Source organism: Phyllobacterium myrsinacearum (genome assembly GCF_014138285.1).
Lineage (GTDB): Bacteria > Pseudomonadota > Alphaproteobacteria > Rhizobiales > Rhizobiaceae > Phyllobacterium > Phyllobacterium myrsinacearum_A.
The window spans coordinates 168639-224668 of record NZ_JACGXN010000001.1 but is presented as its reverse complement, the minus strand read 5'-3'; the positions used below and the strand labels follow the sequence as shown (position 1 = coordinate 224668).

The window sequence follows — 56030 nt, the reverse complement described above, 5'->3', positions numbered from 1 at the left end:
AGAACTGGCACCGATCGTCCAATGGGGTATCGAGGACAAGCTGCCCTATGTCGATGATCTCCACCGGTTGCCGGGCCACAAATCCGATGGCGATCCGGAGTCGATTGAATTCCTGAGAACAATGGTTTCCAACCAGCATCCCGATCATGATACGGATGCATGGCCGCTGGGGGAGGCGGGCAAGTGAAAAAAGAACGCGTTTATCTCTTCGATACGACGTTGCGCGACGGGCAGCAGACACCGGGCATCGATTTTTCGGTCGAGGACAAGAAAGTCATTGCCGACATGCTCGACGAGTTCGGCCTCGATTATGTCGAAGGCGGTTATCCCGGCGCCAATCCGACCGACACGGCCTTCTTTGCGGAAAAGCGCACCAAGCGGGCAAAGTTTGCGGCTTTCGGCATGACCAAGCGGGCCGGCGTGTCCGTGTCCAACGATCCCGGACTGGCCGCTTTGATCCGCTCATCGGCCGATGTCGTCTGCTTTGTCGGCAAAAGCTGGGACTATCACGTCCGCGTTGCGCTCGGCTGCACCAATGAGGAAAACCTTGAATCCATCGATGCCTCCGTTCGGGCTGCGGTTGCGGCGGGCAAGGAAGCCATTGTCGATTGCGAGCATTTCTTCGATGGCTACAAGGCGAACCCGGATTACGCGATGGCCTGCGCCAGGACCGCCTATGATGCCGGGGCGCGCTGGGTGGTGCTGTGCGATACCAATGGCGGCACGCAGCCGAATGAAGTCGGCGCGATCGTCCGCACGGTCGCCAAAACCATACCCGGCGATCATCTCGGCATTCACGCGCACAACGATACCGAGCAGGCGGTTGCCAATTCACTGGCGGCCGTCGATGCTGGCGTGCGCCATGTACAGGGCACGCTGAATGGCATCGGCGAGCGCTGCGGCAATGCCAACCTGATCACGATCATCCCGACGCTGGCCCTCAAGCCCGCATGGTCGGACCGTTTCGAAACGGGCATCAGCGCGGAAAAGCTCAAGGGCCTGTCGCGCCTGTCGCGCAGCTTTGATGAATTGCTCAACCGCGCGCCCAATGCGCAAGGGGCGTTTGTCGGCGGGTCGGCTTTTGCCACCAAAGCCGGGATTCACGCCTCCGCCTTGATCAAGGAACCGGCCACCTACGAACACGTGCCTCCCGAGACAGTTGGTAACCGCCGCAAGGTGATGGTGTCCGATCAGGGCGGCAAGTCCAATTTCATCAGTGAACTGGAGCGGCGCGGCATTCCCGTTGCCAAGAACGATGCACGCCTCGATACGCTTATCGCGCTTGTCAAGGAACACGAGGCGGAAGGCTATGCCTATGAGGGCGCCGATGCGAGCTTCGAGCTTCTGGCGCGCCGTACGCTTGGCACCGTGCCGGAGTTCTTCAAGGTCGAGTCCTTCCGCTGCATGGTCGAGCGCCGTTTTGATGCTAATGGTAATATCAAGACAGTTTCGGAGGCGGTGGTGCGCGTCGAGGTGGACGGCGAGCAGCGCATGTCCGTCGCCGAAGGTCATGGTCCGGTCAATGCGCTCGATCTGGCATTGCGCAAGGACATGGGGCGCTACCAGAACGAGATCGACGATCTCGTGCTGGCGGATTTCAAGGTGCGTATCCTCAATGGCGGCACGGAAGCCATCACCCGGGTGCTGATCGAATCAACGGATTCCAGCAATGTACGCTGGTGGACCGTGGGCGTTTCCGACAACATCATCGATGCCTCGTTTCAGGCGCTTATGGACTCAATCGTCTATAAACTGATGAAAAATCGTGATCTTGCAGGCAAAATTGCCGCCGAGTGAGCTGATTTTTTCGATTTTTGGGCGAAATTGGTCTCAAATCATCAAGAGCTTTGATGGGATGATCAGCCGAATTCGATAGACGTTTGAGGGCTGTGGTCGTAGATCATCGCCCATGAGCGAACAGATTAATCAGAGCGGCCTTGGCGCTGGAACAATGGTAACCGAAGCACAGCCGGGAATGTCCGACGGCAAGAAGGGTTTTATCTTCGCGCTGTCTGCCTATCTGCTTTGGGGCATCCTGCCGTTCTATCTGAAGGCGGTCGATTACATGCCGACGCTGGAAGTGGTGGCGCATCGCATCGTCTGGTCGGTTCCCATCGCTGGTGCGGTATTGTGGTGGCTTGGCCGCTTCGACGATCTGAAAACAGCCTTGATGACGCCGCGTACGCTGGTCATGGCCACCCTGACGGCGACGCTGATCACCATCAACTGGGGCACCTATGTCTGGGCCATCGGCGCAAACCATGCTGTTGATACGGCGCTCGGCTATTACATCAATCCGCTGGTGAATGTGGTCCTCGGCAGTATATTCCTGTCGGAAAAGCTCACGCGCCCGCAGATGGTGGCGGTCGGTCTGGCAGCCTGTGCTGTGCTGCTCCTGACCATTTCATCCGGTGGCCTGCCGTGGATTTCGCTGGTTCTTGCCTTCAGCTTCGGCTTCTACGGCTTTTTCCGCAAGACGCTGCCCATCGGCCCGACGCAGGGTTTTATGCTGGAAGTGCTGATCCTGTCCGTTCCTTCGCTTGGCTTTATTTTCTGGACCGTTGCACAGGGAACCAGCCATTTCGTCAATGGCAGTGGGCATGATATCGGTCTTTTGCTGTTTGCCGGACCGGCGACGGCCATTCCGCTTATCCTCTATGCTTTCGGCGCCAAGCTCCTGCGCTATACGACCATCGGACTGATGCAGTATATCGCGCCGACCATGGTTTTCCTGTGCGCGATCTTTGTCTTTGATGAGCCATTCTCGAATGTGCAGTTCATCGCGTTCGCGCTCATCTGGGCTGCTCTGGCGATCTACACCTGGTCCATGCTGCATGAAGCGCGCAAGGTGAAACTGGCGACCGCTTCCTGACGGAGATACCCTCCTTCTCCGTCATCCTCGGGCTTGACCCGAGGATGACGGCGTGAGGCTCTCCATGCGGGCAGTGAGGACTGCAGATCATTTTATCCGCTATCGTTGTGATTAGTTTACAGCACCCATCTCCCTCATGGTGAGCCAACACTCTCCCTCATGGTGAGCTTGTCGAACCACGAACCACCCGCCACTGTAAATGCAAAAGCGGTCTAACGCCCCGAACCGCCCATCTTGCGCACGATCAGATAGACAAATGCGGATATAACAAGGGCAACAAGAGCGATAATCGTGAACCCGTGGATATTGCCGGCAAACGGCAGTCCTTCTGTGTTCATGCCGAAGAGGCCGGTAATGACGTTTGTCGGCAAAAGCACGGCTGTCATCACGGAAAGCACGTAGAGAAAGCGGTTCGACTGGTCTGTCAGTTTTGCCAGAAGCTCGTCCTGCAACAGCCTTGCGCGCTGTTGCAGCTGCTCGCCCTCCGCATGCAGCGTAGCTGCGCGGATTGACAGGCCTTCAATCAGGTCGTCCAGATCTTCCGGCAGCGCCCGCCGGTCCGCATGGTCGATGTGGCGGAACAGGCTGGTTGCGGCCGTGAGATAACGATGGAAAACCACGATCTGGCGTCGCACCGGTACCAGCCGCTCGCGTTCACCCTGCCATTTCTCGCCGACAATATGATCCTCGATGGAGTCGAGCGTTTCCGAAAGCCGGTTAATCTCGGCCTTGAGCAGATCGAGAAACCGCCGGAAGATTGCATTGAACAAAGCAATGGGCGACGCGGGCCTCGTCTTGCCGCGATTGATGGACTGGCGAACGTCATCGACCGATTGCAGCGGGTGGCGTCGACCGCTGATGAAAAGGGTCTCATTGAAAGCAAAGCGGAAATAGCCCAGTTCGCGCGGATCGCCGTAATGTTCATGTTGCAGGTCGGGCAGTTCCCCGAAAAGCCAGCCATCCTCATAGCTGATCTGGCATTGGTCGCCGGAGGAAAGGAAAGCCTCGCGCACACTTTCCGGCAGGCTTTTGTCCGTTTCGAGGCTGCGGCGGGCTCGCGCATCGGCAAGAGCATAGCTCTTCCATGTCCAGACCTTGCCTGACTCGGCAACCGGTTCAACCAGCAGGGAACCCGTCGCGTCAAAACTGTAGGCGATGACGAAATCGTCGTTGTGAAGGCGCTTGGCTTCGGGCGGGGGATCTAAGCTCAATGTTTGAACCATGAAATCCCCGTTCCTTTCAGTTACAGCCGTTCGATGATTGCTTCGTCGCCGTCCCGGTCACCTCTGGCTGCCGCATTGAGGATTGCCGGAACAATGTCTTCCGGGCGTTCTACCACAAGCGGATTGACCAAATGTGACGTATGGACGAAGCCTTCCGCCTTCATGTGATCGATGAGGGCCAGCATCGGATTCCAGAAGCCGTTGATATTGGCGAAGACCATTGGCTTGCGGTGGCGTCCGAGCTGCGCCCAGGTCATGACCTCAACGATCTCTTCCACCGTGCCGATACCGCCCGGGAGTGTAACAAACGCATCCGAGCGCTCGAACATCTTGTGCTTGCGCTCATGCATGTCTTCGGTGACGATCAGCTCGGACAGCTGACCAAGCGCATGTTCGGTCGCTTCCTTGTTCATCAGGAACTTCGGAATGATACCTGTGACCTTGCCGCCTGCCGACATGACACCATCGGCGACTGCGCCCATGATGCCCTTCGTGCCGCCGCCATAGACCAGTTCCAGTCCATTTTCGGCGATTGAGTTGCCGAGGATCTTGCCGCTCTGTTTGTAAATCGGATCACGGCCCGGAGAGGAGCCGCAGTAAACACAAATCGATCGAATCTTGCTCATCTGGAAAGTGGTGCCTCCTGTCCCGTGAAACGTCAAGCTATCGGGCATGCGACAAAAATCTCGAATTGCGCCTTTGATCCTATAATCACAAAGAATAGGGCTGAATTTAAAGGGTTTTCTTGTAGCAGAGCATAAAAGGCGCTAGACCAAAAAGATAAATAGGGTCGGGGATCGATGATCAAGAACAAGTTTGCAGTGCTGGGGTTTGGTGTTGTTGTCGCTTTGGGTCTGGTGGCTGCCTATCTGGGGTTCATTCCGGGTAAGCCGGCTGTGGATACACCTGTCGTGACTGCGAATGGAAATGCGCCTGCGCCGACGGCACAAAAGCCCGCAGAACCCGCCGCTAAACCCGCCGATGCAGCGCAAACAGCGGCTCCGGTAACGCCAGCGCCAGCGGCATCCGCTGGTGGTGCAGCGCCCGCCGCCGGATCGGCGCCCGCCGAAGCATCCCAGACAAAGCCCGGTGTTCCTTCGTTTGACGTGTTGCGTGTTGATCCCACAGGGACAATCGTTATTGCAGGCAAGGGGGTGAATGATGCCAAGATTGATCTTCTCGCCGGTGCCGACATTATCGGCACCACCAAAGCATCACCCACCGGCGAATTTGTCATTGTGCTCGATGATCCCCTGAAGCCGGGCGACTATCAGCTTGTCCTGCGGTCAACCGCTCCGGATGGCAGCGCAATGACGTCGCAGGAAACGGCGATCGTCTCCATCCCCGAAACCAAATCGGGGCAGGTTCTGGCTCTGGTCGAGCAGTCCGGCCAGCCAAGCCGCATGATTACCAAGCCCGAAGCGCCAGCGGCACCGGCCGCTTCCAGTCAGCCAGCGACAACAGCAGCAGCGCCGACCGGCGACAAGCCTGTCAAACAGCCCGCCGCCAAGGCCCGCATCGTTGTGGAGGCCGTGGAAATCGAAGGCAGCAAGCTCTTCATCGCAGGCATTGCGGATGCAGGCTATACGGTCAAGGTCTATGCCAACGACAATCTCATCGGTTCGACCAAGACGGGATCTGATGGCCATTTCCTTGTGCAGACCATGCGCGACCTGCCGGTGGGGGATTATATCATCCGCGCCGATATGGTTGAAAAGGATGGCGTGACGGTCATTGCGCGCGCGGCCGTGCCGTTCAAGCGCGAAGCCGGCGAACGCGTGTCGGCCGTTGCTCCGGCAGCGACATCAGCCCCAGGCGCCGAAGCGCCTGCTGCTGCACCGCAAGCTTCCGCCGGGACGGCGCCGGATGGCACGGCCGGGCAGGTTCAGGGCAGCGATACCACGCAGCCGCTGCGGAATGTCGACGGTTCGGTGATTATCCGTCGCGGCGACAATCTCTGGACAATTTCACGCCGGACTTACGGCGAGGGCACGCGGTACACGACCATTTATCTCGCCAACAAGGAGCAGATCCAGAATCCGGACATGATTTTTCCGGGTCAGGTTTTTGCCTTGCCGGAAAAGGACAAGACCGCACCTCAATAGCCGGGGAGAAGCATGGCGTTCGCGATCAAGGCCGAAATCCGCGATATCGAGACTGAGACGTTCGCGTTTACCGCGCAGAAGACCATGTATGGCGGTAAGCTCATAACCGCAGGTGATACGGTGTTTCTGTTCGCCAGCGAGAACGAGGGCGGCCATGGTCTTGTCGCACGCGGTGTTGTCACTTCAGTCGAAGCGATCGCCAGGACAAGCGGTATCGTCAGGCAAACACCGCGGGTCAGTCTTTCCATCCGACGTAACGCACTCGCCAAACGACCGCTGGGACGGCGTGAACTCAAACATCTGACCGATTGGAAGGATGGTCAGCCCGGTACGGAGCTCAACTTCAAATTCTATCGCCAGGCAACGAACAAGATCGTTGGAATCTCGGATGAAGCGGCGGCATTCCTCGACGGCTTTTTCGATAGCTGACACGTCGGATTTACCCCAGAATCCCATTTGCATAGCATGGATGTCCCTTTTTAATCCTTGCATTGGAAAATTATATCGTTTATCGCCGATGAACGATGAAATGCAGCAATCGATTTCAACTGGCAATCTCGGACGCCGAAACGGCGCGTATCCTTACAGCGCTCGCCCATCCGGCGCGCCTGCGCATTGTCCGTCAGCTTGCCGGACTGAACGCTTCCTGCTGCAAGGATATTGTCGCGACGCTTGATCTGGCGCAATCGACTGTATCGCAACATCTGAAAATACTTGTCGATGCCGGGCTCGTGAATTACCGCCAGTCCGGCCAAAGCTCCCATTACAGCATCAATCCGGACGCGTTTGCCGATGTCGCCGCTCTTGTCAGCGATATGGCCAATCTCTGCTGTCCGCCCGATACTATTGTGCCTGCAGCGCGGGTAGCCGCTGCGGCCCTCAAGGAATAACCGTGGCTGAAAAAACTGTCTCCTCCGAGTCCGGCAAAACGCTGCAGACCATTCGTAACCTTTGGACCTATATGTGGCCCGATGAACGACCCGACCTGAAAATGCGGGTTGTCTGGGCCTCGTTCTATCTGCTGGTTTCCAAGGTCATTCTCATTCTGGTGCCCTATTTCTTCAAATGGGCGACCAATGCCTTGAACGGCAAGTTTGTGGCTTCCGATCTGGTGCCGCTTATCCTCGTCGGTCCGCTGATGCTGGTTGCGGCTTACAACGCCGCGCGCATCATTCAGGCAGGTTTGAACCAGTTGCGCGACGCGCTTTTTGCCAGTGTCGGACAATACGCCGTGCGCAAGCTCGCCTACCGGACATTCGTGCATATGCACAATCTGTCGTTGCGCTTCCATGTGGAGCGGCGCACCGGCGGTCTGTCGCGCATCATCGAGCGCGGCACCAAGGGTATCGAAACCATTGTCCGCTTTACCATCCTGAACACGGCGCCGACGATCATCGAATTCCTGATGACCGCCGTCATTTTCGCTTTTGCCTATGGCCTGTCCTATCTGGCCGTGGTCGTGGCGACGGTCTGGCTCTACACATGGTTCACCATCCGTGCCAGTGACTGGCGGATCAACATCCGCCGCGACATGAATGACTCCGACACCGATGCCAACACCAAGGCGATCGACTCGCTCTTGAACTTCGAGACGGTCAAGTATTTCGGTAACGAGCAGATGGAAGCCAGCCGTTTCGATGCGGCCATGGCGCGCTATGAAGTTTCGGCGACCCGCATCTGGACATCGCTCGGCTGGCTGAATTTCGGCCAGTCGGTGATTTTCGGCATCGGGATGGCTGTCATGATGATCATGTCGGGCAGGGAAGTGCTGGCCGGCACGCAAACCCTCGGCGATTTCGTCTTCATCAATGCCATGCTCATGCAGCTCTCCATTCCGCTCAACTTCATCGGCTTCATCTACCGCGAAGTGCGGCAGGGCCTGACCGATATCGAGCAGATGTTCGACCTGCTCGATGTTGAGCAGGAAGTCACCGACAAGCCCGGTGCCAAGCCGCTGGTGATCGAGCGTGGCACCGTGCGTTTTGACAATGTGATGTTTGCCTATGACCCCAAGCGGCCGATCCTGAAGGGTGTGAGCTTCGAGGTTCCCGCAGGCAAGACTGTTGCCATTGTCGGCCCGTCGGGCGCAGGCAAGTCAACTCTGTCGCGTCTGCTCTACCGCTTCTACGATATTCAGGGTGGCTCGATCAGTATTGACGGTCAGGATATCCGCGATGTCACGCAGGAAAGCCTGCGCGCGGTGATCGGCATGGTGCCGCAGGATACCGTCCTGTTCAACGATACCATTGCCTATAACGTCCGCTATGGCCGCATCACCGCCACGGAAGAGGAGGTGCGCAATGCGGCGGATCTCGCACAGATCGGCAGCTTTATCAAAAGCCTTCCCGAGGGATATGACGCCATGGTCGGCGAGCGCGGACTGAAACTGTCGGGCGGTGAAAAGCAACGTGTTGCCATTGCACGCACGATCCTGAAGGCGCCGCCGATCCTGATCCTCGATGAGGCTACCTCGGCGCTCGACAGCGCGACGGAGCATGAAATCCAGGCATCGCTCGATCTGGTCAGCCGTGACCGCACCACACTGGTGATCGCCCACCGCCTGTCGACGATCATCGGTGCCGACGAGATCATCGTTCTCAAGGATGGTGTGATTGCCGAACGGGGCCGGCACGCGGCACTGCTGGCCGAAAATGGTCTCTATGCGTCCATGTGGAACCGCCAGCGTGAGGCAACCGAGGCCGAAGAGCGCCTGCGCAAGGTGCGCGAGGAGGACGATCTTGGCGTCGTCGTTCGCGGTAAACCGGCATTAGAGCAAGGGATGGTCGAATGAAGCCAGTTCTGTTTCCCGGATGGCGAGACAATCCACGCGGAAGGTAGCGAGGCCGATGTTTACCCATCGGACGAAGCTGCCTGACAACGTGGTTGGCCGCCCGCCGGAAACCCGAAGGGCCGGGTGAATTTGGGCCAATCTCTGCGGGCTTTGACTTCGCCCGATGGATAAACATCGGTCTCGTCAAACCCCTTGATCTTGTCCACAAATTCCCTCCGGCAGAACGGCTTCATCTGACCATCCCTTGCTCTTAATGTCGCCGTCGAGCCGTGAAAAGTCGCAGCAGGAAAAAGTTGAATACGGAATAATTCTGCTGATGAAGGGTTCAAGCCGGGTTGAAAGGTTTGCTCCTGCTGCCAATCTCCGATAAGTAACGCGCAATTCCGGTGGAGCGTGCGCGCGCTGCCGGACGAACATTTGGCGCTGTCAGGAACAAACCAATGAGCCTTGTCGATTCCATCCGCAACACTCTGGTACCCATCCATCGGGAGGGCTACCCGTTCATCGCCGGTTTCGCCGGTGTGACCGTGGTTCTCGGTTATTTCTGGGAACCGCTGTTCTGGATAGGTCTCATCCTCACCGCCTGGTGCATCTATTTCTATCGCGATCCCCAGCGTGTCACCCCCACGGATGACAGGCTGGTCATCAGTCCGGCCGACGGACTTGTCTCTGCGGTTGGTCCTGCCGTGCCGCCGCGCGAGCTCAACCTCGGCGATCGCGAAATGACCCGCATTTCCGTCTTCATGAATGTGTTTTCCTGCCATATCAACCGCGCCCCGGTGCGTGGCCGCATCACGACCATTGTTCACAAGCCGGGCAAGTTCCTCAATGCGGAACTCGACAAGGCGAGCGCCGAGAACGAGCGCAATGGTCTGGTGATCGACAGCCCCAACGGTCAGGTTGCCGTGGTGCAGATCGCCGGTCTCGTGGCACGCCGCATCGTCTGCTGGGCCGATGAAAACAATTCCATTTCCATCGGCGAACGCTTTGGCCTGATCCGTTTCGGCTCGCGCGTGGATGTCTATCTGCCCGAAGGTTTTGCGCCGCGTGTTGCTGTTGGTCAGACGGCCGTTGGCGGCGAGAGCGTGCTTGCGGAATTCGGCGGCGAACCCAGCGCTCCGCTGGTCCGTATCAGCTGAGGCGCGCGGCATGAACGAACCCGACACGGATCCGCTGTTCGACGAAAAGCCGCAGGTGCAGGAGCCAACCGGCTCGCGCATTCCGCTGCGCTATCTCGTACCCAATGTGATCACGGTTCTGGCCATCTGCGCCGGTCTTACCGGTATCCGGCTGGCTTTCGAGAACCGGTTTGAGCTGGCTGTCTCTATGGTCCTTCTTGCCGCGTTCCTCGATGGCATTGATGGACGCATCGCCCGCATGATGAAGGGTTCGACCAAGTTCGGCGCGCAGATGGATTCCCTTGCCGATATCGTCAATTTCGGCGTGGCGCCTGCGCTGGTGCTCTATGCCTATATGCTGGATCAGGCACGCTCCTTCGGCTGGATCGCCGCGCTGCTCTACTGCATTGCCTGCTGCCTGCGCCTGGCCCGCTTCAACGTGATGCTGGATGTCATCGGTAAACCGCTCTGGCAGAACAACTTCTTCACCGGTGTTCCCGCGCCCGCTGGGGCGATGCTGGTGATGCTGCCGGTCTATCTCGGCTTTCTCGGGCTCGCACCCACGCGCCCGCTGGCGTTTGCGGCTGCCGCCTATACGGTGGGCGTCGCAATCCTGATGATCAGCCGTCTGCCTGTGTTCAGCGGCAAGGCTGCCGGTACGAAACTCCGCTCTGACTGGGTCATGCCAAGCTTTCTGTTCATCGTGGTCTATGTGGCGTTCCTGATGAGCTATACGTGGGAAACCCTGACGCTCACGACCATCGGTTTTTTCATCACCATCCCGTTCAGTGCCCGTGCGTGGAAACGGCACGAGGCGGCAGATGCCGCCGCTGCCGCTGCTGTTTCAGAGCCTGCACCATCTGAGGGAGCTTCCTGAGCTTGTCGAAGGGCAAACCACGCATGCTGGTTTTGCAGCGATGCATCTACCGCGCTTTGAGCGTGCGGTTGAACACCTTGCCAATCATCTCAATCAATTGCGCATGAATCGCGCTGCGTGAGCGTCCGCCGTCGTCGTCGCACAGCGCTTCAGCAATATCCTGCGCCTTCAGTTTGTCCGATGCATCAGCCTTGCACTCGGCGAACATGCTGAAATGGTTGGCATCCTCAATGTTTGCATAGCGCACGTCCGGAATGATTTCCGCCATCCACGATGCCTGTGCCGTGAAGGGAATTTCTCCCTTTCGTCCGAGGTTCACCAGATCAACCGGAATTGTGATGCCTGCAATACTCGCCGTGTTGAGCGTGTCTGACATGGCTGGGTCGATCGCGACGGCAGAACGAATGCGGGTGTCCTGATAGTTGAGGCTTGCGGGTTGCAGATCCATCTTATGAAGATCAACGCGGCTTAGCCTGAGCCATTCACACAGGGAGTGGTTGTTCAAATCCGTATCGCAATAGGCAGTGAGGCGCTGTTGGTCTATGCGGGCGCCGGCCACGGCAAGGGCCGTATAGCCGCCCATGGAGAGGCCAAGCGCGCCAACGTTTTTCCAGTCGATCCGGTTTTGAAAGACCGTTCCGGTCTTCAACGCATCGAGGGTTGCGGTGAAATCCGAGGGCCGGAGCCAAAGCTTCATTGTCTCGCTTGCTGATTTGTTTCCGCTCTGATTTCCTGGATGGTTTGGAGCAGCGACAATATACCCCTTCTGAGCCAATGGCGCGGCAATCCAGCTGGTGGCTTGCGCATTGCCTGCAATACCGGTTCCATGGGAAAGCAGGATGAGCGGGAATTTTCCCTCCAGGGGAGGCGCATCACGCATACCAGCTGTTCCCATGAACAACGGCGTATCACCCAGCAAGACTTTCTCACCGCCAGCCTGTGCCGGATACCAGACGGTGACATCGAGATCGGTGCCGCGCTCCTTGGAGGGAACGAGGATTTGCCGAACACCGGCCAGGTTATCGGCATGGGCCATGTGCGTGGTGGCCAGAGCAGAAATCGCAACGGCACAAAGCATGATTTGCAGTTTCATGTTCTATCTCCTTCTTGAGAATTGGAATGTTGGGGATTGTCTCGGTTTGCCGGGACAATCCGCCAACCTGCATCAGGGTTGTTTCGTGTCCGTCAGATATTTCCGGAAGAATGCGAGCACATCCGCGTTGAACTGTTTGTGGAAAGCAACGCGGTCGAAACCTGCGGCATCGGTGCACAGTTCCGTATCCCCCGAGTCGGCAGCGAGCTTGGCGAATTCGGCGCTGCATGGCGGCAGGAACGAGAAGTGGCCGGACTTCGGCACCAGGCGGTATTCAGGTTTGCTTGCCAGATATCTGGCAACGGAGGCCGCATCGGCAGGCGACAGGCCGTCACCGCCATATTCCGAACCCCAGATCTGAACGGGAACAGTCACGCGTCCCAAACTCTCCGGGGTGAACAGGTTGCCGCCGGCGGGATCGGCAATGACAGCCGCGATGATGCGCGGATCGGCGGTGAGCGGCGGAATATCACCGGCCCGGATTTGCGCGCAGAAGCGATTGCCGGGATAGACAGGGCAATTGTCGAGCAGCTTTTTCCAGTCGGGATTGCCGCCGATCATACCAAGACCGGTGAACCCGCCCCGGGAGAATCCGAAGAAGCCGATGCGGGTGGCATCGATCTGCGATCCGTCGGACCAGGACGTGAGGATGAAGTCTATGAGCCTCGTCATGTCCTGCGGACGCTGGGTCATGGATGCAATATCGCCCGGATCGCGCGTCTTGGATCGTCCGCCATCCCTCGGATGGTTGATGGCCGCGACGACAAAACCCGCATCGGCCATTTGCTCGGCAAGCGTGTGGAAATTGCCGTACCAGCCGCCGACACCATGCGAGATCACGATAAGCGGCAGCTTTTCGCCCAACAGCGGGCAATCTTTCACCGCTGTTGAATGATCGAAGCCAATGTCGACTTGCGTCGGATTGCCGGCGCAGGGGTACCAGATGGCGCTTTCGAGCGTTGGACCTTTATTGTCCTGCGGCACATCAATGAATGTCACTCCGGCGGCTGGTGCCGTCTGCACGGAGCTTAAGGCGAGGAAAGCAGACAAAGTTATGAGACTGGGAATGTTCATGGATGGTTTCCTTGTTGCAAGAAGTGAGGATCAGCGGATTGTCACGCGGGCATAGTCGCTTTTGATGCTGATCGACGGTTTGGCGCCGGGCGTGCTGTCGCGTTTGCTGTCGATAAAGGATGCCTTGGCATCCACCGCGTAGCTGATGGGGACATCCTTGCCGAAGGTGAAGGATGCATCGAGTGCGCGGGAATCGAACCAGATCATCTCGCTGTTGGTGATGCGGGCAAAGCGCAGGTCGCTGCGGACGGCGTCCCCCGAAATGTCTAGGCTCGCCACATGCCCGTCCAGCGCGAAATCAGCTGCATGACCTTTAACGCGGACGGTGCCATAGTCGCCCGTCAGCCGGGCCTGCAGCGCCGCCTGTTCGATGCTAACGTCGCCGTTGGCTGGGAGGTTTGCACGGATCAGCACCTCGCAATCGGAGAGGCTGAGCAGCGGTGCATTGACCACGTGGATGAGCAGCGCCCGGTCCTTGATCTCCATGGTGGTGTGGGTGGCGCATGCATCGGAAAACCAGCTCGAATACCAGCCGGAAAACCAGCCGGACCGCGTGGCGATGATCCGTGCCTGATAGGGGCCGGGATCGCCAGCCGCAAACTCTATGCGGCTGGCTTCGCCTGTAATCATGACACTGTTGATCTGGCCGATATCAAGCGGTGCTTTGGTTTGTTCGGCCTGAGCGGCGCTGGGTGTAACGGTTTCAAAGAGAAGGAGAAGGGCGGTGATGAGGTTAAGCATGGCAGCTCCCGTGGGTTGGCGTTGCGGCCAGAGGAACCCTTCGTCAGGTGAAATTCGACCTTGATCACAATTCAGGTCGTCCCCGATCGCGTTTCAGGACATAGTGAGGCTCGTCAACGCGTAACGGACCTTGCCTTCATGCTGTTTGTCCCCTTGCCCTTTGTGGTTGCTGTTCTGCTCGTCGTTCTGCTGGTCCAGATGATCCGGCGGAGCGACGGCAATGACCGGAATCCATTCTTTCTTGCGCTGGTATCGGTCTATGCCCTGCAGTCGGTGGTGATCGGGGTGCGCTGGGGCTATGATGTGTTGGAGGTCTTGCCGATTCAGGCAGTGCTCGCTGTCGTCCTTGCTACACTGGCATGGCTGAGCTTCGAAGGGCTGCGCAGCGAGCGATCGCTGGCACAACGTCCGTTGCTGCTGCTGCACCTGTTGCCGACGTTTCTGGTGATTTGCCTCATCGCCTTTTGGCCCGCACCGATTTCGCTGTTCATCATTCTGGTGTTCGCAGGTTACGGAGTGGCGCTCTGCCGTCTGGCCTGGGCCGGGCCGGATGCCCTGGGTTCATCCCGGCTCGATGGCGTCATCAGTTCCTACCGGGCACTGCAGCTGACCGCTTTTGCCGTTTCCAGTTCCGCAGTGGCCGATATCCTCATCAGCTGGGATTTTGTCCAATCGGGCGGCAGCCATTCCGGCCGCATCGTTGCCATCGGCAATGTGCTTGCCATGCTCATTCTCGGGGCTGCGGCAACGGTTGCCGGAACCAGCCGCCCGGAGGAGAGGGAAGAACCCGCCGCGGAAGAGGGCACGTCACAGGTCTCCCCAAGCGCCGAAGACGCTGAAATTGCCGCCTCGCTCGATAGCCTGATGCAGGCGCGGGAACTCTACCGGGATGTCGATCTCAACCTGAACCGCCTTGCGCGCAGGATGAACCTGCCGGCCCGGCAGGTTTCGATCGCGGTCAACCGGGTCAAGGCGATGAGCGTATCGCAATATGTCAATGATTACAGGGTGAAGGAGGCCTGCCGTCTGCTGGCGGACACGGATCTTGCCGTCACTGGCATCATGTTCGATGCCGGGTTTCAGACCAAATCCAATTTCAATCGCGAGTTCCTGCGTGTTACCGGCATGAGCCCGAAAGCATGGCGCGCCAATGCGCTCTCTCCAAACAAATCCGGCGCAACAATTATCCGCCTCGCCGGATGATCTGTCTTCAGCTCGGGTCGTTGTAACCCAGCAGCTTGCCTGCACGCACGTCGTAGAGCTTGCCCGTATCATCAATCTTGGGATCGAGGATGAGCGCGATCTTGGCCGCAACCTCAGCTGCTGTCGGCAACGTCTCGGGATCTTCACCCGGAACGGCCTGTGCCCGCATGGCAGTGCGGGTTGCGCCGGGATTGACCGAATTCACACGCAGCTTGGTCTGTCGCGCTTCCTCGGCCCAGCTGCGGCCCATGACCTCGACGGCGGCCTTAGATGCCGCATAGGGGCCCCAATAGGCGCGGGCAGTGTGGGCAACGCCGGAAGACAGCAAAACCGCGCGGCCTGCGTCGGAAAGCTTCAGCAGTGGGTCCGTCGTACGGATCAGGCGCCAGACGCTGGAGACATTGATGTTCATCACCTTGTCGAAGACTTTTGCTTCCACATGGCCGATCGGGGAAATCGTTCCGAGAACGCCCGCATTGGCGACCAGAATGTCGAGCTTGCCCCAGCGTTCATAGATGGAGCCGCCAAGCCGGTCGATGGCGGGCATGTCGGTGAGGTCGAGCGGCACCAGCGTTGCCGAGCCTCCGGCAGCCGTGATTTCGTCATCCAGCTCTTCAAGCCCGCCCACCGTGCGGGCAACGGCGATCACATGGGCGCCGCGTGCTGCAAGGTCTTTGGAAAGGAAATAGCCGATGCCGCGGGATGCGCCGGTGACAAGCGCAAGCTTGCCGTCCAGCCGAAAACTGCCGTCAGAAATCATGAATGGAAACTCAACCGTTAGCCGTTGTTTGCGAGAAGCGAGAACTGACGCACATTGCTGATGCCGTCCCGGTCAACCAGCCGGGTCGGATAATCGCCAGTAAAGTAATGATCGGTGAACAGCGGCGCCTGCGGATCGCGCGGTGCGCCGCTGACCGCCCTGTAGAGCCCGTCAATCGACAGGAATTCCAGCGAATCCGCACCGATATATTTGCACATGGAGGCAAGGGTTGCATGCTGGTTGGCCAGCAGCTTGTCCGCATCCGGCGTGTCGATACCGTAGAAATCCGGATGATAGATCATCGGGCTGGCAACGCGGATATGCACTTCACGTGCCCCGGCATCGCGGATCATCTGCACGATCTTCACCGATGTCGTGCCGCGTACGATGGAATCGTCGACCAGAACCACGCGCTTGCCTTCGATCACGGCCCTGTTGGCCGAATGCTTCAGCTTGACGCCGAAAGCGCGGATTGACTGGGTCGGCTCGATGAAAGTGCGTCCGACATAATGATTGCGGATGATGCCAAGTTCAAACGGAATGCCGCTGGCCTGGGCAAAGCCGATGGCTGCGGGCGTACCGCCATCGGGAACTGGGACGACCACATCGGCCTCCAGCGGTGCTTCCTTGGCAAGGTTGATGCCCATGTTCTTGCGGGCTGTATAGACATTGCGGCCACCGACGATGGAGTCGGGCCGGGCAAAGTAGACATATTCGAACAGGCAGATGCGTTCCGGCTTTGGTGCCTGCGGCTTGAAGGCTTCGATGCTGATCGTGCCGTCGCTCTGGATTTCGCAGACAACGACTTCGCCATTCTCGATGTCACGCACGAACTTCGCGCCGATAATATCGAGCGCGCAGCTTTCGGAGGCAAAAATCGGCTTGCCGTCCAGATCACCCATGACGAGCGGCCGGATACCGATCGGATCGCGTGCGGCAATCAGCTTGGTGCGGGTGAGGGCGAGCATGGCATAGCCGCCTTCCATCTGGCGGATTGCATCGACGAACCGGTCGCTGGAGGAGGCGCTGCGTGAACGGGCGATGAGATGCAGCACCACTTCCGTATCGGAATTGGACTGGCAGATCGCGCCGTCGGCGATCAGCTTGCGGCGCATGGTCAAACCGTTGGTGAAATTGCCGTTGTGTGCGATGGCGATGCCGCCGATCTCAAGTTCGGCAAACAGCGGCTGGACATTGCGCAACGCTGCATCGCCGGTTGTGGAATAGCGTACATGGCCGATGGCGCGGTCGCCGGGCAGTTGTGCCAGTGTTACCGGATTGGTGTAGTGGTCGCCGACAAGGCCCATGCGGCGTTCCGAGCAGAACTTGGTGCCGTCATAGGAGACGATACCCGCTGCTTCCTGTCCGCGATGCTGCAGGGCATGCAGACCCAGCGCCGTCAGCGTGGCGGCATCGGGATGCCCCAAAATGCCAAACACACCGCACTCTTCATGCAGTGTGTCGTCGTCAAGGGACATGAGAGGGGTCTCATCACGAAAAATGTCGGTCATTACCGCAAGCCTTTCGCCGCAGATTCAACTGTAAGATCTGTCATTCCATTATGCCACACTATGTGGGGTATTACCACGCAAACGCCAAGTTAACCGTTTGTCGCACCTGAAAACCTGTTAGGGCTTGGGTGTTGTGCCTTCCGGCGGAACATCTTCCTTCGGTTCAGGTGTCGTCGTCGGGTCTGTTACCGGGGCTGAGCCGGGCTTCAAACGCTTCAGAATGGTTGCCTCGGGGTCTTCCGGCAGCAGGCTGATCAGTTTTGCACCCAGTGAGTCGATCATCGGCTTCGACTTGGCCTGCGCAACCCAGGCCGGCTGGTTGTCCGTTACGAGCCAGTTGAAGAACAGCATTGCTACAACCACGAGGAGAACACCGCGTGCGGCGCCGAAGAGGAAGCCGAGCGTACGGTCCAGCGCGCCGATACGGCTGTCGATGATGAAATCGGCAATCTTCATGGTGATGACGGAAACGATGATCAGCGTCACGATAAAGACGATGCCGGCCGCTGCAATCTGGGCAATGGTCTCATTGCTGATATAGGGCGCAAGGAAGGGGACCACAGGCTTGTAGAAGAGATAAGCGGCCGCCGCGGCAGCTGCCCATGACACCACGGACAGCACTTCACGCGAAAAACCGCGCACCATGGCGAGTACCGCCGACACGAGGGTGATGCCCAGAAGAATTCCGTCAAGCAACGTAATAGGCATTTACATGTATCCCCAATCCAATTCCGATCCGGTCAGCCCTTGGATAATGGCCGCATTTGGATCAGTCGTCGCGTTTCGTTTTACCGGGGCCGGACGCTGCAATCCGGGCCACAAGGTCCGGCAGCGAAGCCGTCTCGGTCAGATGCGCATTGCGTCCTTTCGGCACGTCGTTGCTTCCCTTGGGAAGAACAGCCTGCTTGAACCCAAGCTTCTCTGCTTCCTTCAGCCGCTGCACCGCGTGCGCCACCGGGCGAACGGCGCCAGACAAGCTGACTTCGCCGAAATAGACGCAATCGGCCGGAAGGGCAATACCGGCAATAGAGGAAACCAGTGCAGATGCAACCGCAAGATCAGCTGCGGGCTCGGAAATCCGGTATCCGCCCGCCACATTCAGGTAAACATCGTGCTGGCCGAACCGCACACCGCAATGGGCTTCAAGCACCGCCAGAATCATCGAAAGGCGGCCGCCGTCCCAACCGACGACAGCGCGGCGCGGTGTGCCGAGCGTTGACGGCGCCACCAGCGCCTGAATTTCCACAAGCACCGGCCGGGTGCCTTCCATACCGGCGAAAACCGCGGCGCCCGGCGATTTGTCATTGCGTTCGCCGAGAAAAAGCTCCGACGGATTTGCAACTTCGCGCAATCCGCGATCCGACATTTCAAACACACCGATTTCGTCGGTGGGGCCGAAACGGTTCTTCACTGTGCGCAGGATGCGGTAGTGGTGGCCGCCTTCGCCTTCGAAATACAGCACGGCATCCACCATGTGCTCGACAACGCGCGGTCCGGCAATCTGGCCATCCTTGGTGACATGACCGACCAGAACCACGGCAGCGCCGGTCTGTTTGGCAAAGCGGATCATCGCTTGGGCACCTGCGCGCACCTGCGTGACCGTACCCGGCGCCGAATCGGCAGCGTCCGTCCAAAGGGTCTGGATCGAATCGATGATGATGAGATCGGGCCGCTTGGACTCGGAAATAGTGGCGAGGATATCCTCGACATTGGTTTCAGCGGCCAGAAGCACGTCCGTATCGGCGGCATGCAGGCGCTGTGCCCGCAGGCGGATCTGCGCCACCGCTTCTTCACCCGAGACGTAGATGACCTTGTGACCCTGCCGCGCCAGCGCGGCGGCGGCCTGGGTGAGCAGGGTGGACTTGCCGATACCGGGATCGCCGCCCACCAGAATGGCCGAACCGCGCACGAACCCGCCGCCGGTGACCCGATCAAGTTCGCCGATGCCCGATTGGATGCGCGGCGCATCCTCGATCTCGCCGGATAGCGAGGTGAGGGCGACGGCACGGCCCTTGCGGCCCGACAGCTTGCCGGGGCCGCTGCCGATACCGCCCGCCGTACCTTCTTCGACCAGCGTGTTCCACTCGCCGCAGGCATCGCACTTGCCCGCCCAGCGCGTATGCACGGCTCCGCAGTTCTGACAGATGAATTGAATTCTTGCCTTGGCCATCAATCGCCTTTTCCGGAATAGAGATAGCGACGGTGGTAGCGGTTTCCAAGGCTCGTCAACAGTTCGAAGCCGATGGAGCCTGCGGCGCGTGCCGCATCATCCAGGGCGATGTTGTGCCCGAACAGCTCGATATAATCGCCGGGTTTGATGCTTGCCTCGGGCAGCCCGGTAACGTCGAAGGATGTCATATCCATGGTCACGCGGCCGATCACCGGCACTTTGTGACCGGCGACAAAACCCTCGCCGCCCTTGTGCACGACATTGCGCAAGGGCGTGCCGCTGCCGGACAGGGAACGCAGATAGCCGTCCGCATAACCGGTTGAACAAATGGCAATCCGGGTGTCGCGCTCAAGCAGTGCCGTGGCGCCGTATCCTGCCGTCTCGCCTTTGAGGCCGGTGCGGATCTGCACGACACGCGCCTCCAGCGTCACGACGGGGCGCATGGGATTAGCAACGCCGGCCAGCGCTTCGCCGCCATACATGGCAATACCCGGACGGCTCAGATCACCGCCATTGGAGACCGCATGAAAAATACCCGATGAGTTGGACGCACTTGATTCAATACCTGCAAACGCGGCGCGAAGCTTTTGAAATGACTCAAACTGCCGTTGGTTGAGCAGGTGGCCGGGTTCGTCCGCCGTCGCCAGATGCGTCATGACAAGAACAGGCATTTCCCTGGTGTTTGCGGCAAATTCGAGCGCTTCGGCCACGGTGAGCCCCAGCCGGTTCATGCCCGTATCCACATGCAGCGCATAGGGCAGTTTCAAGCCGCTCTCGGCATTGGCGCGGGTCCAGAGATTAATCTCAAAATCAGAACCGAGAACCGGGATCAGCTTCGATGTTTCGTAGACGGGACGCGCTTCGGCAAACAGGCCGTTCAGAACAAAAACCCGTGCATCCGGCGCGACTGCCTTCACACGCAAACCTTCCTCGACAAGTGCCACAAAGAACGTGCGGCACCCGGCATCCCACAACACAGGTACGACCTGTTCGATGCCGAGCCCGTAGGCGTTGGCCTTGACGACGGCACTCGCCTTTGCCGGCTTGGATTTCTCGGCAAGAAACGTCCAGTTGGCAACAAGTGCATCGAGATCGATGGTAAGCCGTCCACCCGCAAGGCGAGGGTCAGCGCCTGCGGTGGTGATGTGAGGTTGTGTGCTGGTCAAATGATTACTCGAAGCGTTCGGGCAGGTGTGAATCCTCGGCAAGGTCGGTAAAGCGGGTGAATTCCGCCTGGAAGGCCAGTCTGGCTGTGCCGGTCGGGCCGTGGCGCTGCTTGGCGATAATGACTTCCGCCTTGCCCGTGGCTTCCTTGAGGTCGGCCTGCCACTTGAAATGCTCCTCGGTGCCTTCCTTCGGCTCCTTGTTCTTGATGTAATATTCGTCGCGATACACGAAGATCACCACGTCGGCGTCCTGCTCGATCGAACCCGATTCACGCAAGTCGGACAGCTGCGGGCGCTTGTCTTCGCGGCTTTCCACCTGACGCGAGAGCTGTGACAGCGCGATGATCGGCGTGTTCAGTTCCTTGCCGAGAGCCTTCAGGCCCGTCGTAATTTCGGTGATTTCCTGCACACGGTTTTCCGAAGCCTTCTTCGAAGATCCCTGCATCAGCTGAATATAGTCGATGACCAGCACGTCGAGGCCGCGCTGGCGCTTCAGGCGCCGGGCACGGGCTGCGAGTTGCGCAATGGAAATACCACCGGTCTGATCGATATAGAGCGGCACTTTCTGCATATGCTGTGAACAGGCGACCAGCTTTTCGAACTCTGCCTCGTTGATTTCACCACGACGGATTTTTGACGAACTGATTTCCGACTGCTCGGAAATGATACGGGTGGCGAGCTGTTCGGACGACATTTCGAGTGAGAAGAAACCGACGACGCCGCCATTCTTGGCTTTCATTGTGCCGTCAGCCAGCTGTTCAGGTTCATAGGCGGCCGCGATATTGAAAGCGATATTGGTGGCGAGTGACGTCTTGCCCATACCCGGACGACCGGCGAGCACGATCAGATCCGATGGCTGCAAGCCGCCCATGCGGTTATCAAGCGCCTGAATGCCGGTGGAAACGCCGGAAAGGTGGCCATCACGCATGAAGGCGGCATTGGCCATATCGACCGCTGTTTTGACCGCATCGGTGAATGATTGGAAGCCACCATCGTAACGGCCGGTTTCGGCCAGTTCGAACAGACGGCGTTCAGCATCCTCGATCTGGCCCTGCGGCATCACATCGACCGGGGCGTCATAAGCGATATTGACCATGTCTTCGCCAATGGTGATCAGCGCGCGGCGCGTGGCAAGATCATAGATGGCGCGGCCATAATCTTCCGCATTGATGACCGTGACCGCTTCGGTAACAAGGCGGACGAGATATTGCATCACCGTCATTTCACCGACTTTTTCGTCCGTCGGCAAAAAGGTCTTGAGCGTAACGGGATTGGCCATCTTGCCCATGCGGATCATATCAGACGAAACGTCGAAAATCTTCCGATGCAGTGGCTCGTAGAAATGCACGGCTTTGAGGAAGTCGGAAACGCGATAAAACGCATCATTGTTGATCAGAATGGCGCCCAGAAGCGCCTGTTCAGCTTCGATATTGTTCGGTGCTTCGCGGTAGAGCTTGTCACCGCTGTCACGTACCTCGAGGAATTTGCGTGCTGCTTCAGCCATCGTATTCGTTTCCCGTTCGCATTAACTATGGCCTCTGGCGTGAATCGTAAGCAATGGAGCAATGCCAAAGCACAGGCTTATACCCCGCTATCCACAGCGGCGGAAAAGATTGGCTTTATCTCTTGCGTGATTCGCGCCTTGATGATTCTAAGCCATCTGGCAGCTTGTGGGGAGGCTTATGCGCGTTCTCCCGCCAATGTCCACTGCGGACTTGAGCGAATATGCGGGCAGGACGTGAAACCGGATACTATTCATGATTGAACCCGCCGCGATCATCACAATCACGGCGGGCCAGATCGTTTTCAAATTGCGGGTCTAGCGGCCGACAGCCGTTTCCCTGTTATCAACCTGGGTATTGGCACAACTACGCTCGCTCTCCAGGCGCTTGAGGCGCTTTTCTTCCTTCTCGATATAATTGCGCGTCAGCGGTACTGATTCCTGTCGGTGAGCCAGCTGGATCTGGAACACCATCAGGTTCTGCCAGCGGAATGCCGATTCCGATGCGGCAAGATAGAATTCCCACATGCGGCAGAAGCGTTCATCATAGATCGCCTTGGCCTTGTCGCGGTTCGCCATGAACCGCTCGCGCCAGATGCGTAGTGTGTCAGCATAGTGCAAACGCAGGATTTCGATATCGGTGACGACGAGACCTGCCTTTTCGATCTGCGGAAGCACTTCCGAGAGAGCAGGGATATAGCCGCCCGGAAAGATGTACTTCTGGATGAAGGCATTGGTATAGGACGGTCCATCCGACCGGCCGATGGAATGCAGAAGGAAAACGCCGTCCTTCTTCAAAAGGCGGGCCGTATGCTGGAAGTATTCGCCGAAATGTCCGACACCGACATGTTCGAACATGCCGACCGAGACAATACGATCGAAACTGTCCTCGATTGTCCGGTAGTCGCGCAGATCAAAACGTGCCTGCGTCGACAGGCCTTCATCGATGGCCCGCTTGTTGGCGATGCCATGCTGCTCCTGCGACAGCGTGACACCCATCACATTGGCATCAAGATGGCGGGCAATATAAAGGCCAAGACCGCCCCAGCCGCACCCGATATCGAGGGTCTTGTGACCCTTTTCGACGAGAAGTTTTGCTGCAATATGCCGCTTCTTTGCCAGTTGCGCCTCTTCGAGCGTCGCATCCGGGTGCTCGAAGTAAGCACAGGAATATTGCATGTCCGTATCGAGGAACAGCCGGTAGAGGTCTTCCGACAGATCGTAGTGCCTCTGAACATTGCTGGACGAACGGGCAAGGTTGTTCATCTGGTGCAGGCGGCGGGTGGCACGGCGAATACCCTCCAGCGCCAGCATCCATGGCTCGCGGGCCGCAGTGGCCCCCGTGTTTTCGAATATGATTCTCAGGACGTCATAGATATCGCCGTCGAGAACATCGAGTTCGCTGTTCATATAGGCTTCGGCGAAATGCAGGGATGGATCGAAGGCGATCCGCCTTTCGGCCGCGGCCGTATTGATGCGGAAGTGAATCGGTTCTCCAGTCCCGTCACCAAAGGTGCGCTTCTGGCCGGAGGAATCAGTAATAACAAGTGTACCTGTGTGGATAAGCCGCGAAAGGGCAGCCTTTAGAATGGCATTCATGAACAATCTCCATCATTGACGATAGAGCTCGGCCATTATGAGGCTCAAGAGGGAGCCAAGGTCGGGCATGGGGTAGGATAAATAAATCTACCCGTTTTTTTGATTCTGAAAAGCAAAAAAACACCCGGCATCTCTGCCGGGTGTTTTATGGTAAAGCAAACACCACTCCTGCGAGCGGTTTATGCTTTAAAATCAGGCGTTTTCTTCGCCTTCTTCGTCTTCGTCGAAGAATTCTTCAGAAAGCGGTGTCTCTTCAATGCCGTAGATCGCTTCGGCAGAGGTGAGGTCTTCACCCTTTACCTGACGCTCGGCTTCATCGGCCGTACGGGCAATATTGATCGTGACATTTGCTTCGACTTCCGCATGCAGAGTCAGAACAATCTTGTGCAGGCCGATCGTCTTGATTGGCGTGTTCAGTTCAACCTGGTTGCGGTTGATCGAGAAACCTTCTGCAGTGATCAGGTCGGCAATGTCGCGGGTCGTTACTGAACCGTAGAGCTGACCGGTTTCGCCGGCTGAACGAACAGCAACGAATGTCTTGCCATCGAGTTTGTCGGCGATTGTCTGAGCTTCGGTCTTGCGCTCGAGGTTGCGGGCTTCGAGCTGGGCGCGCTGGCCTTCGAACTTCTTCTTGTTGGCTTCGTTGGCACGAAGAGCCTTGCCCTGCGGCAGAAGGAAGTTACGGGCAAAGCCGTCCTTTACCTTGACTGTTTCACCCATCTGGCCGAGGCGGCTGATGCGTTCGAGAAGAATGACGTCCATGTGAGTTTTCCTTTCAAGTTCAATTGTCGTTATTGGGTGGGGTATCGGTATTCACAGCCTTCGAAACCGGCGCATTGCGCGATGTGTCAAACAGACCGGCCAGAAGGAAGACGAGAAGCGCAAAAACAAAGAGAAAGACGGCGAGGTAAGCAAACCACAAGGCAAACGGCCGCCAGCTGGCACCTCGTGAGCGGGCATGCAACATCGCAAAACCGGCCAGAATGAATCCGGCACCGAGTGCACCGGCGATGGCGGTCGCGGCATAACCGGGGCCACCGGGCAAAAATGCTGCGGCACAGGCAACGGCAAAAATGACAAGTGCCGGACGCGGCATGCGCAGCGCGCGCGGCCAGTCATCCCGCGGGCGGCGGAGCTTGCCTGATGCAGCCGTCAAGCGAAGGGCGATATAGAGATTGGCGATAATGATGCTCAGCCAGACTGCAGGCTGCAGAGCCGGCAGAACGCGAACAACGAACTGCGCCATGCTCTGGGTCAAATCCGCATTGGCTGCCAGTTCCGGATTGCTCACGGCCAGTTGCTGGGTCAGCGATTGCGCCAATTGCCGGGCGAGATCTTCGCCAAATCCGATCATGATGCCGATAACGATAAAACCGGCAGCCACAACAAGCGCCAGCCGCAACAATGTATCGGCGAGGGGATACCAGACATACACGTCTTTTGGTCCGCCGATCTCATCGGCCGGACGGGCAAGGCCGGTAAAATAAGCGCCGACGGCAGCGGGCAGGGCAGTAATGAGGACAACAACAACGGCGACCGTCGGTGCGGCGATAACGGACACGGCGACAGCCACTGTGAATGCCGCGATGAAGCCGCAGGCAGTGCCCCAGCCAAGCGCCGCGACAAATATAGGCAGCGGTGAAAACAGCAACAATATCATTGCAAGGCTGGAATTGACGATAACACCGGTCGTGAGCAGCGCGGCCGCAAGGCCTGCCAACACTCCAACGCCGATATCTGTTCCAGTCAGTTTCATTTCGCTCGCTGTCCTGCTTGTTGAAGCAGTTAGAGGTGGTTGTTAAACCAATCCCTCAACTTGGGTTTTCTAGTCTGCCTGACCGCGCCCATCGCGGAAGGCTTCAAATTGCCCGAAGGCAGAAAGTGGCGGGACAGGTCCCGCCACGTTCGATAGTCTTACTTTACAACGTATGGCAGCAGGCCGAGGAAACGGGCACGCTTGATCGCCTGGGCGAGTTCGCGCTGCTTCTTCTGGCTGACAGCTGTGATACGGGAAGGAACGATCTTGCCACGCTCGGAAATGTAGCGCGACAGGAGCTTGACGTCCTTGTAGTCGATCTTCGGCGCATTGGCACCCGAGAACGGGCAGGTCTTGCGGCGGCGATGGAACGGACGGCGGGTCGGGATCTGATTGATATCAACCATTATTCTGCTCCTTCACCGGCTTCGTTGTCACGCGGGCGGCGTGGACGGCGCGGACGATCGTCATCACGGCCACCGAACTTGTCGTCGCGTTCGCGGCGATCGTCACGGCGTGCAAGCATGGCCGACTGGCCTTCTTCGTGCTCTTCAACGCGAATGGTCATGAAGCGCAGAACGTCTTCATTGATGCGCTGCTGGCGCTCAACTTCAGCAACGGCAGCTGCCGGAGCATCAATGTTGAGAAGCGAGTAGTACGCCTTGCGGTTCTTGTTGATGCGATAGGTCAGGGCGCGGAGGCCCCAGCTTTCAATACGCCCGACTTTGCCGCCATTGGCCTCGATGATACCCTTGTACTGTTCTACAAGCGCATCGACCTGCTGCTGCGAAATGTCCTGTCGAGCAAGGAACACATGTTCATAAAGAGCCATTGTCTTTGCCTTTCTTCGTTAATATTGCCCGGAATCAACGGTAAACCTCTGCGAATCTCTCTGCCGGATAACCGGCGAAGAAAGGACGCTGATGGAGACGATCGAGAGCGGAGACACGGGAGGCTGAAGCTTTTACGCTTCCACGGATCGAAATCCGGCCCTCCGTTCAGCCCCCAGCTGACGCCGAGCAATGAACGGGCGGCTTATACGGGCAAATATGAAAAGAAGCAACCCGCAGCAGGCGTTTTATATTGCAACGCAAAATACCGGGGGATTTATAGCGTGTAATGCGTGGTTCGCCCTTCGGCAATCCTCATTCTCCCTCATGGTGAGCTTCCTGAGCTCGCCGAAGGGCGAACCACGTACGATGGTCATGCAAGAACGAGATGTTTTCACCCCCCTCTGCCCTGTCGGGCAGAGGGGGGTGAACCAGCCCTCTAATTTGGCCTTAATCGGAAAAAACACACCAACTTATCCAACACTTCCCAACCCGAGCTATTCTCATCGTGTCCTTTCCGGCGGGAATGCTTCCGGAAACTTTCGAAAGTCGGGAAAGGATCGGCGCTTCGGCCTCGCGGGGAGAACCTGTGAGACTGGGGAGGTTTCGCCCCTTTGCCACAGCTTCATAGGGACCCGAAAGGGTCTGGTGAAAGGGCAGAACAAGGCGAAGACACAAATCGCCGGGGCGGGTGGTCCTTGGATCGCAAGCATAGCATACCGGACTACCCCAAGACCCGCGTTCCAAGGACCGCCTGTCATTCTCTTCTTTCAACAGCCAGACGCAAATGCGGGCGTGGCAACGGGAAACCCATAATTTCACGTATTATAATGTGCATGTGCGGGCGCAGCAGCGCATGAAAGCTTGACTCCGGGCTTGCTGATAGGCACATCGCGCGGCACATTGACGATTATAAAGAAAAATCTGGAGGCACGCGCCATGTCCATAGCATTCACTTTCCCGGGTCAGGGCAGTCAGGTGGTCGGCATGGGCAAGGCGCTGGCCGACAATTTTGCCGAAGCCAAGGCTGTTTTCGACGAGGTTGATGATGCGCTCGGCGAAAAGCTCTCCTCCATCATCTGGGAAGGCCCGGAAGAAACCCTCACGCTGACCGCAAACGCGCAGCCCGCCCTGATGGCGGTTTCCATCGCGGTCATCCGTGTGCTTGAAGCGCGCGGCGTGTCGATCAAGGACAAAGTGGCCTACGTCGCCGGTCATTCGCTCGGCGAATATTCGGCGCTGTGCGCAGCCGGGACGTTCTCTCTCGCCGATACGGCGCGCCTCCTGCGCATTCGCGGCAATGCCATGCAGCAGGCCGTTCCAGCCGGAGCAGGGGCGATGGCGGCCATTATCGGCCTTGAACACGAGGTCGTGGCGGCCGTCTGCGCCGATGCAGCGCTTGAAGGCCCGGTCCAGATCGCCAATGACAATGGCGGCGGTCAGATCGTGATTTCGGGCTCGAAGGCTCCGGTCGAAGCGGCTGCCGCGCTTGCGACGGAAAAGGGTGCCAAGCGCGCCATCATGCTGCCGGTCTCTGCGCCGTTCCATTCTGCGCTGATGGCGCCAGCTGCGGAAGCCATGCGCGCCGCACTGGCGAATGTCTCAAAGCAAGACCCGATTGTTCCGCTGATTGCCAATGTGCGCGCTCTTCCGGTGACGTCAGCCAATGAAATCGCTGCATTGCTGGTCGAGCAGGTGACAGGGCAGGTCCGCTGGCGCGAGACGGTCGAATGGTTCGGTGCCAATGGTGTGACAACACTCTACGAGATTGGCGCAGGCAAGGTGCTGACCGGTCTTGCGCGCCGCATCAACAAGGACATTTCCGGTATCGCCGTTGGCACGCCGGAAGATATCGAAGCGGCTGTTGCTGCTCTGAACGTTTGAACAGAAGGAATTGAGCAATGTTTGACCTGACAGGCCGCAAGGCTCTCATAACAGGTGCCAGTGGCGGTATCGGCGAATCCATTGCCCGCGCGCTGCATGCGCAGGGTGCGATTGTCGGCCTGCATGGCACACGCGTCGAAAAGCTCGAAGCGCTGGCAAACGAGCTTGGCGAGCGGGTCAAGATTTTCCCGGCCAACCTGTCGAACCGCGACGAAGTGAAGGCACTGGGCGAAAAGGCCGAGGCCGATCTGGAGGGCGTCGAAATTCTCGTCAACAATGCGGGTATTACCAAGGACGGCCTGTTCGTGCGTATGAGCGATGCCGATTGGGACAATGTACTGGAGGTCAATCTGACCGCCGTGTTCCGTTTGACCCGCGAGCTGACCCATCCGATGATGCGCCGCCGATATGGCCGCATCATCAACATCACTTCCGTTGTCGGCGTGACCGGCAATCCCGGCCAGACCAACTATGTCGCATCAAAGGCCGGCCTGATTGGCTTCTCGAAGGCGCTTGCTGCCGAAATCGCCAGCCGCAACGTCACGGTCAATTGCGTTGCGCCGGGGTTCATCGAATCGGCCATGACGGACAAGCTGAACGACAAGCAGAAGGAAGGCATCATGTCCGCCATCCCGATGCGCCGCATGGGTACAGGCGAAGAGGTTGCATCCTCCGTAGTTTATCTTGCCAGCAATGAGGCGTCCTACGTCACCGGCCAGACGATCCACGTCAACGGCGGCATGGCAATGATCTGATGAAATGACACCCGGATGGGCAAATCAGCCGGGTGTAAAGGCTGCAATCACATTTATGAGATTGAGGCCGTGAATAAAGCGTGATAAGTCGCGCACCAAGTCAGGGCAATCAAATCGATTTGATGCTCTTTCCATTCCGCAAGGAATAAGCCGCGAGGATGCGTGTTTTAGCTGTTAAACAGGGCTGAACCACCATCTTATTGCTTGATTAGAGTCATCCGTGCCGCTAACCAAGGCATAGGGAAAAACAAACAGGTTGAGGTTTCCACATGAGTGATACTGCAGAACGCGTCAAGAAAATCGTTATTGAGCATCTGGGCGTTGATGCCGAGAAAGTCACCGATGGTGCGAGCTTCATCGACGATCTGGGCGCAGACAGCCTTGATACTGTCGAGCTCGTGATGGCTTTCGAAGAAGAATTCGGCGTAGAAATTCCGGATGATGCTGCCGAGACGATTCTGACAGTCGGCGATGCCGTCAAGTTCATCGACAAAGCACAGGCCTGATTTTCATTCGGCCTGCCAGCGCACGGATACTGACAGGAGGCAGATTGCCCCTGTCGGAGCCTGCGCCGGGCCGTTGGAAGATAACATGCTGAATATGACATTGAAGGATCGGCCATGAGGCGCGTTGTCATAACCGGCCTTGGGCTGGTTTCTCCTCTTGCATCCGGTGTTGAGCTCACTTGGTCCCGCCTTTTGGCTGGAAAAAGTGGTGCCCGGCTGGTGACAGAGTTTGATGTTGAAGATCTGCCTTGCAAAATTGCTTGCCGCATTCCGGTTGGTGATGGGTCCGACGGTACATTCAATCCTGACGATTGGATGGAGCCCAAGGAACAGCGCAAGGTCGATCCCTTTATTATTTACGCCATGGGTGCTGCTGACCAGGCGCTTGCCGATGCCAAATGGGCGCCGGAAAGCGATGAGGATCAGATTCGCACCGGTGTTCTGATCGGTTCGGGTATTGGTGGTCTCGAAGGCATCGTTGAAGCCGGCTATACGCTGCGCGACAAGGGCCCGCGGCGCATTTCGCCGTTCTTCATTCCCGGTCGTCTGATCAATCTGGCTTCCGGCCAGGTCTCCATCAAGCACAAGCTGCGCGGACCCAACCATTCGGTTGTCACCGCATGCTCGACCGGTGCACATGCGATCGGTGATGCTTCGCGTCTGATCGCGTTCGGCGATGCCGATGTCATGGTTGCCGGCGGTACGGAATCGCCAGTCAGCCGCATCTCGCTCGCTGGTTTTGCTGCCTGCAAGGCGCTGTCCACCGCGCGCAACGACGATCCAACGGCTGCTTCGCGTCCTTATGACGATGATCGTGACGGTTTCGTCATGGGTGAGGGTGCCGGTATCGTTGTGCTTGAAGAGCTGGAACATGCTCTGGCACGCGGCGCGAAGATTTATGCCGAGGTCATCGGCTACGGCCTGTCCGGCGACGCCTATCACATCACTGCTCCTTCCGAGAGCGGCGAAGGTGCACAGCGCTCCATGGAAATGGCTCTGAAGCGCGCAGGCATCACACCGGATCAGGTTGATTACATCAACTCGCACGGTACTTCGACCATGGCCGATACGATTGAGCTTGGAGCGGTTGAACGCGTTCTGGGCGATGCTGCGCCGAAAGTCTCGATGTCTTCGACCAAGTCGTCCATCGGCCATCTCCTGGGGGCTGCAGGTTCGACCGAAGCCATCTTCTGCGCGCTTGCCATTCGTGACAATGTCGCTCCGGCAACGCTCAATCTGGACAAACCATCTGTGGAAACCAAGATTGATCTGGTTCCGCATAAAGTGCGGCATCGTAAGATTGATGTGGCTCTTTCCAATTCCTTTGGTTTTGGTGGTACCAACGCCTCGCTGGTTTTGCGGCGTTTTCAACAGTGATTGCAGCAATGGCGGAAGCGTTTTCGCGCTTTCGCCATAATCACAATCAAATTTACCGGCATTCTGCCGGAAAAACATGCCCGAGGTGTTTGCGTGAGCTCAGATCAGCAGTCTGAAGAGACGAACGGTTCAGCCGTCGCTAACGCGCCGGAGCGCAAACCGATTGTCCCGCAGTCGGCATCTGAAGCCTTGCGTCCGGAGCCGGGGACACCGCCGCCAGCGCCCAAGCGCCGCTCGCGCCGCGCCCGCAGCCAGATTGTCGTGTTCGCCAATTTCATGCTGTCGCTGGTCGTGCTCGTGGTTCTTGCTGCTGGTGCCGCCGTTTATTTCGGCAAGGTTTCCTTCAACGAACCCGGTCCGACGGATGTCACGACCAACTATGTCGTCAAGAACGGCACTGGTATTGTCGAAATTGCCGATGGGCTGGAGCGCCGCGGTATTATCACCGATGCACGTGTCTTCAAATATGGCGTTCAGGCTTATGGCTTTCAGCGCGATATGAAGGCGGGTGAATATGAAATCAAGGCGCATGCCTCGATGCGTGACATCATGGATCTGCTGCGCAGCGGCAAGTCGGTCCTGCACTCGCTGACCGTTCCGGAAGGTCTGACAGTGGATCAGATTCTGCAGCGCGTGAGCGAGGACGACGTACTCGTTGGTGCATTGCCGGGCATTATGCCGGATGAGGGCACGTTGTTTGCCAATACCCTGCGCTTCTCCCGCGGCACGACGCGTGAGGAAATCATCAAGAAGATGCAGGCAGACCAGAAGAAGCTGGTCGAGGAGATCTGGGCCCGCCGCGATCCGGGCGTCCCGCTCAAGACCATTGAAGAATTTGTCACGCTTGCTTCGATTGTCGAAAAAGAGACCGGAAAGGCCGATGAGCGCCCGCGCGTTGCCTCCGTGTTCATAAATCGCCTCAACAAGCGCATGCGCCTGCAGTCGGATCCGACGATCATTTATGGTCTGTTTGGCGGCAAGGGTAAACCATCCGACCGCCCGATCCTGAAATCCGATTTGGAAAAGCCGACGCCCTACAACACCTATACGATCAATGGCCTGCCGCCCGGTCCGATTGCCAATCCCGGACGCGATGCGCTGGAGGCTGTCGCTCATCCCTCGCAGACCAAGGATCTCTACTTTGTTGCCGACGGCACGGGCGGCCATGTGTTCGCCGAAACGCTGGATGAGCACAATGACAATGTGAAGCGCTGGCGGGCGGTCGAGAAGAACCGCGTGGACGAGGCGGCCAAGGCGGCAACCGGCGACAAAAATGCCGATCCGTCGGCTGCCGGTGATGACGAAGACGAACCGACACAACAACAATAAATGCTGGAAGGGCCTGATTGCGATCGGGCCTTCGTCCTTTTGGGGGAAAAATGTCATTGCAAAGCATGACGGGTTTTGCCCGTCACCTCCGGAACAGTGCCGGGGCGCAGATTTCATGGGAAATCAAATCCGTCAACGGCAAGGGCCTCGATGTCAGGTTTCGCCTGCCGACGGGTTTCGAAGCTATCGAGCAGAAAGCCCGAACCCTGTTCGGTCAGCGCTTCAAGCGCGGAAACTTTCAGGCAGCCCTGACCGTCGATCGCAGCGCGGGGAGTGCCAAGGCGCTGATCAACGAACCCCTGCTGAAGGAACTGGCACGGATTGCCGCACAGCTGCGTGAGGACTTTGCGCTGGCTCCGTCGACCCCCGAAGGCCTGATGGCTCTGCGCGGTGTTCTGGAGGCGCCGCAGGACGTGTTGACGCCGGAAGATCAGGCAGAGGTCGAAGACGCCGTTCTGACCGTTCTCGACGAGACGCTTGCGCAGCTTGAGCGCAATCGCGAGACCGAAGGCAAGGCGCTGGGCGAAATATTGAGCGTTCAGATTGACGCCGTAGAACTGTTGACACAGCAGGCGCGGCGCGATCCGAGCCGGACGCTTGATGCCGTTCGCTCCCGGCTTGCCGCGCAGGTGACGCTGCTGCTGGATGCGTCTCCGGCGCTCGACGAGGCGCGCCTGCACATGGAGGCGGCGTTTCTGGCGACGAAGGCCGACATTCAGGAAGAGCTCGACCGTCTGGACATGCACGTGGCTGCCGCTCGCACACTTCTGCGCGATGGGAATGGCGTCGGACGCAAGCTCGATTTCCTGACACAGGAATTTAACCGTGAGGCAAATACACTCTGCTCCAAGGCCAATGCTGCCTCTATCACGTCGATTGGGCTTGACCTGAAGGCGGTTGTGGATCAATTGCGCGAGCAGATACAGAATCTGGAGTAATCATGGTCAACGCATCGAACAGCATCAAACGACGTGGCCTCATGCTGGTGCTGTCATCGCCATCCGGTGCCGGAAAGTCGACCATTGCCCGACTGCTTCTCAACGACAAGGAAAAGCTTGAACTGGCGCTGTCGATCAGTGTCACCACGCGTCCCCGCCGTGCCAGCGAGATTGACGGCGTGCATTACCATTTCATTTCAGTGCGCGAATTCGAACGCCTGCGCGACAGCGATGAGCTGATCGAATGGGCTGAGGTGCATGGCAATTTCTACGGCACGCCGCGGGAGGCTGCGGAGAATGCCCTTGCCGATGGTCAGGACATGCTTTTTGACATTGACTGGCAGGGTGCTCTGCAATTGCAGGACAAGATGAAGGGCGATGTCGTCAGCATTTTCATCCTGCCACCTTCCATGGCCGATCTGAAGCTGCGGCTGCACCGCCGCGCCGAAGACACGGAAGAAGTCATCGACATGCGCCTGCACAATGCACGCAACGAGATCGAACGCTGGCGTTCCTATGATTATGTCATCGTCAATAAGGATCTGGACCGCGCCTATCACGAAGTCCAGTCGATCGTAACCGCTGAACGTTTGCGCCGGGACCGTTGTCCCGGCCTGTTCGATTTTGTCAGCGGCCTTCTGGACGAGAAAATCGACTAGCGGCATTGCCAAAGCGCGTGGCTTGGGTAGCGGCAGGAATGATCGCTGTACGGATCAGACCATAGCTCCGTTATCCGGTGTTGGGATGAACCAGCGACGGAGTGCTTCCTCCAATCCGTCTGTGCTGTTCTCTTTACCGGCCCAGGCAATACAGGCATCGGGACGAATCAGCAGCGAAGGCCCTGTATCGACGGTCATGCAACGTACCCTCTGCGTGGTGGCTGCAACGAGCTTGGAAGCTTTTCCCCCGGTGGCGTCGAGAAGAACACCCATGCCCTCCTGCATGAGATCGTAGAGCGAGATTCCATCATCACCGTGGCTGATCGGCCTGTTGCCGATGAGCCGTCCGGCGTCGTCCGATTCCGATCCGAGATCGTAACGGACGGAGAGGCCGCTCATGATCTCGCCGATGAACCGGTTGACGTCATCGAACTGCATGAGGTTTGCAATAATATCCCGCATCGCACCCGCCTGCGGATCGGGACGCATGATGGCCATCTGGGCAAGGGTGTTTGTCAGAACGGCTTCGGCGACCGGTCGCCGTTCGGCCGTGTAGGTGTCGAGCAGGCTTTCGGGCATCTCGCCGCGAATGACCGCGGCGAGCTTCCAGCCGAGGTTTACAGCATCGGGGAGCCCAAGACTTAGGCCATGACCGCCGAGCGGCGTGTGGATATGGGCCGCATCGCCGGCAAGCAGCACCCGGCCTTTGCGGTAGGTATCCACAAGCCGCGTGTTATCGGTCCATCGGCTTCCGCTTTCAAGCGTCTTCACGCGAACATCGGCCCCGCTGACGCGGCGCAGAACATCTTCGATCTCTTCGCGCGTGACTGGCACTTGCCGGTCTTCCGGCGGACCCGCGAACTCGATCATGACCAGTCGGCCGGGAAACGGTCCATGGGAGAATATTCCGCCCGATGTCCGCCGCCAACCCATCGGCGCCAGGCGTTCGGGATGGTCGATTTGCGCGATGGCCTGATAGAAGGTCGATGTGGGTGGCGTGCCTGGAAAATCGAAGCCAGCCATCTTGCGGACGAAGCTGCGTCCTCCGTCGCAACCGACAAGGTAGGCGCAGTGGATAAGCCCTTCACCTGCGGGAGATGTCCATTCCACGTCGACCCCGTCCGCCTGCTGGACGAAGCGGGTGACCTCACATGCGCGACGCACGTCGATCCCTAGCGTGTGTGCCCGGTCGGCCAGCATGGCTTCGAGGGCCTGCTGATCCACGGGGCGGGAGTGCCGCTCCGGTTCTTTCTGCGCGTCCTTTCGGATCAGGGAGAGCCCCGCGAAATGGCCGCTGTACTTCGACCCTTTGGCCCGAGGGTCCGCTCCGGCCTGCGCCATTGCCGCAAAGCTGCGCGTCTCTGCAGCTGCGATGGCGGTTGCCATGCCGCGCCGCTGCAGCGCCTCAAGTCCCAACGGTCCGAGCCCGCCGGCCTTCATCTCAAGGCTTGCGGCTGCCAGACGCTCGAGCACGACGACGCGTACGCCGCCCAAGGCCAGCTCGATGGCGGTGAGGAGCCCAACCGGTCCGGCGCCAGAAATCACCACATCAATTTCGGTTTTCATATACTTGATCCTAAAATGTACTAAGTACACATATATGAAGCCAATGGGCGTTTTCTGTCAATGAAAAATTGTACTCAGTATATAAGTCGTGTTATCAGCAGGCATGTCAGTGCCATCCGACCGTCGATCCCGTAAACGCCTCGCCACGCGCGAGGGGATTTCCATAGCGGCCACGCGCCTCTTTTTCGAGCGCGGCTTTGACCATGTGACAGTGGACGAGATCGCCGCAGCTGCCGACGTCGGACGGATGACGGTATTCAATCATTTTCCCCGCAAGGAGGACATGTTCTTCGACCGCGATGAGGAGGGGCGCGAAATCCTGCGCGAAGCTTTGCGGCAGGCCGATCCCCGCATCGCTCCGATCGAGACGTTGCGTCTGCTCGCGCATCGTCTTGTTGCGGAGAAGAGCCCTTACCTCAATTTTTCTGCTGACGGCCAAGGCTTCATCGAGACGATTGAAGCCAGCGAAACCCTCAAGGCTCGCGCCAGGGCGATACGTGACGAGCTCGCACAAGTTGTGAGCGTTGCGCTATCCGAATGTGTAGGGCGAGAACCGGCAGATCCCGCTGCCCATCTGGCGGCCGGTCTGCTTCTGGCGACATGGACTGTGGCCTTCATCCACGCCCACCGAACCTATAGACAGGGGCACGATACAGAGAAAGCGGAAGCCGCATTTCTTGCACTCGTTGACCGAGGAACCATCGGCCTGAAAGCCGCAATGGCAGGCACACCTTACGCCTGAGCAATCAGCTCTGGCTGATGACGTCTGGCGCATGTCTGTGCCTTTCCGGAGAGACTTCTTTGTGAGCTGATTTCCCGCTTCCGCAGCAGGCGCTGCGGATGGCGATCGAGCGCGGAGGGACGCAGCGCCCCCTAATGAGCGCATTCTTTTTCGGGTTTGGCGAATACGAGTTGTCGGAATCGATTGATCCTGCACGTTCTTGGGACGGACCAGCACGAGGAGAAGGCGATGAGAGAGTTGATTCTGAAGATGTCCATGTCGCTCGACGGTTTTGTCGGCAGCCCAGAGGGCGAAGCCGAATGGGTGTTCGGCGCTGACCAAGAAGCCATTGCGTGGTCCGTGGAGACCGTGTGGAACGCCAGCCTGCACATCATGGGCAGCCGCTCCTTCCACGACATGGCCGCTTATTGGCCAACGTCCACCCTGGTGTTCGCGCCGCCGATGAATCAGATCCCCAAGGCGGTCTTTTCCAAACAAGGTCGGGCGGTCCTGAAGGCGGCTGCCATGACCAAGGGACTGAGGCAGGCGTTGGACAGGGCCGGTGACACCCAAACCGGGCAACTTCAACCTGGCGGCGAAAGTTGGGGTGAGGCCTACGTGGCCACCGGCGATCTGGCCGACGAAGTCGCCAGGCTGAAGGCTGGTGACGGCAAGCCGATCATCGCCCACGGAGGCGCCGCCTTCGCGCGTAGCCTCATCGCCCAGAACCTGGTCGATGAGTACGCTCTGGTGGTCCATCCGATCGCGTTGGGCAAGGGCCTGCCGATCTTCGCCGGTCTGCCCGCGCCGAGGCCGCTCAAGCTGGTCAGTTCGAAGGCCTTTCCGGGTGGTGCGGTGGCGCAGATTTATCGGCCGGTGTGACCACGTCCGAGAATCCGCGCGTTCATCACGAGCAACCCGTTAGAGCCCATAGCTCCTAAAGCGCGTTCGCCAGTGCCACGAACTCTTCAATGGACAGCGTTTCGGCGCGACGGGTGCCGTCAATGCCCGCCTTGGCCAGAAGCGTCTCGCCGCCAAGCGGTTTGATGCTCTGGCGCAGCATCTTGCGGCGCTGGCCGAATGCGGCTTGCGTGACGCGGCCGAGCACCGTTGCATCACAGGCAAGCGGTGCTGCGCGTGGAACAAGATGAACCACCGAGGACGTCACCTTTGGCGGTGGCGTAAAAGCCTGCGGCGGCACATCGAATGTAATTTTGGCTTCCGTGCGCCAGCCTGTCAGTACGCCGAGACGGCCATAGGCATCCGATGTCGGCTTTGCCACGATGCGCTCGGCGACCTCGCGCTGGAACATCAGCGTCAGCGAGGCATAGAAGGGCGGCCATGGTTCGCTCAGCAGCCAACCTATCAACAGTGGCGTGCCGATATTGTAGGGCAGGTTGGCGATGATCTTGACCGTGTCATTGCCGGCCAGCGCCTTGAAATCCGTCTCCATGGCATCGCCTGCGATGACGCGCAGGCGGCCGGGATAATGATCGGCAATCTCCTGCAGGGCTGACAGACAGCGTTCGTCGCGTTCAATGGCAATCACATTGGCGCCCTGGGCCAGCAAGGCCCGTGTCAGGCCGCCCGGTCCGGGTCCGACCTCGATGACCGTCTGGCCCTGCAGATCACCGGCTTGCCGCGCAACCTTGGCGGTCAGATTGAGATCGAGCAGAAAGTTCTGGCCGAGCGACTTTTTGGCCATGAGCTCATGGCGATCAATCACGTCGCGCAGAGGAGGGAGGTCGTCGATACTCATGCGATGGCGTGCTTCTGGCTGGAGCGATGGGAGGAGAGTTCGTCAGCAAGACGCAATGCGGCAAGCAGGCTGTCAGGTTTGGCCTTGCCTGATCCGGCAATATCGAATGCTGTACCGTGATCCGGCGATGTGCGCACGAAGGGAAGTCCAAGCGTCACATTCACGCTGTCATCGAAACCCAGCGTCTTGGCCGGTATGAGCGCCTGGTCGTGATACATGCAGATCGCCGCATCATAGGTGGCTCTGGCGGCAGGATGGAACATGGTGTCCGCAGGCAGCGGTCCGCGCGCGTCAATGCCTTCACTGCGGAGCGTTTCGACCGCCGGACGCACAATCTCTTCATCTTCCAGCCCCATGGAGCCGCCTTCACCCGCGTGCGGATTGAGACCGGCAATGGCCAGACGGGGAGCGGCAATGCCAAACTGATTTTTCAGCGCTTCGGCCGTTATGCGCGAAATGGCAAGAATCTTGGCCGTGTCCAGCACGTCGGGAACGCGGCTGAGTGCAATGTGAATGGTGACAGGAACCGCGCGCAACAATGGCCCGGCGAGCATCATGACGGGCGTTACCTCGTGTCCGAGGTGCTCTCCGGCCAGATGCGCCAGAAATTCCGTATGCCCCGGAAAGCGGAAACCCGCTTCGTAAAGCGGCTTCTTCGCTATGGGGCAGGTAACGACGGCACGCGCCTGACCGGAAAGCGTGTACGCAACGGCTCTCTCAATCGCCTCGATGGTTCCCGCAGCATTGTCCGCCAGCGGTGTTCCGGGGCGATCGATCTGTGGGTTTCGCAGGGGAATAACCGGAAGCGCCCGCGCGAAAACCCGATGAGCGTCTTCGGGGGTGGTGATTTCGATGGGGCAATCAATGCCAAGCTGTGCCGCGCGTGCAGTAATGAGCTTCTCGTCGGCGAGCAGGAAAAACGCCGGCAAACGGGTCGATTCGCGCAAAGTCCATGCTGAAAGCGCAATATCAGGTCCTATGCCGGACGGATCACCAGAGCTGACAGCAAGGATCTTGGTCATGAAAAGGCGATACCATCATCGATTGACGATGGATGCCTTTTTCTTGAGATCATCGATGTATTGCTTGTTCACGGCCTCGGCCGTGGCATCAGGTTTCTGATTGGCAGCTGCCGCTTCCTGCGAGAAAACCAGACGCGCAACGCGATCGTCAGAAATCTGACGTGTCGCACATACACCTAGGAATTCGACACCCTTGTCGGTGTCAAGCGTCGTGGTCGCGTGGCCAGCTGTTGTGGCTGTCACCTGCTTTGACCATTCCGGCGGCAATTCCTGCTCGACGAACCGCCCGAGATCACGCACGGTCACATCAAGCGTACCCTTGGCGATATCGCGGGTGGTGTCACAACCGCTGAACCTGGCACGCAAGGCATTGGCCTCGTTGCGCCGCTTGGCGAGATTACCGCGGTCCGCAGCGGGTACGACGAAAATGACCTGCTGCAACGTATATTCGGTCGAGACAGGCTTCTTGCCGCCGTCTTTCAACATGCGTTGCACGGCGTCCTGCTCGGAAACACGGCTGCCGCCCTGGGCGTGGTTACGGGTGCCAAGCGCACGCCCCCAGCCCATCTGTATACGGATATATTCCTTGAAATGGTCTGCGGTAACGCCAGCTTTGTCGAGGACCCCGTTGAGCTGGGCGAGGGTCATCTTGTTGTTCGTGGCAAAGCGCTCGAATGCCTGATTCACGTCCGTGTCGGAAATAACGATGTTCAGCCGCCGCATTTCCTGGCGCTTCAACATGTCATCGGTCAATTCCTCACGCGCCATCTGCGTGAGGTTGCCTTTCTTGCGCTGCAGCTTCAAAAATGCGGCACGCCGGGCGATATCGTAGTCGGTGATCGGGGTTCCGTTGACAATAACCTTCACGTCACTCGCCTGTGCGGGCAGTGAAAACCCTGCCGCAAGACCAGAACCCAAAGCGGTGACAATCGCCGCCGCCAGAATGTGCTTCCTCACCATCATCTTCCACGTTATCCGTTTATTTATGGATTATCTCAGGTCATTCTGGCAAAAATGATCAGTAAAATCCATTCCTGTGCAATTCATTTCTATCACTAGTGGTCCGATTCTGACATTTGCAACCCTTTGATACAAGCCATTCAGGCAAATGTCAGAATCAAAGGACCACCAGCAAGTGCATGCCTCTGGTGGAACTTTGAATTTGACATTCGCGTGCCTCGCGTGATGTCAAATGGGATGCAAATGTCAAATCCGTTCCACTATTGCCGTTTTACTAAGGCAAAAGCATGACTGGCCGCAAGTGCGGCCAGTTGAAAACAAATGATTAAATACCGCCAATATTCACTGGCTTGCCAAATTCCCACAGGGTGCGGAAGGAAATATTGAAGCCGAATGTCGTCGTCTTGTCGCCGGCTGTGCCGGTACTCGTGATTGGCCGTTGCTCGGTATAATACATCTGATAGGTGAAGCATTCGTCGTCATAGGCCAGCGCTGCTGTCTGCTTCACGAGGGTGTCGTGAATGATATCATAAGTGCCGGAACCCAGAACGCGCCAGTTGGGCGTGACTTTAAGCGAGCCGCCCACAGTGACTTCATGTCTGTCTTCAGGAAAGCCGTAGGTGGGCTGGGCATCGATAAATGCATACTTGGTGAAAAGCGTGCCGTATTTTCCGGCTGCCGTGGCGGCGACTTCTGCACGGCGAACTTCGAACGTGTCCTTGTCGAAACGCCCGCCCGTCGTCACGTTATACGCACCGTAGTTCGCACCGATCATGGCAACATAATCTGAACGTGCCGATTCAAGACCCGACTCTGCTCCGGCGTTGACGAAGTCATCGGTTGCAAAGGAGTTCAGACCACCAAGCTGGAACGATTGACCGGCAATACCATTGAGCGATACGCCATTGTTGAAGGTTCCGGAATAGCGAATGCCGAGATTGGCGCGCGTGCCGCCTTCGACCCGGTCATAACCGGAGAACTTGTCCCGTTCAAACAGGCTCGATGCATCAAACACAAAGCTCTGCGCGTCTTCATTCGGCAACTTACCCGCATAGGATTCATTGTTGCGAATGAAGAGCTGCGCCGTTGGTTCAAGCACATGGGTTGAATTGGCGGCGGTGAAGAGGATCGGATACTTGGCTTCGAGTCCGGCCGTTGCCATGCCGCGGAAGGCCTGATCACGATTGACGCCAGGGGAATCCGAGTCGACATACATGCCATCGCCGCGCAGCGCGAGAATGGGCGTCAGGACAAGGCCGCTATCCGAAATGAATGTGCGCTTCCACTCGACTTCACCCGTGATACGGCCGTCATTGCCCTTGATACCGGCGAGATAACCGGAGCGCGGCAGACCTGTGTATCCCGCATTAGCATCTACCTTGTCGCGGCTGAGTGCCTGCACGTTCAGGTTGAAATTCAGCTCACCGCCAGCAAGAGGCTGTGTGGGGATATAGGCATAGTCGAGACTTGGCAGAACCCAAGGCTGCTTCGGTTCAGACGAAGACGCGTTTGAATCCGACCAGCCTTCCTGAACGTGGAACTTGTAAAACCGCAGATCGAAATAATTGCGGTCATGCAGTCCGGTCAGGTAAATCTGATCGGTCTTGTTATAGTCCGAATAATTCTCGATGCCGTAGCGATAGGCAAAAGCCTTGTCGGATTGCACCATCACATCCCAGCCGAAGGTCCAGCGGGGATTGATGTTGAATTTGCCTTTCGACCCGACCAGACCGCGCGCGGTGTTATTGCGGTCTTCCTGATCTTCAACCGCGTTGAATTCATCCGGCTTGCGTTGGCTAATACCGGCAACGTTGATGCTGTACTCGCCGTTCTCCAGCCGGTGGCGCCATTCCGCTTCAGCCAGAAAACCCTGCGTCGTATAGCCGGTGCCGGTCAGCGTCAGGTCATAATTGGGAGCCAGCGCCCAGAAATAGGGGACACTGACGCCGTAACCGAGATCTGATTCATATTTGTAGCTTGGCATCAGGAAGCCGCTCTTGCGCTTCACTGTCGGGTCGGCAATTTCGAATGCCGGCATAAATGCCAGCGGCATACCGAACAACTCGAACCGGCCACGCTCGAAACGAATGGTCTTCTTCTTGCCGTTCCAGATGATTTTCTGGGCACGGACCTGCCACAACGGAGCCTTGCCGGGTTTGTCACGGCAGGGTTCGCAGGCAGTATAGATACCATTGTTGAAGGTCGTCAGCTCGCCGCCGATACGTTCGGCGCTTTCTGCGGCAAAACGGGTATTGTCGGCAGCCTCAACGCGCAGCGTATTGACAAAACCTTCCTTGAAATCATCGGTAACGTCGAGATTTTCCGCATAGATGCGGTTGCCGTCTTTTTCGACGATCTCGACCTTGCCCTGAGCTTTCAGGCGGCCGGTCTTCTGGTCATAGGTGACCTGCCGCGCAACCAGACGGTTGCCGTCATAATCGATCTGTACGCCACCGACGGCCGAAATCGTCTTGGCATTGATGTCATACACAAGCTCATCGGATTCCAGCAGCATTTGCGCGTTTGGATTCGTCTTGAAATTACCTGCAAGGGCATCTTTGGTCTGGGCCACGGCCGGGAACGAAATCCCGCCTGCAAGGCATAGCACGGCCGTCCCGCACATAAGCCGTGCGAGCCACGTCGGCAACACCGAGCGCGTTACATTCAATCCCACTCTAACCATCCTCCTTGTGCAGCAGAAAGGAGACCCCAAAAAAAGTTGCAATCAGGACCGGAGTCCACGCGGCAACGAAAGGCGGAACAAATCCCGCATTTCCGAATGCCTTGACCACAACAGTGACGACATAAAGCACGAAGCCCGCAAGGACGCCACCCAGAATCATTGTTCCAGATTGTCCAAAGCGAACAAATTTCAGCGAAACTGTCGCAGCGATTAGGGTCATCGCCATTAAAAGTGCAGGCAAAGCCAGCAAAGACTGGAAATGCATGTCAAAAGCATTGGCTGGATAGCCAAAAGAGCGAGCTGCGGCAATTTTGTTACGCAGCTCAAAAAAAGGAATTGTCTCAGGCCGCGCGAGGCTTTCTTCAACGAATTCAGGGCGAAGGTGGGTCGGAATCTGCACATCGCCCGGCGAAACAGGTGTCTCGCCCAGTACAAATTTGGTCACTCCGGTCAATTGCCAGAAACCGTCCTCAAGATCGGCGGTTTTGGCGTCAAGGCGCTCGATAATGTCCTTGTTTTTGTCCAGACGGACAAATGTTGCATCGACGAGTCGCAAGCCGCGGTTGATGACACTCTTCGCGCCGATGATCGTCTCGCCTTCGTCGGTCTTCTGGCGAAGCCAGGGCACGCGGTCGTCGGGCGTATCGTTGGTCTTTCCGCTGCGCCAGTTCGCCTGGACGGCTTCGCTCTTCTCAAAGCCATAGGCGGCGAGGGGATTGACCACGAGCACCGCCAGCAGACCAAAGAGAAACGCACCGGTGCAGGCGGGCAGAAGAAACTGCCAGGCCGATACGCCAACGGAGCGTGCCACAACGAGCTCATACTTCCGGTTGAGAGAGATGAGTGTGGTCATGGCCGAAAACAGGGCGATGAACGGGAACACCTGCTGCATGATGTAGGGAATGCGCATCAGGGACAGGCCGAATGCCTGAAACGATGAATATTGCGGCAGCGCGGCGAGCTTGCTCGACAGTTCGGTGAAATCCAGAATCAGGGCAAGCGCAAAACTTCCCAGAAGGAAATAACAGGTGATGGTGACATAGCGGAGAAAGAAATAACGCCCGAGTGTCCAGCCTATCATTCTTCATGCGCTCCGCGTTTGGAGCGAGGATTTAGCAGCTTTGTCCTGACACCTGCAAGCGCAGCCTGCGGTGTAACGGAACCGTTTTTGAAAAGGTTGCTCAGGACAGCCGGCACACCGATTTGCCGATTCGTTGCCAGCGCGTAGATGGCCGACAAGGAAACAAGGATCGGGAATGCAAAGAGGAACGGAATGACGTCCTCATTCTTTTCCGCAGCCTGACCGCTGGAATAACTGATCCAGAATACGATGAGGCTCAGTGTGATCGCTGTAAACGAGGCGGAAATACGCGCCTCCCGGTGCGAGCGTGAGTCGGCGGCGGCTGCCAGTGAAATCAGGGCGAAGACGATCGGATACATCCAGTCCGTGAGGCGTTTTGCCAGCTCGGATGTGTAACGCAGGGGCCGCTGCTGATAGACCGTGTCATTTGGATCCGGATTCATCAGATAATCCAATGGCCGGTCCTTGGGGAAGATCGTCACGTCTTTATCATCAGCTGACAAAAACTCAGCAAGATCAAGCGCATAGGTGTTGAACTTGATGATCGATACATCGCCGGTCTTGACATCGCGACGGTCGATTTCGCCATCCTTCATGACCAGCAGGCTTTGGTCACCCTTGTCAACGACAAGGCCGTCCTTGGAATAATACAGCAAATCGGTGGTCGGATCGCGCGAATCGGAAACGAACAGACCCTTGATCGCACCATTGGAATCGCGGCTTTCGATCTGCAGGTAGAGGTCCTTGTCCAGCCGCTGGAATGTTCCCTGCTGCACAACGAGATTGATCACGTCGGAACGGGCATCGGCGATCATCTGCCGCATGCTCATCTGCGAATAGGGGGCAACATAGTTTGCGATGATAAAGGAGAGCGCCGCGACGACAATGGAAAAGAGTATGACGGGCCGGATGACCGTAGAGCGGGGTGCTCCAGAGGCATTGATGACCACGAGTTCCGAATCCTGGTTCATCGTTGAAAGCGTCTGCGTCACGGCAATAACCAGCGCGAATGGCATGACAACGGGAAAGGCGGAGGGAAGAAGGTTGGAACTGAACTTGAGAATATAGAAGAAACTCTGGCCGCTGGTGGTCAGGAAGTTGATGCGGCCGAGCACCTGAACAATCCATGTAATGCCGACCGCCGACAACAGGACAGCCAGAAACATGACGACAATGCGTCGTAAGATATAGATCTCGATCAGGCGCATGTCATGTTTCGCAAAAGAGTTCCGCCACCTTGTTTGTCGACTTGCCGTTCACGAGTGACCGACCGTTTCATCTATGCCATGCAATCCATGGCATTATTTTGCCGCACTATGGGACGAACCCGTTATATGTTCAATCTAGTCAGGCTTGGCTAAAAATAGGCGAAGAAAGCTGGTTAACAAGGTGTTAGCGCGCGATCCTTATCGTTACCCACTTCATTCATCAACTCTGATGAATAAGGAAGTCACAATTTGTTCAATCTGGAGATATCATGTCCAAACGACCATCCATCAGTTTTGCAAAGTTTGCTGCCGTCGAAAACGGAACCGCAGTTTTGCTTCTGGCTGCCGAAAGCAAGGCCGCTGCAGAAGCCGAATCTGTTGTCGGGCAGGCGCTGCTGTCGCGTATCATTGATGTCTCGGATTTCAAGGGAAAACTTGCGGCAAGCCTGAGCACGCTCGCCCCTGCAGGCACCGAACTCGACCGTCTCGTTCTGGTCGGCGCCGGTGATCCGGCCAAGCTGAAAGCCGATGACTGGCTGAAACTGGGCGGTTCTGCCTTCGGCAAAATCGGCAAGGCCAAGCACGTTTCCGTGATTCTGGCTCTGCCGGACGCGGAAGTGTCAGGCGAAAATGCCGCAGATTTCGCGCTCGGCATCCTGCTGCGCGCCTATACCTTCGACAAATACAAGACGAAGAAGGGTAAGGGCGACGAGGACAGGGAAGAGAAGTCGTCTGCCAAGATCACCATCCTCGTCGCCGATCCGCATGCGGCGAAGAAAGCCTTTGTCCATGCCGAAGCGGTAGCGGAAGGCGTTATTCTGGCCCGCGACCTCGTCAATGAACCTGCCAATATTCTCGGACCGGTCGAATTTGCCGAGCGTATCGAGGAATTGAAGAAGCTCGACGTGAAGGTCGAGATTCTCGATCCCAAGGACATGAAGAAGCTCGGCATGGGCTCGCTGCTTGGCGTTGCGCAGGGATCAGTCCGTCCGGCACGGCTGGCGATCATGGAATGGCAGGGCGGCAAGGGCAAGGAAGCGCCCATCGCCTTTGTCGGCAAGGGTGTCGTGTTCGATTCCGGCGGCGTCTCGATCAAGCCGGCCGCCGGCATGGAGGAAATGAAGGGCGATATGGGCGGCGCTGCTGCCGTGACCGGCCTTCTGCACACGCTGGCAGCGCGCAAGGCCAAGGTCAATGTGGTCGGTATTGTCGGTCTTGTTGAAAACATGGTCGACGGCAATGCCCAGCGTCCCGGCGATATCGTCACATCCATGTCCGGCCAGACCATCGAGGTGCTCAACACCGATGCGGAAGGCCGTCTGGTTCTGGCCGATGCCCTTTACTATTGCAATGAGCGGTTCCAACCGAAATTCATGGTCAATCTCGCCACGCTGACCGGTGCCATCATGGTTGCGCTGGGTCTGTCGCATGCGGGTCTCTTCTCCAATGACGACACGCTGGCGACCCAGCTGTTTGATGCCGGGCAGGCAACCGGCGAGAAATTGTGGCGCATGCCGCTCGGCCCCGAATATGACAAGCTCATCGACACCAAGAATGCCGATATGAAGAATATTGGCACCCGTTTTGGCGGAGCCATCATCGCGGCACAGTTCCTGAAGCGGTTTGTCGGGGAAACGGCCTGGGCGCATCTGGATATTGCCGGCACGGCCATGGGCGCGCCTGCAACTGAATACAGCCAGTCCTGGGCATCCGGTTTCGGCGTGCGTCTGCTCGACCGGCTCGTTCAGGATAATTTCGAAGGCTGATAAAACTGTGGTTCGTGGTTCGTGGTTCGACAAGCTCACCATGAGGGAGAGGGGTGCTGTAACGCTAATCACAAGCATTGCGGGAGATGGCAAATCACCCGTGTTGCAGAATACAGCTCCCTGAAGCCCTCACTCTCCCTCATGGTGAGCTTGTCGAACCACGAACCACGAGCCAGCCCACGCATCAGCCATTCTTTGACGAATCGTTCAATGCCTGCTTCAACAAAAACGCCACCGGCGCGTTTGACCCAAAGAGAGACAATGACCGAGATTCTCTTCTATCATCTGACTGAATCTACACTGGAAAATGCGCTCCCCGGGCTGGTCGAGCGCTCGCTGAGCCGCCAGTGGAAGGTTGTTATCCAGACCGGATCGCAGGAACGGCGTGACAGTCTCGATAATCATCTGTGGACCTGGTCCGATGCGTCTTTTCTGGCCCATGCCACGGATCAGGAGCCGCACCCGCAGGAACAGCCTGTCATATTGACGACGGGCGAGGGCAATCCGAACGGCGCGACGGTGCGTTTTCTCGTCGACGGTGCCGAGCCGACCAATGTCGCAGCCTATGAAAGGCTGGTGCTGATGTTCGACGGCCATGACCAGATGCAGCTTGAACAGGCACGCGCGCAGTGGAAACTTTTGAAGGCGGAAGGGCATACGCTGACCTATTGGCAGCAGAATGCCGAGGGGCGTTGGGAAAAGAAGGCCTGAACCATGCGCAAGCTGCTGCTTTTGCTCCTTTTGGCTGGTGTAGCGCTTGGTATCGGCTACCCCTGGTATACTTACAATTTTTCCGGGGCTGAGATCGGCTCTTGGCGGGTTTTTGATCGTCCCGGCCCGTACAAGCCGGTGACGGTGCCGTTGAAAGCCGGAGACGGCCCGGTCAGGGCCTTTGTCGACATGCAGCCGCTGCGCAATTTCATTCCGGCCGAAGGGCGCACGGCACTCACCTCCGTTGTGACGCTGGGCGGCAGGGACGTGCTGGTCAAGACGCTTTCCTATGTCAATGCGCAGGCTGCCAACCGGGGCTCGCCGCAGGGGCCGCGGTTCTATCGCGACAGGATCGGCGATATTGATCCGGTTGAATCAGGGGATTACACATTCAAGATTGGTCCCGGCGATGTCGACGGCCTCGAGGTCGCGCAGGTGGATCTGGTCTTGCGCAAAGGCGCAGCGACGGTCGACAAACGCGTTGTGCCCGCTGGCCTGACCATGATTGCGGTCGCCATTTTCTTCCTGATCCGTCTTCGCCGCGGCCGCAAGGCGCCGTCCGACACCGTACCACCGGCGCCAAAATGGGGACGCTGATGGCACACCAGCTCAATGGCTGTCCGACGCTTCTGACGCCGCGCCTGCGCCTGCGGCAGTTTGAAAGCCGGGACGAAACGGGCCTTCACGCCTGCCTCGGCGATGAAAATCTGACGCGGTATTGGGATTTTTCCGCCTGCGAGACCATTGAGGAAACGCGGCGCTGGCTGCGCATCCTTGCCAAAACCACATCGCCTTATGAAACGATGGCTTGGGCCGTGGCAGACCGGGAAACGGACCAGTGTATCGGCATGGTCAATTACCACCATCGCGAGGCGCGCAATCACCGGCTGGAGATAGGCTATATCCTGCGGACCGAATGGCAGGGGCGGGGGCTGATGGGTGAAGCCGTGCAGGCACTCGTCGACCACTGTGCCGAACACCTGAAAATACACCGTATCTCGGCGGTCATTCACCCCGGCAATACTGCCTCCATCAAACTTGTGGAGCGTCTTGGTTTTGAATGCGAGGGCGGTCCATTGCGCGATTACTGGCGTGTCGGAACGACCTATATGAGCCCGATGCTCTACAGCTTCATTGTCAGCTGACGATTTTCCGTGTGCTTCCCGGTGATCCGGTAGGCACAGCGCCTGGCACCTTTCAGGATGTGCTCGAACCGCTCTATTTCCACATCCGGGCCGAGAGCCGCCTGAAAAACATCAAGCTCTGACCGGCAGAGTTTCTGGCACGCCTTGGCAGCAACACAGATCGGGCAATGATTCTCGACAAGAACCAGCGCCCCTGAATCATCGCGCGTTGTTTCGGCCATATAGCCTTCGGCAGAGCGAATTTCCGCCAGCCGCACCACGCGCTCGTCGATAGAGTGCAGGTCCGTCAGCTCATTGCGATAATGGCTGAGCGTTGCTGCCTCCCGATGGGAGATGAGCTTGTCCAGACCGGCATCACCGAAGACGGCCGAAACGGACGCGAGAATATCGGCCGTCAGCGTGGCATGATTGTCGGGAAATTGCTGGTTGCCCGTGTCGGTCAGGTGCCAGAAGCGCTTCGGACGGCCCACGGTTTCGCGGCTGTCTTCGAAATCCACCAAGCCATCGTCATGCAGCCGCCCAAGCATCTGCCGGACCGCGACGGATGTAATGCCGAGACGGTCGGCCAGAGACGCTGCGGTCTGCGCGCCGGCCACCTTCAGGGAATAAAGCATGCGGTTGGTCGTTCGATCCTGCATAGCGGTAATGTAACAAAAGTCTTTTTAGAAAGCCATTGCTTATTTTATTAAGCGGAATATAAAAACATAAAACTTTTTTAATAGAGGTAACGTCATGCATGAACCGCACGAGGCCCCCAGCGATGCCAGCTGGTCCGAGCTGATAAGGCCGCAATATTCAGCCGCGACAACCACGCTTTGCCTTGGCGTTGCGCTGTTTGCCTTCAATGGTTTTCTGGTCTCCACATCGCTGCCGACAGCGGTGCGCGAGATCGGTGGCCTGAAACTCATTTCGTGGGCATTCACCCTCTATCTCGTGTTTTCCATCGTCGGCGGCGCCAGCGGCGCTCTTCTGAAGGGTCGGCTCGGGCCGCGCCGGGCATTGGTCGGCGCCGCACTGGTGTTTCTGGCCGGAACACTGATCGCCGCGTTCGCCTCATCCATGACGGAAGTGCTTGTTGGCCGCGCCTTCCAGGGATTGGGCGAGGGGGTGATCGCTGCCATCTGCTATGCGCTTATTCCTGACCTTTTCCCCTCGCGTCTTGTGGCAAAAGTCTTTGGTGCAGAGGCGGTCGTCTGGGCGATTGCCGCGTTTGGCGGCCCGCTGGTGGCTGGTATTCTCACCGAAACCGTGTCCTGGCGCGCTGCGTTTCTGGTCAATGTTCCCATGGCGCTTATTTTCATCGCGCTGGTCTTCCGCATCGTACCCCGTTCCACCATTGATACCGCACATCTTTCCGTCCCGTTCGTGCGGCTGATCGCCATTGGCGGCGGCATCATGCTGGTGGCCCTCGCAGGCATCATGCAGACCCTGACGATGGAGGTCCTGTTCGTTGTTGGCGCGGCTGTCATCCTGACGGCGGTTGTGCTCGTCGATCGCCGCAGCCGGACGCCACTGTTTCCATCGGATGCCTTCGCCCTCACGTCGACCGTGGGCATCGGGCTGTGGGTCGTGCTGCTGATGCCGGTCGCGCAGGCGTCCACTTCGGTCTATCTCGTCATGACCCTGCAGAATCTCTGGGGTTACGGTCCCACCATGGCCGGTGCCTTCAGTGCGAGCTTTGCCGTGGCCTGGAGCACGATTGCCATTCTGGTTGCCAATGTGCAGGATCCGCGCCGCCGTTCGTGGCTGATCCGGCTCGGACCGACATTGCTGGTGACAGGGCTTGCCGTTCTTGTGCTTGGCTTCTCCGCCGACCTGCCCGGTGTGGTTCTGGTTGGCCAGATGAGCATCGGTGCGGGTTTTGGGGTGAGCTGGGGTTTTTTAAGCCAGACGGTCATGGAATCGGCCAAGGACGGTGAGCGTGACCGGGCTTCGGCCCTGCTGCCAACGCTCCAGTCCGCCGGTTATGCCATCGGTGCGGCGGTTGCCGGTCTGGTGGCCAATGCCGCCAACTATCCGCAGGCAACCAGCCCTGATGCGCTGCGCGATGCGACAATGACCATCTTCGCGGTTTCAACCATGATCGGCCTTGCCGCCATGATCGCCGGCTTTGCTCTGCCGTTCCGCAGGAAGACGGTGTTTGCCGTGGACCTGTCCTAAAACGAGAAAAGCCCGCCCTGACAAGGGCAGGTGACAGTTCCGGACTATCCGGAAAATCCAGGAGAGGGGAGGATTTCGACCTGCAAATCCCCTCTCTTGTGATTCCTAGAGATCAGCCATCGCAGCTTCATACTCGGTCGACAGGGTCAGCCATTCCTCTTCCGCCCGGGCGAGCGAGGACTTGGCGTAACCGATTTCCTTGCCGATCTGCGTCGCTCTGGCAGGCTCCCGGCTGTAGATGATCGGATCGGCAAGCTGGTCCTGCAGGGTCTCGATCTTCTTCTGGAAACGCTGCACCATGGCATCGGCTTCCTGGATCTTTTTCTGCAACGGCTTCATGGCTTCGCGTTTTTGTGCTGACAGCTTGCGCTGGTCGGACTTGCTCAGCTTTTGCCCCTCATCGACCGATATTTTGCTGTTGCCCGAGCGCTCGGCCTTGGCATCAGCCAGAACCAGCGAGCGATAGGCATCCAGATCGCCATCATAGGGCGCGACAACGCCGTCACGCACGAGCCAGAGCCGGTCCATGGTGGCTTCGATCAGGTGACGATCATGGGCAATCAAGATGACGGCGCCGTCGAAATCATTCAGCGCGTGCATCAACGCTTCACGGCTGTCGATATCCAGATGGTTGGTCGGTTCGTCAAGGATGAGCAGGTTCGGGCCCTGAAAGGTCGAAAGACCCATCAGAAGCCGCGCTTTTTCACCACCGGAAAGGTCTTTCGCCGCGGTGTTCATTTTGACCGTAGCCAGCCCCATCTGCGAGACGCGAGCCCGTACCTTGGATTCCGGTGCTTCCGGCATCAGCTTGCGCACATGCTCGATGGCATTGTCATCAGGCACGAGATCATCGAGCTGGTGCTGGGCAAAAAAGGAAATCTTCAGGTTCGGCGCGACCGTGATCTTGCCGGCCTGCAGGCCCAGACGTCCGCTGATCAGCTTGGCGAGTGTCGATTTACCATTGCCGTTCGATCCGAGCAGGGCAATCCGATCATCCGCATCGATACGCAAATTGAGGTGTTTGAGCACCGGCTTGCCGGGCGTATACCCGACTTCGCCGCTTTCAATGGCAATGATCGGCGATGCCACGACCTTTTCAGGCTCGGGAAAATGGAACGGCGCTACGTGATCCTCGATAATAGATGAGATCGGCTTCAGCTTCTGCAGCGCTTTCAGGCGGGACTGGGCCTGTTTGGCCTTGGACGCCTTGGCACGGAAGCGTTCGACGAAGGCTTCCATGTGTTTGCGGTGCGCTTCCTGCTTGGTGCGCTGCTTTTGCTGCAACTCCAGCGCTTCACTGCGCAGGCGTTCGAACTGGTCGTAATTGCCCTGCCACAGCGTCAGCTTGGTCTGGTCCAGATGGACGATCGAATTGACGGCCGAATTCAGAAGGTCGCGATCGTGGCTGATCAGGATGACCGTGTGCGGATAGCGGCGCACATAATCTTCCAGCCACAGCGTACCTTCCAGATCGAGATAGTTGGTCGGCTCGTCCAGCAGCAACAGGTCCGGCTCGGCGAAGAGCACCGCCGCCAGCGCCACGCGCATGCGCCAGCCACCGGAGAAGGACGAGGCCGGGCGCTTCTGTGCTTCGGAATCGAAGCCGAGGCCGGAAAGGATCGCACCGGCGCGCGCTTCGGCCGAATGCGCATCGATATCAACCAGGCGAATGTGGATTTCGGCAATCCGGTTGGGGTCCGTGGCGGTTTCGGCTTCCACCAGAAGGGCAGTGCGCTCGAGGTCGGCGGCAAGCACGATTTCGATCAGGGAATCTTCCGTTCCCGGCGCTTCCTGCGCCACCTGACCGATGCGGATATTCTTGGGCAGGAAAAAATCACCGGTTTCCGCCGGCATTTCGCCTGTGATCACCTTGAACAGCGTTGATTTGCCCGCGCCGTTGCGCCCGACCAGCCCCGCCTTCGTGCCCGAGGGCAGGTTGAGGTTGGCGTGATCAATCAGCAGGCGTCCGGCCATACGCACGGATATATCGTTGAGAATAAGCATGGCCGCGCTTTTGCACGGGAAATGCGCTTTTCGCAAGCCGTGGTTGGTGCAGATATGCCCTGATCGAGCGGGAAAGTGAGGTTAGGCGTTATCTGTGTCCAATTCGGCACGCTGGACATGTGTTCCATGGTGAGCTTGTCGAACCACGAACCCTGTTCGTGCAACTCTCACGCAAAGGGCCGTCCCTCTTCCGTCCTCTGGAAGTGCATCAGATCGAGGGAGGGCGCGGGAACGCCGAGCGCCGTCAGAATGGTGTGAGCCTGTCCCCGATGGTGCGTCTGATGGTTGAAAAGATGGGAAAGGGCAGGCGCAATGCGCTGGCTGATCGTGCGCATATCTCGTACCGTGGTGTAGGTGAAACGCCCGGCAACATCCGCACTGCCCAGTCCATCGACCCAGTTGACAAGGCGTGCATCTTCTTTTTCGCGTGCCGTCTGCAGTTCATCACGCTTCTCGAAGAGGATCATATCCAGTGCCTTGGGCGCATCGCCTTCACCGGTGAAGCGATGCAGCCAGATACGGTCGGCCACGAGAATATGGTTGAGCGTTCCATGCATGGATTTGAAGAAGGCACCCACATCGCGCCGGTATGCTTCCTCATCGAGCGCAAGGGCGGCTTCATACAGCCGCTCATTCGCCCAGCGATTATAGGCCGCGAACATGCGAAAATGCTGTTCCATCAAATTGACTTTCTGGTGAAATGAGTCAGTCTTGCTGTCATAATATCCAAACAGAGGCGGCTTTCCATGGGAATTATTCTGCACGAACTCGTCGGTACGGATCTGGACCGTCCATTCAGCCCGCATTGCTGGAAAACCGTCATGTCATTGGCTCACAAAGGCCTGCCGTTCAACCGCAATCGCGTATCGTTCAAGGGCATCCCGGATATGGAAGGATCGTTCTCGCCAAAAGTTCCTGTTATCCGTGATGGCGACAAGCGCGTGGCGGATTCCTTCGAGATTGCGCTTTATCTGGAAGACACCTATCCGGACCGGCCGTCGCTGTTCAAGGGCGAGGGCGGCCGGGCCATGGCCCGCTTTGTCGAGGGCTGGTCGCAGATGACGCTGCATCCCTATATCAATGTGGTGATCCTCATGCCGGTGCATGACATCCTCGATGTGCCGAACCAGGCCTATTTCCGCGAAAGCCGCGAAAAGATCTTCGGCCGTCCGCTGGAGGCGGTGGCTGCCGAGCGCGACGCGAAACATGATGCCTTTACTAAAAGCCTCGAACCTCTGCGCAAGATGCTGCTGTCACAACCCTTCATCGGCGGCGAGAGCCCGTTGTTCAGCGATTATATCGTGTTCGGCGCGTTCCAATGGGTGCGTGTGCTGACGCCATTCAAGCTGCTGGACGAGAAAGACCCGGTCTATGACTGGTTCGAGCGTTGCCTTGATCTGCATGGCGGGATTGCCCGCGAGATCAGTGCAGCTGAATAGCCTCTGCTGTTTTGCAGCAACATAGTGCGTGGTTCGTGGTTCGACAGGCTCACCATGAGGGAGAGTGAGGATTGCAGGGAGCCAAGTTCTGCAACGTTGGCGGTTAGCATGCAGCCGCCATGCCCCCTCATGGTGAGCCTGTCGAACCACGAACCACGCACCCCGGTAATGCAGTCCTGAAACGCGATCAGCTCTGTTTCTCGCTGCCGCCCCTTGGCAAAGCGGCTGCCTGAGGCTATAGAGCCGCCATCCAATTCCCCTAACGACAAGGTTTTATTCCATGGCGATTGAACGCACTTTTTCGATGATCAAGCCCGACGCGACGCGTCGCAACCTTACCGGTGCCATCACACAGAAGCTGGAAGAGGCTGGTCTTCGTGTTGTTGCTTCCAAGCGCGTCTGGATGAGCCGCCGCGAAGCCGAAGGCTTCTACGCAGTTCACAAGGATCGTCCTTTCTTCGGCGAACTCGTTGAGTTCATGTCTTCCGCTCCGACCATCGTTCAGGTTCTGGAAGGCGAAAACGCCATTGCCCGCAACCGCGAAGTCATGGGCGCCACCAACCCTGCCAATGCCGATGAAGGCACGATCCGCAAGACATTTGCCCTGTCGATCGGCGAAAATTCAGTTCACGGTTCCGATGCGCCTGAAACAGCTGCAGAAGAAATCGCTTACTGGTTCTCCGGTACGGAAGTGGTCGGCTGATTGTTTCAGCGCAGACAGAAAAAAGCCGGGACTTGTCCCGGCTTTTTTGTTTTTCCAGTGTTGAACTCAGTCTTGACGGGCCAGCACGGCAATCGTCTTGCCCGCTGCATCGCGCAGCGTCAGTTTGCCGTCGACCCCCAGGAAGGAACGGGTCTGTTCCAGCACCGCAAAGAATTTGTTTTCCTGATTCATCAACGCGGGCGGACAGAGCTTGCGCGTTGCCGCGGCTGGCTTGAATGTGAGTTTGCGGCCCCGGAACGTGGCCTTGCTCATGAAACGGTTGCAGCCGCCGGAGCCGCTGACCACGCCGTCATGATCGATCATCAGGGTTGTCTGGGCGAAGTCGATAACGCCGCCGCCATTGAGGTCTTCCGCCAGCCAGCTCACATCGGTGATGACAGGCACGCGATCCTCGCTGCGCGCCTTGAACGACAGGCCGAACAGCGTGACGACACCGATGAAACCGATAATGAGCGAGAGAATGGCAAGACGTCTCATTCCTTTGCCTCGTGCCAGCGCTTGAGTGCGGCCGTATCAGTTGATTTGGCCTCGACCCAATTGCTCTCCGCCCCGCTGACGAGATGTTCCTTTTTCCAGAAAGGCGCAGCGTTCTTCAGATAGTCCATGAGGAAAGAGGCGGCATCGAACGCGGCGCGGCGATGGGCAGAGGCAGCCACGACGAGTACGATGTTCTCGCCGGGTCTGATCATGCCATAGCGATGGATGACCGTGAGCCCCGTCAGCGGCCAGCGGCCAAGCGCTTCGTCGGCAATGCGCATGATTTCCCGCGCGGCCATTTCAGGATAATGCTCGATTTCCAACGCGCTGAGCGTACCGGATTCATCCCGGCAGAGACCGCTGAATGTCACGATGGCACCGATGTCATGGCGTCCCGATGAGAGGCGGGTGATCTCGGCAGCCGTATCAAAATCGTCGCTCTGGATCGTGACGAGCGGTCTGATCGCGCCGGACATGGGTTTCAGCCGCCGGTCATGGGCGGAAAAAGGGCGATCTCATGGGCGCCACCGATAGGCGTTTTGTGATCGACATGTTCCTGGTTGATCGCGACACGGATCACGTCCTGATATTCCAGCGCCGCCTCATATTCTTCGCCGCGCGTTTTGAGGTGGTTCAACAGATCACCGACGGTGATAATTGATGTCGGGAGCTCGATTTCCTCTTCGCCCTTGCCGATCCGCTCACGAACCCATGCAAAATAAACCAGTTTGACGCTCATGGGCCTAGTCTACCACATGTTTGAGGC

General features: G+C 58.0%; 56 protein-coding genes (2 of these 56 cut by a window edge). 26 read left to right on the top strand and 30 right to left on the bottom strand.

The window, feature by feature from the left end:
• The 3 genes from FHW16_RS01155 to rarD form a co-directional block, all read left to right on the top strand.
• On the top strand, positions 1 to 187 hold the final stretch of the coding sequence (locus tag FHW16_RS01155; RefSeq protein ID WP_182547342.1) for a GFA family protein. The gene continues 308 nt to the left of window position 1, outside the view; 187 of the gene's 495 nt are visible here — the last part of the coding sequence; the start codon falls outside the window, past its left edge; it ends in the stop codon at positions 185 to 187.
• Positions 184 to 1797 carry a citramalate synthase gene (gene cimA / locus FHW16_RS01150; protein ID WP_348643837.1) on the top strand — a complete coding sequence of 538 codons (1614 nt, stop codon included), beginning with the start codon at positions 184 to 186 and terminating at the stop codon, positions 1795 to 1797. The genes FHW16_RS01155 and cimA overlap by 4 nt, the downstream gene beginning before the upstream one ends.
• Positions 1798 to 1951: 154 nt before the next feature.
• Complete coding sequence (rarD, locus tag FHW16_RS01145; RefSeq protein ID WP_246711647.1) at positions 1952 to 2872, top strand: EamA family transporter RarD; 921 nt, start codon at positions 1952 to 1954, stop codon at positions 2870 to 2872.
• A 212-nt stretch (positions 2873 to 3084) separates the two neighbouring features.
• Here the strand turns inward: rarD and FHW16_RS01140 are convergent, their stop codons facing one another.
• Both FHW16_RS01140 and FHW16_RS01135 read right to left on the bottom strand, forming a co-directional pair.
• Positions 3085 to 4083, bottom strand: coding sequence for a CorA family divalent cation transporter (locus FHW16_RS01140; RefSeq protein WP_182547339.1), 999 nt, complete (start codon positions 4081 to 4083; stop codon positions 3085 to 3087).
• 32 nt (positions 4084 to 4115) lie between these two features.
• Positions 4116 to 4721, bottom strand: a complete 606-nt coding sequence (locus FHW16_RS01135) for a TIGR00730 family Rossman fold protein (RefSeq protein ID WP_182547338.1) — start codon at positions 4719 to 4721, stop codon at positions 4116 to 4118.
• 174 nt (positions 4722 to 4895) lie between these two features.
• On the opposite strand from FHW16_RS01135, the gene FHW16_RS01130 reads away from it, so the two are divergent.
• The 6 genes from FHW16_RS01130 (at position 4896) to pssA (ending at position 10986) form a co-directional block, all read left to right on the top strand.
• A complete protein-coding gene (locus FHW16_RS01130) occupies positions 4896 to 6200 on the top strand; it encodes a LysM peptidoglycan-binding domain-containing protein (protein ID WP_182547337.1) in 1305 nt (434 codons plus the stop codon).
• Positions 6201 to 6212: 12 nt separating this feature from the next.
• The gene (locus FHW16_RS01125) at positions 6213 to 6629 is read left to right on the top strand and encodes a hypothetical protein (protein ID WP_182547336.1); all 417 of its coding nucleotides are present in this window, start codon (positions 6213 to 6215) and stop codon (positions 6627 to 6629) included.
• A 95-nt stretch (positions 6630 to 6724) separates the two neighbouring features.
• Complete coding sequence (locus tag FHW16_RS01120; RefSeq protein ID WP_182547335.1) at positions 6725 to 7090, top strand: ArsR/SmtB family transcription factor; 366 nt, start codon at positions 6725 to 6727, stop codon at positions 7088 to 7090.
• Positions 7091 to 7092: 2 nt separating this feature from the next.
• The gene (locus FHW16_RS01115) at positions 7093 to 8991 is read left to right on the top strand and encodes an ABCB family ABC transporter ATP-binding protein/permease (RefSeq protein WP_432651984.1); all 1899 of its coding nucleotides are present in this window, start codon (positions 7093 to 7095) and stop codon (positions 8989 to 8991) included.
• 386 nt (positions 8992 to 9377) lie between these two features.
• Complete coding sequence (locus FHW16_RS01110; RefSeq protein WP_348643836.1) at positions 9378 to 10130, top strand: phosphatidylserine decarboxylase; 753 nt, start codon at positions 9378 to 9380, stop codon at positions 10128 to 10130.
• Between the two features lie 10 nt (positions 10131 to 10140).
• The gene (gene pssA / locus FHW16_RS01105; RefSeq protein WP_182547333.1) at positions 10141 to 10986 is read left to right on the top strand and encodes a CDP-diacylglycerol--serine O-phosphatidyltransferase; all 846 of its coding nucleotides are present in this window, start codon (positions 10141 to 10143) and stop codon (positions 10984 to 10986) included.
• A 46-nt stretch (positions 10987 to 11032) separates the two neighbouring features.
• Here the strand turns inward: pssA and FHW16_RS01100 are convergent, their stop codons facing one another.
• From FHW16_RS01100 to FHW16_RS01090, 3 genes are all read right to left on the bottom strand, one after another.
• Complete coding sequence (locus tag FHW16_RS01100) at positions 11033 to 12079, bottom strand: alpha/beta hydrolase family protein (RefSeq protein WP_182547332.1); 1047 nt, start codon at positions 12077 to 12079, stop codon at positions 11033 to 11035.
• 72 nt (positions 12080 to 12151) lie between these two features.
• Positions 12152 to 13153, bottom strand: coding sequence for an alpha/beta hydrolase family protein (locus tag FHW16_RS01095; RefSeq protein ID WP_182547331.1), 1002 nt, complete (start codon positions 13151 to 13153; stop codon positions 12152 to 12154).
• 30 nt (positions 13154 to 13183) lie between these two features.
• Positions 13184 to 13894: a hypothetical protein gene (locus FHW16_RS01090; protein ID WP_182547330.1), complete on the bottom strand. Its 711-nt coding sequence runs from the start codon at positions 13892 to 13894 to the stop codon at positions 13184 to 13186.
• 60 nt (positions 13895 to 13954) lie between these two features.
• Here FHW16_RS01090 and FHW16_RS01085 point away from each other — a divergent pair, with 60 nt between their 5' ends.
• Positions 13955 to 15097 carry a helix-turn-helix domain-containing protein gene (locus FHW16_RS01085; RefSeq protein WP_246711598.1) on the top strand — a complete coding sequence of 381 codons (1143 nt, stop codon included), beginning with the start codon at positions 13955 to 13957 and terminating at the stop codon, positions 15095 to 15097.
• A 7-nt stretch (positions 15098 to 15104) separates the two neighbouring features.
• On the opposite strand, the gene FHW16_RS01080 is transcribed toward FHW16_RS01085, so the two are convergent.
• The 11 genes from FHW16_RS01080 to rpsF form a co-directional block, all read right to left on the bottom strand.
• Entirely contained in the window at positions 15105 to 15857 is a 753-nt protein-coding gene (locus FHW16_RS01080; RefSeq protein WP_182547329.1) for an SDR family NAD(P)-dependent oxidoreductase, read from the bottom strand.
• Between the two features lie 17 nt (positions 15858 to 15874).
• The gene (gene purF, locus FHW16_RS01075) at positions 15875 to 17368 is read right to left on the bottom strand and encodes an amidophosphoribosyltransferase (RefSeq protein WP_246711597.1); all 1494 of its coding nucleotides are present in this window, start codon (positions 17366 to 17368) and stop codon (positions 15875 to 15877) included.
• Between the two features lie 117 nt (positions 17369 to 17485).
• Positions 17486 to 18076: a CvpA family protein gene (locus FHW16_RS01070; protein WP_182547328.1), complete on the bottom strand. Its 591-nt coding sequence runs from the start codon at positions 18074 to 18076 to the stop codon at positions 17486 to 17488.
• Between the two features lie 61 nt (positions 18077 to 18137).
• Positions 18138 to 19538 carry a DNA repair protein RadA gene (gene radA, locus FHW16_RS01065; RefSeq protein ID WP_182547327.1) on the bottom strand — a complete coding sequence of 467 codons (1401 nt, stop codon included), beginning with the start codon at positions 19536 to 19538 and terminating at the stop codon, positions 18138 to 18140.
• Positions 19538 to 20704, bottom strand: coding sequence for an alanine racemase (gene alr / locus FHW16_RS01060; protein WP_182547326.1), 1167 nt, complete (start codon positions 20702 to 20704; stop codon positions 19538 to 19540). The genes radA and alr overlap by 1 nt, the downstream gene beginning before the upstream one ends.
• Before the next feature lie 4 nt (positions 20705 to 20708).
• Positions 20709 to 22208 carry a replicative DNA helicase gene (locus FHW16_RS01055; protein WP_182547325.1) on the bottom strand — a complete coding sequence of 500 codons (1500 nt, stop codon included), beginning with the start codon at positions 22206 to 22208 and terminating at the stop codon, positions 20709 to 20711.
• 315 nt (positions 22209 to 22523) lie between these two features.
• On the bottom strand, positions 22524 to 23804 hold the full coding sequence (locus tag FHW16_RS01050) for an SAM-dependent methyltransferase (protein ID WP_182547324.1): 1281 nt from the start codon (positions 23802 to 23804) through the stop codon (positions 22524 to 22526).
• A 192-nt stretch (positions 23805 to 23996) separates the two neighbouring features.
• Positions 23997 to 24566, bottom strand: a complete 570-nt coding sequence (gene rplI / locus FHW16_RS01045; protein ID WP_182547323.1) for a 50S ribosomal protein L9 — start codon at positions 24564 to 24566, stop codon at positions 23997 to 23999.
• Positions 24567 to 24585: 19 nt separating this feature from the next.
• On the bottom strand, positions 24586 to 25560 hold the full coding sequence (locus FHW16_RS01040; RefSeq protein WP_182547322.1) for a DUF2232 domain-containing protein: 975 nt from the start codon (positions 25558 to 25560) through the stop codon (positions 24586 to 24588).
• A gap of 158 nt (positions 25561 to 25718) precedes the next feature.
• Entirely contained in the window at positions 25719 to 25967 is a 249-nt protein-coding gene (gene rpsR, locus FHW16_RS01035; RefSeq protein WP_008128538.1) for a 30S ribosomal protein S18, read from the bottom strand.
• The gene (rpsF, locus tag FHW16_RS01030; RefSeq protein ID WP_105735802.1) at positions 25967 to 26392 is read right to left on the bottom strand and encodes a 30S ribosomal protein S6; all 426 of its coding nucleotides are present in this window, start codon (positions 26390 to 26392) and stop codon (positions 25967 to 25969) included. The genes rpsR and rpsF overlap by 1 nt, the downstream gene beginning before the upstream one ends.
• A gap of 937 nt (positions 26393 to 27329) precedes the next feature.
• Between rpsF and fabD the strand changes: the two genes are divergently transcribed.
• The 7 genes from fabD to gmk all read left to right on the top strand — a co-directional run bounded on the left by fabD (position 27330) and on the right by gmk (position 33838).
• Entirely contained in the window at positions 27330 to 28274 is a 945-nt protein-coding gene (gene fabD, locus FHW16_RS01025; RefSeq protein WP_182547321.1) for an ACP S-malonyltransferase, read from the top strand.
• Positions 28275 to 28291: 17 nt separating this feature from the next.
• On the top strand, positions 28292 to 29029 hold the full coding sequence (gene fabG, locus FHW16_RS01020) for a 3-oxoacyl-[acyl-carrier-protein] reductase (protein ID WP_182547320.1): 738 nt from the start codon (positions 28292 to 28294) through the stop codon (positions 29027 to 29029).
• Positions 29030 to 29298: 269 nt separating this feature from the next.
• Entirely contained in the window at positions 29299 to 29535 is a 237-nt protein-coding gene (locus tag FHW16_RS01015; RefSeq protein WP_008128530.1) for an acyl carrier protein, read from the top strand.
• 114 nt (positions 29536 to 29649) lie between these two features.
• On the top strand, positions 29650 to 30912 hold the full coding sequence (fabF, locus tag FHW16_RS01010; RefSeq protein ID WP_182547319.1) for a beta-ketoacyl-ACP synthase II: 1263 nt from the start codon (positions 29650 to 29652) through the stop codon (positions 30910 to 30912).
• A gap of 93 nt (positions 30913 to 31005) precedes the next feature.
• The gene (gene mltG, locus FHW16_RS01005) at positions 31006 to 32241 is read left to right on the top strand and encodes an endolytic transglycosylase MltG (protein WP_182547318.1); all 1236 of its coding nucleotides are present in this window, start codon (positions 31006 to 31008) and stop codon (positions 32239 to 32241) included.
• Between the two features lie 50 nt (positions 32242 to 32291).
• Complete coding sequence (locus FHW16_RS01000; protein WP_182547317.1) at positions 32292 to 33179, top strand: YicC/YloC family endoribonuclease; 888 nt, start codon at positions 32292 to 32294, stop codon at positions 33177 to 33179.
• A 2-nt stretch (positions 33180 to 33181) separates the two neighbouring features.
• Positions 33182 to 33838, top strand: coding sequence for a guanylate kinase (gene gmk / locus FHW16_RS00995; protein ID WP_182547316.1), 657 nt, complete (start codon positions 33182 to 33184; stop codon positions 33836 to 33838).
• Between the two features lie 54 nt (positions 33839 to 33892).
• Here the strand turns inward: gmk and FHW16_RS00990 are convergent, their stop codons facing one another.
• Positions 33893 to 35404 (bottom strand): FAD-dependent monooxygenase, encoded by a 1512-nt coding sequence (locus FHW16_RS00990; RefSeq protein ID WP_182547315.1) that lies wholly within the window; start codon positions 35402 to 35404, stop codon positions 33893 to 33895.
• Between the two features lie 103 nt (positions 35405 to 35507).
• Here FHW16_RS00990 and FHW16_RS00985 point away from each other — a divergent pair, with 103 nt between their 5' ends.
• Together FHW16_RS00985 and FHW16_RS00980 are read left to right on the top strand one after the other, a co-directional pair.
• Positions 35508 to 36146, top strand: a complete 639-nt coding sequence (locus tag FHW16_RS00985) for a TetR/AcrR family transcriptional regulator (protein WP_182547314.1) — start codon at positions 35508 to 35510, stop codon at positions 36144 to 36146.
• Between the two features lie 228 nt (positions 36147 to 36374).
• On the top strand, positions 36375 to 37007 hold the full coding sequence (locus FHW16_RS00980; protein ID WP_182547313.1) for a dihydrofolate reductase family protein: 633 nt from the start codon (positions 36375 to 36377) through the stop codon (positions 37005 to 37007).
• A 55-nt stretch (positions 37008 to 37062) separates the two neighbouring features.
• Here FHW16_RS00980 and rsmA read toward each other — a convergent pair whose 3' ends face one another.
• The 6 genes from rsmA to lptF all read right to left on the bottom strand — a co-directional run bounded on the left by rsmA (position 37063) and on the right by lptF (position 44838).
• Positions 37063 to 37884 (bottom strand): 16S rRNA (adenine(1518)-N(6)/adenine(1519)-N(6))-dimethyltransferase RsmA, encoded by an 822-nt coding sequence (gene rsmA / locus FHW16_RS00975; RefSeq protein WP_182547312.1) that lies wholly within the window; start codon positions 37882 to 37884, stop codon positions 37063 to 37065.
• Positions 37881 to 38906, bottom strand: a complete 1026-nt coding sequence (gene pdxA, locus FHW16_RS00970) for a 4-hydroxythreonine-4-phosphate dehydrogenase PdxA (protein ID WP_182547311.1) — start codon at positions 38904 to 38906, stop codon at positions 37881 to 37883. The genes rsmA and pdxA overlap by 4 nt, the downstream gene beginning before the upstream one ends.
• Before the next feature lie 15 nt (positions 38907 to 38921).
• Complete coding sequence (locus tag FHW16_RS00965) at positions 38922 to 39869, bottom strand: peptidylprolyl isomerase (RefSeq protein WP_182547310.1); 948 nt, start codon at positions 39867 to 39869, stop codon at positions 38922 to 38924.
• 322 nt (positions 39870 to 40191) lie between these two features.
• Complete coding sequence (locus FHW16_RS00960; protein ID WP_182547309.1) at positions 40192 to 42540, bottom strand: LPS assembly protein LptD; 2349 nt, start codon at positions 42538 to 42540, stop codon at positions 40192 to 40194.
• A 1-nt stretch (position 42541) separates the two neighbouring features.
• Positions 42542 to 43630, bottom strand: a complete 1089-nt coding sequence (lptG, locus tag FHW16_RS00955; RefSeq protein WP_182547308.1) for an LPS export ABC transporter permease LptG — start codon at positions 43628 to 43630, stop codon at positions 42542 to 42544.
• On the bottom strand, positions 43627 to 44838 hold the full coding sequence (gene lptF, locus FHW16_RS00950; RefSeq protein ID WP_182547307.1) for an LPS export ABC transporter permease LptF: 1212 nt from the start codon (positions 44836 to 44838) through the stop codon (positions 43627 to 43629). The genes lptG and lptF overlap by 4 nt, the downstream gene beginning before the upstream one ends.
• 269 nt (positions 44839 to 45107) lie before the next feature.
• Between lptF and FHW16_RS00945 the strand changes: the two genes are divergently transcribed.
• The 4 genes from FHW16_RS00945 (at position 45108) to FHW16_RS00930 (ending at position 48460) form a co-directional block, all read left to right on the top strand.
• Complete coding sequence (locus tag FHW16_RS00945) at positions 45108 to 46604, top strand: leucyl aminopeptidase (protein WP_182547306.1); 1497 nt, start codon at positions 45108 to 45110, stop codon at positions 46602 to 46604.
• A 261-nt stretch (positions 46605 to 46865) separates the two neighbouring features.
• Positions 46866 to 47315 (top strand): DNA polymerase III subunit chi, encoded by a 450-nt coding sequence (locus tag FHW16_RS00940; RefSeq protein ID WP_182547305.1) that lies wholly within the window; start codon positions 46866 to 46868, stop codon positions 47313 to 47315.
• A gap of 3 nt (positions 47316 to 47318) precedes the next feature.
• A complete protein-coding gene (locus FHW16_RS00935) occupies positions 47319 to 47912 on the top strand; it encodes a hypothetical protein (protein WP_182547304.1) in 594 nt (197 codons plus the stop codon).
• The gene (locus tag FHW16_RS00930) at positions 47912 to 48460 is read left to right on the top strand and encodes a GNAT family N-acetyltransferase (protein ID WP_182547303.1); all 549 of its coding nucleotides are present in this window, start codon (positions 47912 to 47914) and stop codon (positions 48458 to 48460) included. The genes FHW16_RS00935 and FHW16_RS00930 overlap by 1 nt, the downstream gene beginning before the upstream one ends.
• Here the strand turns inward: FHW16_RS00930 and FHW16_RS00925 are convergent.
• Positions 48439 to 49074, bottom strand: coding sequence for a helix-turn-helix transcriptional regulator (locus FHW16_RS00925; protein ID WP_246711596.1), 636 nt, complete (start codon positions 49072 to 49074; stop codon positions 48439 to 48441). The two genes, FHW16_RS00930 and FHW16_RS00925, sit on opposite strands and share 22 nt — an antisense overlap.
• Before the next feature lie 118 nt (positions 49075 to 49192).
• Here FHW16_RS00925 and FHW16_RS00920 point away from each other — a divergent pair, with 118 nt between their 5' ends.
• Positions 49193 to 50620 carry an MFS transporter gene (locus FHW16_RS00920; protein WP_182547301.1) on the top strand — a complete coding sequence of 476 codons (1428 nt, stop codon included), beginning with the start codon at positions 49193 to 49195 and terminating at the stop codon, positions 50618 to 50620.
• A 105-nt stretch (positions 50621 to 50725) separates the two neighbouring features.
• Here FHW16_RS00920 and FHW16_RS00915 read toward each other — a convergent pair whose 3' ends face one another.
• The gene (locus FHW16_RS00915) at positions 50726 to 52624 is read right to left on the bottom strand and encodes an ABC-F family ATP-binding cassette domain-containing protein (RefSeq protein ID WP_182547300.1); all 1899 of its coding nucleotides are present in this window, start codon (positions 52622 to 52624) and stop codon (positions 50726 to 50728) included.
• Between the two features lie 167 nt (positions 52625 to 52791).
• Positions 52792 to 53304: a DinB family protein gene (locus FHW16_RS00910; protein WP_182547299.1), complete on the bottom strand. Its 513-nt coding sequence runs from the start codon at positions 53302 to 53304 to the stop codon at positions 52792 to 52794.
• Between the two features lie 66 nt (positions 53305 to 53370).
• Between FHW16_RS00910 and FHW16_RS00905 the strand changes: the two genes are divergently transcribed.
• Both FHW16_RS00905 and ndk read left to right on the top strand, forming a co-directional pair.
• The gene (locus FHW16_RS00905) at positions 53371 to 54063 is read left to right on the top strand and encodes a glutathione S-transferase family protein (protein ID WP_182547298.1); all 693 of its coding nucleotides are present in this window, start codon (positions 53371 to 53373) and stop codon (positions 54061 to 54063) included.
• Between the two features lie 280 nt (positions 54064 to 54343).
• Positions 54344 to 54766, top strand: a complete 423-nt coding sequence (gene ndk / locus FHW16_RS00900) for a nucleoside-diphosphate kinase (protein WP_091880313.1) — start codon at positions 54344 to 54346, stop codon at positions 54764 to 54766.
• A 66-nt stretch (positions 54767 to 54832) separates the two neighbouring features.
• Here the strand turns inward: ndk and FHW16_RS00895 are convergent, their stop codons facing one another.
• The 4 genes in view from FHW16_RS00895 to pgsA are tightly spaced (at most 5 nt apart) and all read right to left on the bottom strand, a layout consistent with a single transcriptional unit that may run on beyond the window.
• Positions 54833 to 55264 (bottom strand): META domain-containing protein, encoded by a 432-nt coding sequence (locus tag FHW16_RS00895; protein WP_182547297.1) that lies wholly within the window; start codon positions 55262 to 55264, stop codon positions 54833 to 54835.
• A complete protein-coding gene (locus tag FHW16_RS00890) occupies positions 55261 to 55740 on the bottom strand; it encodes a molybdenum cofactor biosynthesis protein MoaE (RefSeq protein ID WP_182547296.1) in 480 nt (159 codons plus the stop codon). Before FHW16_RS00890 ends, FHW16_RS00895 begins: the two co-directional genes overlap by 4 nt.
• 5 nt (positions 55741 to 55745) lie before the next feature.
• Positions 55746 to 56003, bottom strand: coding sequence for a molybdopterin converting factor subunit 1 (gene moaD / locus FHW16_RS00885; RefSeq protein WP_182547295.1), 258 nt, complete (start codon positions 56001 to 56003; stop codon positions 55746 to 55748).
• A gap of 4 nt (positions 56004 to 56007) precedes the next feature.
• Positions 56008 to 56030, bottom strand: partial view of a CDP-diacylglycerol--glycerol-3-phosphate 3-phosphatidyltransferase gene (gene pgsA, locus FHW16_RS00880; protein WP_091880307.1) — the final stretch only. 562 nt of this gene lie beyond the right edge of the window; 23 of the gene's 585 nt are visible here — the last part of the coding sequence; its start codon lies beyond the right edge, outside the window — the gene reads right to left on this strand; it ends in the stop codon at positions 56008 to 56010.

Coding starts and splice junctions, on each gene's coding strand:
- FHW16_RS00910 (WP_182547299.1), bottom strand. CDS start 53,304: ATGGAACAGCATTTTCGCATGTTCGCGGCCTATAATCGCTGGGCGAAT.
- FHW16_RS01100 (WP_182547332.1), bottom strand. CDS start 12,079: ATGAAACTGCAAATCATGCTTTGTGCCGTTGCGATTTCTGCTCTGGCC.
- lptG (WP_182547308.1), bottom strand. CDS start 43,630: ATGATAGGCTGGACACTCGGGCGTTATTTCTTTCTCCGCTATGTCACC.
- fabF (WP_182547319.1), top strand. CDS start 29,650: ATGAGGCGCGTTGTCATAACCGGCCTTGGGCTGGTTTCTCCTCTTGCA.
- rplI (WP_182547323.1), bottom strand. CDS start 24,566: ATGGACGTCATTCTTCTCGAACGCATCAGCCGCCTCGGCCAGATGGGT.
- FHW16_RS00895 (WP_182547297.1), bottom strand. CDS start 55,264: ATGAGACGTCTTGCCATTCTCTCGCTCATTATCGGTTTCATCGGTGTC.
- FHW16_RS01130 (WP_182547337.1), top strand. CDS start 4,896: ATGATCAAGAACAAGTTTGCAGTGCTGGGGTTTGGTGTTGTTGTCGCT.
- FHW16_RS01050 (WP_182547324.1), bottom strand. CDS start 23,804: ATGAATGCCATTCTAAAGGCTGCCCTTTCGCGGCTTATCCACACAGGT.
- FHW16_RS00935 (WP_182547304.1), top strand. CDS start 47,319: ATGCGCAAGCTGCTGCTTTTGCTCCTTTTGGCTGGTGTAGCGCTTGGT.
- FHW16_RS01120 (WP_182547335.1), top strand. CDS start 6,725: ATGAAATGCAGCAATCGATTTCAACTGGCAATCTCGGACGCCGAAACG.
- rpsF (WP_105735802.1), bottom strand. CDS start 26,392: ATGGCTCTTTATGAACATGTGTTCCTTGCTCGACAGGACATTTCGCAG.
- FHW16_RS00965 (WP_182547310.1), bottom strand. CDS start 39,869: ATGATGGTGAGGAAGCACATTCTGGCGGCGGCGATTGTCACCGCTTTG.
- fabD (WP_182547321.1), top strand. CDS start 27,330: ATGTCCATAGCATTCACTTTCCCGGGTCAGGGCAGTCAGGTGGTCGGC.
- purF (WP_246711597.1), bottom strand. CDS start 17,368: ATGACCGACATTTTTCGTGATGAGACCCCTCTCATGTCCCTTGACGAC.
- FHW16_RS00920 (WP_182547301.1), top strand. CDS start 49,193: ATGCATGAACCGCACGAGGCCCCCAGCGATGCCAGCTGGTCCGAGCTG.
- FHW16_RS00945 (WP_182547306.1), top strand. CDS start 45,108: ATGTCCAAACGACCATCCATCAGTTTTGCAAAGTTTGCTGCCGTCGAA.
- rarD (WP_246711647.1), top strand. CDS start 1,952: ATGGTAACCGAAGCACAGCCGGGAATGTCCGACGGCAAGAAGGGTTTT.
- FHW16_RS01080 (WP_182547329.1), bottom strand. CDS start 15,857: ATGATTTCTGACGGCAGTTTTCGGCTGGACGGCAAGCTTGCGCTTGTC.
- FHW16_RS01070 (WP_182547328.1), bottom strand. CDS start 18,076: ATGCCTATTACGTTGCTTGACGGAATTCTTCTGGGCATCACCCTCGTG.
- FHW16_RS01135 (WP_182547338.1), bottom strand. CDS start 4,721: ATGAGCAAGATTCGATCGATTTGTGTTTACTGCGGCTCCTCTCCGGGC.
- radA (WP_182547327.1), bottom strand. CDS start 19,538: ATGGCCAAGGCAAGAATTCAATTCATCTGTCAGAACTGCGGAGCCGTG.
- FHW16_RS01090 (WP_182547330.1), bottom strand. CDS start 13,894: ATGCTTAACCTCATCACCGCCCTTCTCCTTCTCTTTGAAACCGTTACA.
- FHW16_RS01000 (WP_182547317.1), top strand. CDS start 32,292: ATGTCATTGCAAAGCATGACGGGTTTTGCCCGTCACCTCCGGAACAGT.
- FHW16_RS01015 (WP_008128530.1), top strand. CDS start 29,299: ATGAGTGATACTGCAGAACGCGTCAAGAAAATCGTTATTGAGCATCTG.
- FHW16_RS00990 (WP_182547315.1), bottom strand. CDS start 35,404: ATGAAAACCGAAATTGATGTGGTGATTTCTGGCGCCGGACCGGTTGGG.
- FHW16_RS00930 (WP_182547303.1), top strand. CDS start 47,912: ATGGCACACCAGCTCAATGGCTGTCCGACGCTTCTGACGCCGCGCCTG.
- FHW16_RS00915 (WP_182547300.1), bottom strand. CDS start 52,624: ATGCTTATTCTCAACGATATATCCGTGCGTATGGCCGGACGCCTGCTG.
- fabG (WP_182547320.1), top strand. CDS start 28,292: ATGTTTGACCTGACAGGCCGCAAGGCTCTCATAACAGGTGCCAGTGGC.
- FHW16_RS01125 (WP_182547336.1), top strand. CDS start 6,213: ATGGCGTTCGCGATCAAGGCCGAAATCCGCGATATCGAGACTGAGACG.
- FHW16_RS00980 (WP_182547313.1), top strand. CDS start 36,375: ATGAGAGAGTTGATTCTGAAGATGTCCATGTCGCTCGACGGTTTTGTC.
- FHW16_RS00925 (WP_246711596.1), bottom strand. CDS start 49,074: ATGCTTTATTCCCTGAAGGTGGCCGGCGCGCAGACCGCAGCGTCTCTG.
- lptF (WP_182547307.1), bottom strand. CDS start 44,838: ATGCGCCTGATCGAGATCTATATCTTACGACGCATTGTCGTCATGTTT.
- FHW16_RS01055 (WP_182547325.1), bottom strand. CDS start 22,208: ATGGCTGAAGCAGCACGCAAATTCCTCGAGGTACGTGACAGCGGTGAC.
- FHW16_RS00985 (WP_182547314.1), top strand. CDS start 35,508: ATGTCAGTGCCATCCGACCGTCGATCCCGTAAACGCCTCGCCACGCGC.
- rsmA (WP_182547312.1), bottom strand. CDS start 37,884: ATGAGTATCGACGACCTCCCTCCTCTGCGCGACGTGATTGATCGCCAT.
- pdxA (WP_182547311.1), bottom strand. CDS start 38,906: ATGACCAAGATCCTTGCTGTCAGCTCTGGTGATCCGTCCGGCATAGGA.
- FHW16_RS00940 (WP_182547305.1), top strand. CDS start 46,866: ATGACCGAGATTCTCTTCTATCATCTGACTGAATCTACACTGGAAAAT.
- FHW16_RS01095 (WP_182547331.1), bottom strand. CDS start 13,153: ATGAACATTCCCAGTCTCATAACTTTGTCTGCTTTCCTCGCCTTAAGC.
- FHW16_RS00890 (WP_182547296.1), bottom strand. CDS start 55,740: ATGTCCGGCGCGATCAGACCGCTCGTCACGATCCAGAGCGACGATTTT.
- moaD (WP_182547295.1), bottom strand. CDS start 56,003: ATGAGCGTCAAACTGGTTTATTTTGCATGGGTTCGTGAGCGGATCGGC.
- FHW16_RS00905 (WP_182547298.1), top strand. CDS start 53,371: ATGGGAATTATTCTGCACGAACTCGTCGGTACGGATCTGGACCGTCCA.
- pssA (WP_182547333.1), top strand. CDS start 10,141: ATGAACGAACCCGACACGGATCCGCTGTTCGACGAAAAGCCGCAGGTG.
- rpsR (WP_008128538.1), bottom strand. CDS start 25,967: ATGGTTGATATCAATCAGATCCCGACCCGCCGTCCGTTCCATCGCCGC.
- gmk (WP_182547316.1), top strand. CDS start 33,182: ATGGTCAACGCATCGAACAGCATCAAACGACGTGGCCTCATGCTGGTG.
- FHW16_RS01040 (WP_182547322.1), bottom strand. CDS start 25,560: ATGAAACTGACTGGAACAGATATCGGCGTTGGAGTGTTGGCAGGCCTT.
- ndk (WP_091880313.1), top strand. CDS start 54,344: ATGGCGATTGAACGCACTTTTTCGATGATCAAGCCCGACGCGACGCGT.